At 55.5% G+C, this 57,671-nt stretch carries 44 protein-coding genes and 1 tRNA gene (1 of these 45 running past the window's edge); 28 read left to right on the top strand and 17 right to left on the bottom strand.

Annotation, left to right across the window (positions count from 1 at the left end; translation table 11 throughout):
- Positions 1-1,107: the 5' portion of a glutamate-1-semialdehyde 2,1-aminomutase gene (gene hemL, locus H6F46_RS13545; RefSeq protein ID WP_190355399.1), read on the bottom strand. Its footprint begins 192 nt before the window's first position; 1,107 of the gene's 1,299 nt are visible here — the first part of the coding sequence; it begins with the start codon at positions 1,105-1,107; its stop codon lies beyond the left edge, outside the window.
- Between the two features lie 173 nt (positions 1,108-1,280).
- On the opposite strand from hemL, the gene H6F46_RS13540 reads away from it, so the two are divergent.
- From H6F46_RS13540 to H6F46_RS13520, 5 genes are all read left to right on the top strand, one after another.
- Positions 1,281-1,354 (top strand) — tRNA-Arg (locus tag H6F46_RS13540).
- A 237-nt stretch (positions 1,355-1,591) separates the two neighbouring features.
- Positions 1,592-2,101: a GNAT family N-acetyltransferase gene (locus H6F46_RS13535; RefSeq protein WP_099532059.1), complete on the top strand. Its 510-nt coding sequence runs from the start codon at positions 1,592-1,594 to the stop codon at positions 2,099-2,101.
- A 146-nt stretch (positions 2,102-2,247) separates the two neighbouring features.
- On the top strand, positions 2,248-4,710 hold the full coding sequence (locus tag H6F46_RS13530) for an ATP-binding protein (RefSeq protein WP_190355400.1): 2,463 nt from the start codon (positions 2,248-2,250) through the stop codon (positions 4,708-4,710).
- 241 nt (positions 4,711-4,951) lie between these two features.
- The gene (locus tag H6F46_RS13525) at positions 4,952-5,971 is read left to right on the top strand and encodes a diguanylate cyclase (protein ID WP_190355401.1); all 1,020 of its coding nucleotides are present in this window, start codon (positions 4,952-4,954) and stop codon (positions 5,969-5,971) included.
- 202 nt (positions 5,972-6,173) lie between these two features.
- Complete coding sequence (locus H6F46_RS13520; protein ID WP_099532056.1) at positions 6,174-7,148, top strand: deoxyhypusine synthase family protein; 975 nt, start codon at positions 6,174-6,176, stop codon at positions 7,146-7,148.
- 179 nt (positions 7,149-7,327) lie between these two features.
- On the opposite strand, the gene H6F46_RS13515 is transcribed toward H6F46_RS13520, so the two are convergent.
- The gene (locus H6F46_RS13515; RefSeq protein WP_190405013.1) at positions 7,328-7,564 is read right to left on the bottom strand and encodes a hypothetical protein; all 237 of its coding nucleotides are present in this window, start codon (positions 7,562-7,564) and stop codon (positions 7,328-7,330) included.
- Between H6F46_RS13515 and H6F46_RS13510 the strand changes: the two genes are divergently transcribed.
- From H6F46_RS13510 to grxC, 5 genes are all read left to right on the top strand, one after another.
- A complete protein-coding gene (locus tag H6F46_RS13510) occupies positions 7,539-7,940 on the top strand; it encodes a fasciclin domain-containing protein (RefSeq protein WP_099532054.1) in 402 nt (133 codons plus the stop codon). The genes H6F46_RS13515 and H6F46_RS13510 overlap by 26 nt on opposite strands.
- Before the next feature lie 750 nt (positions 7,941-8,690).
- Positions 8,691-9,461 carry a DUF928 domain-containing protein gene (locus tag H6F46_RS13505; protein WP_190355403.1) on the top strand — a complete coding sequence of 257 codons (771 nt, stop codon included), beginning with the start codon at positions 8,691-8,693 and terminating at the stop codon, positions 9,459-9,461.
- 150 nt (positions 9,462-9,611) lie between these two features.
- Positions 9,612-10,133, top strand: coding sequence for a hypothetical protein (locus H6F46_RS13500; protein WP_099532052.1), 522 nt, complete (start codon positions 9,612-9,614; stop codon positions 10,131-10,133).
- Between the two features lie 208 nt (positions 10,134-10,341).
- The gene (gene ppc / locus H6F46_RS13495) at positions 10,342-13,428 is read left to right on the top strand and encodes a phosphoenolpyruvate carboxylase (protein ID WP_190355448.1); all 3,087 of its coding nucleotides are present in this window, start codon (positions 10,342-10,344) and stop codon (positions 13,426-13,428) included.
- Between the two features lie 193 nt (positions 13,429-13,621).
- Complete coding sequence (grxC, locus tag H6F46_RS13490; RefSeq protein ID WP_099532050.1) at positions 13,622-13,885, top strand: glutaredoxin 3; 264 nt, start codon at positions 13,622-13,624, stop codon at positions 13,883-13,885.
- 34 nt (positions 13,886-13,919) lie between these two features.
- Here the strand turns inward: grxC and H6F46_RS13485 are convergent, their stop codons facing one another.
- The gene (locus H6F46_RS13485; protein WP_099532049.1) at positions 13,920-14,834 is read right to left on the bottom strand and encodes a CoA-binding protein; all 915 of its coding nucleotides are present in this window, start codon (positions 14,832-14,834) and stop codon (positions 13,920-13,922) included.
- Between the two features lie 86 nt (positions 14,835-14,920).
- Positions 14,921-16,666: a hormogonium polysaccharide biosynthesis protein HpsL gene (hpsL, locus tag H6F46_RS13480; protein ID WP_190355404.1), complete on the bottom strand. Its 1,746-nt coding sequence runs from the start codon at positions 16,664-16,666 to the stop codon at positions 14,921-14,923.
- A gap of 329 nt (positions 16,667-16,995) precedes the next feature.
- Between hpsL and H6F46_RS13475 the strand changes: the two genes are divergently transcribed.
- The 3 genes from H6F46_RS13475 (at position 16,996) to H6F46_RS13465 (ending at position 19,665) form a co-directional block, all read left to right on the top strand.
- A complete protein-coding gene (locus tag H6F46_RS13475; protein WP_190355405.1) occupies positions 16,996-17,619 on the top strand; it encodes a tRNA-(ms[2]io[6]A)-hydroxylase in 624 nt (207 codons plus the stop codon).
- A gap of 183 nt (positions 17,620-17,802) precedes the next feature.
- Positions 17,803-18,054, top strand: a complete 252-nt coding sequence (locus H6F46_RS13470) for a hypothetical protein (RefSeq protein ID WP_190355451.1) — start codon at positions 17,803-17,805, stop codon at positions 18,052-18,054.
- Positions 18,055-18,372: 318 nt separating this feature from the next.
- Entirely contained in the window at positions 18,373-19,665 is a 1,293-nt protein-coding gene (locus H6F46_RS13465) for a homoserine dehydrogenase (protein ID WP_099534240.1), read from the top strand.
- 93 nt (positions 19,666-19,758) lie between these two features.
- Here the strand turns inward: H6F46_RS13465 and H6F46_RS13460 are convergent, their stop codons facing one another.
- Positions 19,759-20,190, bottom strand: coding sequence for a DUF4332 domain-containing protein (locus H6F46_RS13460; RefSeq protein WP_099534239.1), 432 nt, complete (start codon positions 20,188-20,190; stop codon positions 19,759-19,761).
- A 1,150-nt stretch (positions 20,191-21,340) separates the two neighbouring features.
- Between H6F46_RS13460 and H6F46_RS13455 the strand changes: the two genes are divergently transcribed.
- The 4 genes from H6F46_RS13455 (at position 21,341) to H6F46_RS13440 (ending at position 29,556) form a co-directional block, all read left to right on the top strand.
- Positions 21,341-25,813 carry a PAS domain-containing protein gene (locus H6F46_RS13455; RefSeq protein WP_190355406.1) on the top strand — a complete coding sequence of 1,491 codons (4,473 nt, stop codon included), beginning with the start codon at positions 21,341-21,343 and terminating at the stop codon, positions 25,811-25,813.
- 220 nt (positions 25,814-26,033) lie between these two features.
- On the top strand, positions 26,034-26,963 hold the full coding sequence (gene cruF, locus H6F46_RS13450; RefSeq protein WP_199291564.1) for a gamma-carotene 1'-hydroxylase CruF: 930 nt from the start codon (positions 26,034-26,036) through the stop codon (positions 26,961-26,963).
- Positions 26,964-27,261: 298 nt separating this feature from the next.
- Complete coding sequence (gene cruG / locus H6F46_RS13445) at positions 27,262-28,488, top strand: 2'-O-glycosyltransferase CruG (RefSeq protein ID WP_190355407.1); 1,227 nt, start codon at positions 27,262-27,264, stop codon at positions 28,486-28,488.
- 102 nt (positions 28,489-28,590) lie between these two features.
- Complete coding sequence (locus tag H6F46_RS13440; protein ID WP_143473099.1) at positions 28,591-29,556, top strand: Hpt domain-containing protein; 966 nt, start codon at positions 28,591-28,593, stop codon at positions 29,554-29,556.
- Positions 29,557-29,601: 45 nt separating this feature from the next.
- On the opposite strand, the gene H6F46_RS13435 is transcribed toward H6F46_RS13440, so the two are convergent.
- Both H6F46_RS13435 and H6F46_RS13430 read right to left on the bottom strand, forming a co-directional pair.
- On the bottom strand, positions 29,602-34,872 hold the full coding sequence (locus H6F46_RS13435) for a translocation/assembly module TamB domain-containing protein (protein ID WP_190355408.1): 5,271 nt from the start codon (positions 34,870-34,872) through the stop codon (positions 29,602-29,604).
- A gap of 71 nt (positions 34,873-34,943) precedes the next feature.
- The gene (locus H6F46_RS13430) at positions 34,944-35,123 is read right to left on the bottom strand and encodes a hypothetical protein (RefSeq protein ID WP_190405012.1); all 180 of its coding nucleotides are present in this window, start codon (positions 35,121-35,123) and stop codon (positions 34,944-34,946) included.
- Between the two features lie 194 nt (positions 35,124-35,317).
- On the opposite strand from H6F46_RS13430, the gene H6F46_RS13425 reads away from it, so the two are divergent.
- From H6F46_RS13425 to H6F46_RS13415, 3 genes are all read left to right on the top strand, one after another.
- Entirely contained in the window at positions 35,318-35,977 is a 660-nt protein-coding gene (locus H6F46_RS13425; protein ID WP_190355409.1) for a LysE family transporter, read from the top strand.
- 354 nt (positions 35,978-36,331) lie between these two features.
- Positions 36,332-37,255, top strand: a complete 924-nt coding sequence (locus H6F46_RS13420) for a tyrosine-type recombinase/integrase (RefSeq protein ID WP_190355410.1) — start codon at positions 36,332-36,334, stop codon at positions 37,253-37,255.
- Positions 37,256-37,362: 107 nt separating this feature from the next.
- Positions 37,363-37,908 (top strand): hypothetical protein, encoded by a 546-nt coding sequence (locus H6F46_RS13415; RefSeq protein ID WP_190355411.1) that lies wholly within the window; start codon positions 37,363-37,365, stop codon positions 37,906-37,908.
- Between the two features lie 18 nt (positions 37,909-37,926).
- On the opposite strand, the gene H6F46_RS13410 is transcribed toward H6F46_RS13415, so the two are convergent.
- Complete coding sequence (locus H6F46_RS13410) at positions 37,927-39,750, bottom strand: hypothetical protein (protein ID WP_190355412.1); 1,824 nt, start codon at positions 39,748-39,750, stop codon at positions 37,927-37,929.
- Positions 39,751-39,761: 11 nt separating this feature from the next.
- Positions 39,762-40,001, bottom strand: coding sequence for a 2TM domain-containing protein (locus tag H6F46_RS13405; RefSeq protein WP_190355413.1), 240 nt, complete (start codon positions 39,999-40,001; stop codon positions 39,762-39,764).
- Positions 40,002-40,210: 209 nt separating this feature from the next.
- Here H6F46_RS13405 and H6F46_RS13400 point away from each other — a divergent pair, with 209 nt between their 5' ends.
- Complete coding sequence (locus H6F46_RS13400) at positions 40,211-40,846, top strand: hypothetical protein (protein ID WP_190355414.1); 636 nt, start codon at positions 40,211-40,213, stop codon at positions 40,844-40,846.
- A 150-nt stretch (positions 40,847-40,996) separates the two neighbouring features.
- Here the strand turns inward: H6F46_RS13400 and H6F46_RS13395 are convergent, their stop codons facing one another.
- A complete protein-coding gene (locus tag H6F46_RS13395; protein WP_190355415.1) occupies positions 40,997-41,491 on the bottom strand; it encodes a hypothetical protein in 495 nt (164 codons plus the stop codon).
- 254 nt (positions 41,492-41,745) lie between these two features.
- Here H6F46_RS13395 and H6F46_RS13390 point away from each other — a divergent pair, with 254 nt between their 5' ends.
- Positions 41,746-44,487 (top strand): CHAT domain-containing tetratricopeptide repeat protein, encoded by a 2,742-nt coding sequence (locus H6F46_RS13390; RefSeq protein WP_190355416.1) that lies wholly within the window; start codon positions 41,746-41,748, stop codon positions 44,485-44,487.
- Positions 44,488-44,562: 75 nt separating this feature from the next.
- On the opposite strand, the gene H6F46_RS13385 is transcribed toward H6F46_RS13390, so the two are convergent.
- Complete coding sequence (locus H6F46_RS13385) at positions 44,563-44,967, bottom strand: hypothetical protein (protein WP_190355417.1); 405 nt, start codon at positions 44,965-44,967, stop codon at positions 44,563-44,565.
- Between the two features lie 136 nt (positions 44,968-45,103).
- Positions 45,104-45,526 carry a type II toxin-antitoxin system VapC family toxin gene (locus H6F46_RS13380; RefSeq protein ID WP_190355418.1) on the bottom strand — a complete coding sequence of 141 codons (423 nt, stop codon included), beginning with the start codon at positions 45,524-45,526 and terminating at the stop codon, positions 45,104-45,106.
- A 457-nt stretch (positions 45,527-45,983) separates the two neighbouring features.
- On the opposite strand from H6F46_RS13380, the gene glyA reads away from it, so the two are divergent.
- The 4 genes from glyA (at position 45,984) to H6F46_RS13360 (ending at position 51,280) form a co-directional block, all read left to right on the top strand.
- Complete coding sequence (glyA, locus tag H6F46_RS13375) at positions 45,984-47,267, top strand: serine hydroxymethyltransferase (protein ID WP_190355419.1); 1,284 nt, start codon at positions 45,984-45,986, stop codon at positions 47,265-47,267.
- 549 nt (positions 47,268-47,816) lie between these two features.
- Positions 47,817-48,359 (top strand): hypothetical protein, encoded by a 543-nt coding sequence (locus H6F46_RS13370; RefSeq protein ID WP_190355420.1) that lies wholly within the window; start codon positions 47,817-47,819, stop codon positions 48,357-48,359.
- Positions 48,360-48,439: 80 nt separating this feature from the next.
- Complete coding sequence (locus tag H6F46_RS13365; protein ID WP_190355421.1) at positions 48,440-50,353, top strand: alkaline phosphatase PhoX; 1,914 nt, start codon at positions 48,440-48,442, stop codon at positions 50,351-50,353.
- 216 nt (positions 50,354-50,569) lie between these two features.
- Complete coding sequence (locus H6F46_RS13360) at positions 50,570-51,280, top strand: hypothetical protein (RefSeq protein ID WP_190355422.1); 711 nt, start codon at positions 50,570-50,572, stop codon at positions 51,278-51,280.
- A 35-nt stretch (positions 51,281-51,315) separates the two neighbouring features.
- Here H6F46_RS13360 and H6F46_RS13355 read toward each other — a convergent pair whose 3' ends face one another.
- Positions 51,316-51,783: a helix-turn-helix domain-containing protein gene (locus H6F46_RS13355; protein WP_099534218.1), complete on the bottom strand. Its 468-nt coding sequence runs from the start codon at positions 51,781-51,783 to the stop codon at positions 51,316-51,318.
- Positions 51,784-51,988: 205 nt separating this feature from the next.
- Positions 51,989-52,882, bottom strand: a complete 894-nt coding sequence (locus H6F46_RS13350; protein WP_190355423.1) for an ROK family protein — start codon at positions 52,880-52,882, stop codon at positions 51,989-51,991.
- Between the two features lie 196 nt (positions 52,883-53,078).
- Here H6F46_RS13350 and H6F46_RS13345 point away from each other — a divergent pair, with 196 nt between their 5' ends.
- Entirely contained in the window at positions 53,079-53,543 is a 465-nt protein-coding gene (locus tag H6F46_RS13345) for a DUF2809 domain-containing protein (RefSeq protein WP_190355424.1), read from the top strand.
- 12 nt (positions 53,544-53,555) lie between these two features.
- Here the strand turns inward: H6F46_RS13345 and H6F46_RS13340 are convergent, their stop codons facing one another.
- From H6F46_RS13340 to H6F46_RS13330, 3 genes are all read right to left on the bottom strand, one after another.
- Positions 53,556-53,885: a hypothetical protein gene (locus tag H6F46_RS13340; RefSeq protein ID WP_099534215.1), complete on the bottom strand. Its 330-nt coding sequence runs from the start codon at positions 53,883-53,885 to the stop codon at positions 53,556-53,558.
- Between the two features lie 152 nt (positions 53,886-54,037).
- On the bottom strand, positions 54,038-54,901 hold the full coding sequence (locus tag H6F46_RS13335; protein WP_190355425.1) for a ParA family protein: 864 nt from the start codon (positions 54,899-54,901) through the stop codon (positions 54,038-54,040).
- Positions 54,902-55,495: 594 nt separating this feature from the next.
- Positions 55,496-56,089, bottom strand: a complete 594-nt coding sequence (locus H6F46_RS13330; protein WP_190355426.1) for a cytochrome b/b6 domain-containing protein — start codon at positions 56,087-56,089, stop codon at positions 55,496-55,498.
- 751 nt (positions 56,090-56,840) lie between these two features.
- Here H6F46_RS13330 and H6F46_RS13325 point away from each other — a divergent pair.
- Positions 56,841-57,413 carry a manganese efflux pump MntP family protein gene (locus H6F46_RS13325; RefSeq protein WP_190355427.1) on the top strand — a complete coding sequence of 191 codons (573 nt, stop codon included), beginning with the start codon at positions 56,841-56,843 and terminating at the stop codon, positions 57,411-57,413.
- The last annotated feature ends 258 nt before the right edge of the window (positions 57,414-57,671 follow it).

Genomic DNA, 57,671 nt, shown 5'->3' with positions numbered 1-57,671 from the left:
GCCCGGCGTGAAGAACATGCCGAACATGCCGCTGATGTGGCCGCCGCAGACTTCGTGACCCGCTTCCCGGGCGATCGCCAGCAGGCCGGTGATCAGCTTGCCGGTGATTTGGTCGAGATATTCGTAGCTACCGGGACGACGCAGCAGCTCCAGGGTTTTGATGCCAGCGGTCATGGCCAAGGGGTTGCCCGACAGGGTTCCCGCTTGGTACATGGGGCCAGCGGGAGCGACCATTTGCATGATTTCGCGACGGCCGCCGTAAGCGCCCACGGGCAGCCCACCGCCGATCACCTTACCGAGGGTGGTCAGGTCGGGGGTAATGCCGAATTTTTCTTGCACGCCACCGTAGGCGATTCGGAAGCCGGTCATCACTTCGTCGAACACCAGCAGCGCGCCGTTTTCTTTGGTGATTTCGCGCAGGCCGGCCAGGAAGCCGGGTTCGGGGACGATGAAGCCCGCGTTACCCACGATCGGCTCCAGGATTACGCCCGCGATTTCGCCGGGATATTCCGCGAACAGGGCCTTGACGGCTTCTAGGTCGTTGTAGGGGGCGGTCAGGGTGTCGGCGGTGACGTTTTTCGGCACGCCGGGGGAGTCGGGCAAACCGAGAGTAGCCACGCCGGAGCCGGCCTTGACCAAGAACATGTCGCCGTGGCCGTGGTAGCAGCCTTCAAACTTCAGCAGTTTGGTGCGGCCGGTGTAGGCACGCATCAGGCGCTGGACGGCGATACAGGCTTCGGTGCCGGAGTTGACGAAGCGCACCATTTCAATGCTGGGGACGGCATCAATTACCATCTGGGCCAGCACGTTTTCTAGGTAGCAGGGCGCACCGAAGCTGGTTCCTTTGTCGATCGCGGCTTTCAGGGCTTCCAACACTTCGGGATGGGCATGGCCGCAGATGGCGGGGCCCCAAGTGCCCACGTAGTCGATGTAGCGGTTGTTGTCCACATCCCAGGCATAGGCTCCCTGGACGCGATCGAACACGATCGGCTGACCACCCACGGACTTAAACGCGCGCACGGGCGAGTTCACGCCGCCGGGCATCAGCGTTTGGGCAGCGGCAAAAATTTCTTCTGAACGGGTGGTGTTAAGGGCAGTGGCAACCACAGCGAGCTTCTCCTTAGTTGGGTGTAATGGTTGGTTGTGATGGGGTTGGCGAATATCAAACCATTTTTACAACCCTAAAATTTTAAAATGAGAGGGGCGATCGCTGTCAGAAGTGGTAATATAGCCAAGCGATGTTGAGTGGCGCTTGTGCGGCCGCTTGCATAGCCGACCCTGGATGCGTAGCTCAGTTGGATAGAGCATCAGATTCCGGTTCTGAGGGTCGGGGGTTCGAGTCCCTCCGCATCCGTTCCCATCAAATGGCGATCGCATAAAATGGCGATCGCGGGCTGGTTTTGGTGTTGTTCAACCAGCCCTAGGGTTTATTGTGACCATTGACGCATCGCCTTCTCATCCGCCTCATCTATCTTCTCAGTCGTCCGAATCGCAGGCTGGGGCTAATGTTGGCCTCGGGTCTGAGTCTTCACCCCTTGCGGAATCTGCGGCCGCCAATGCGGCCCCGACCAATGCGGTGGTCACTCGCGACATGACGATCGATGATCTCGCTCCAGTCTTTCACCTGGGTGAACAGCTTTTTCAAAATGAGTTGTATCCCACGCTTTACCGCACTTGGGATGAGTGGGAGGTCACGGGCCTCTACAACACGGATCCGGAATATTGCCTCATTGCGGAAGTGGAAGGCGAGTTTGCGGGATTTGTGTTGGGTACGGTGATTGAGAAGCAGGTAACCTACGGCTACATCAATTGGCTAGGGGTTGATCACCGATTCCAGCGCCGGGGCGTGGCCGACTCCTTGGTCGATCGATTTGTGGAGCGCACGATCCACCAAGGGGCCCGCAGCCTATTTATTGATACGGATCCCGCCAATGAACCGGCAGTGAAGTTCTTTACCCGCAAGGGCTTTGACAATGTGCGCCGCCACGTTTACATGTCGCTCGATTTGGGACAACATCCCTACTTTGGCCGATTGATTGACTACGAGCAAGATCAGGTGGAACGGGCTGCTCGCAAGCACCGCCGCCGGGCCAAGGGATAGGTTGTGCAGTTGATCCCCTGATCCCCAAGCCTGCCCTCTGGCGATCGTGGGGTGCGATCGCGGACTCCAATCGTGGGGTGCGATCGTGGACTTTGATCGTGGACTGAAATGGTGAGAAGCAAGGGCCGTCAGCCCCTAATTTGCCCATGAAATTTTTGCCCCTGCGCACCAAAATCGTCCTTGCTGTGGTGGCTAGTGGCTGGCTGGGGGCGGCGGTGGTCGGTCACTTGACCCTGGAGATGATGCGGGCTTCTTTTTCGCCGGCCACCGTGCAGGGCCACCAAGAAAAGTATCGATCGCACGTATTGGCCTATTACCAATCGGCTGGATCTTGGGACGCAGCCAAACAGCGGGAAGACCTAGGCCACTTCATCCAGCGCCGTCGGGCAGCACTGGCCCACAATCGCGCCGCTGACCTGCCTAAGGATCCCCGCCCGATCGATTGTCCTGTTGAAAGCTGGCTTCAGCGCCTCAAGGCTTGGCTAGGCCCTTTGGTGATGTTTGGGCGACCCTCTCCGCCTCCCGTGACCCATGGGGGATTAGGGGCATCATCGTGCAATTCGGAAGCCGCTTTGCCACCGGATTTCCCGGAGTTGCCAGAAGATCCAGCAACGATTCCTGGCCGGTTCCCACCTCCCAAGCCAGGACAAACCAGAACCGACCAGCGAGCCTGGCCCCCCAGCCGCCCGCTGTTTTCCGTGGTGGACTCAGCAGGCAACTATATCCTGCCGCCTGAGCGGGCCGCGCGGGGCGATCGCGTCCCATTTTTCGACTTGCAACGTTGGTGGTCTCAAGTATGGTCACAGCGCATTTCTGAGCTGCAATTAGATGAGCAAATTATTGGTTTCATTGTATTTGAAAATGATTCGGAAGTAGATGACAGCTTCCTAGCCTATGAACAAAGTGTGCGGGTTAGTTTTTTGTTGGCTTTTTTGGTCACAGCACTTCCCATTGGGATGATGGGTTATTTTTGGGGAAATACGATCGCGCAGCCTTTGGAGCAATTAACAGAAGCCGTTCGTTTGATGAAGCAAGGTAATTTAGACCGCGCGATCGAGGTTAAGGCGAATGGTGAAATTGGCCAACTGGCGACTGAGTTTGTGGCCATGCGACACCAACGCCAACTGGCAGAACAAAAATTAGCCCGCCAAAAGCAACAGGCCGAAGCAGCCAAGCACCAAGCGGAACTAGCCAATCAGGCTAAGAGTGAGTTCCTGTCGAATATGAGCCATGAGTTGCGAACGCCGCTGAATGCTGTCATTGGATTTTCGCAACTGATGAAGCGCGATATTGGCTTAACTGAGGAGCAAAAAACTAACCTGGCCGTGATTCAGATGAGCGGCGAGCATTTATTGAGACTCATTGATAACTTCCTATCAATGGCCAAGATTGAAGCGGGCAAGGCGGAACTCGTTACACAGTCGATCGAGGTGCGATCGCTCTTTAAAGAAGTCATGGCCATGTTCGAATTGGCCGCCCATCAAAAGGGATTACGCCTCGATTTTGACCTGGATTCCGCCTTGCCTGCTTATGTGGTGATGGATGATGGAAAATTGCGCCAAGTGTTGGTTAATCTCTTAGGCAATGCTATTAAGTTTACGCCGGAAGGGGGCATTTCTGTGCAAGTGCGATATGCACCGCCCGATCGCCTGATGGTGGAGGTGATTGATTCCGGGGTGGGCATTGAACCGGCTGAGTTGCCCAAGTTATTCCAGTCTTTTGAGCAAACCGCATCGGGGCGATCGAGCCGCGCAGGAACCGGATTGGGATTAGCCCTCAGTCGCTCTTTTATACAACTCATGGGGGGTGAAATTACGGTCAAAAGCCAGCCCAATCAGGGCACTGCTTTTCACTTTTCGATCAGTGCACCCATTGGGGAACCGAACAGCGCCAATCCCGATCCCAGACAAATTATTGGGTTAGCGCCCGATTCCCCAATTCCTCGAATTTTGATTGCTGACGATCGCCCGGAAAATTGCACCCTTTTGAGTCAATTGCTCAAGCGTGTGGGGTTTGCTGTTCGGGAAGTTCATGACGGCTATCAGGCGATTGAGGAGTGGTCTAAATGGCAGCCCCACCTAATTTGGATGGATTTACGGATGCCGCAACTTGATGGCATCTCGGCCATGAGACAAATTAAAAAACTAGCCCGCTCAAAACAGCAGTTTGTGGCTATTCTGGCCCTGACGGCCAGTGCTTTTCAGGAAGATGAACAACAGATTTTAGCAACCGGTTTTGATGGATTTGTGCGCAAACCCTTCCGAGAGCAAACGATTCTGGATGCGATCGCCCATCATCTCCAGGTTCGCTATCTGTATGCCAACTTATCCACCGGTTTGGAAAGCGAGATCAGCAGCAGCTTCAGCGGGCGATCGCCCGTGGCCAGCCCTGAACTCACCGATCGCGTGAGTCAAAAACTACGGAATTTGCCAGAACCTTGGCGCAAGCAAATGCTGAAAGCCGCCCAAGAAGCGGACTTTTTTGAACTGGAATATTTAATTCATGAGCTGCCCCCGGAAGAGGCGTTAATCATTGCTCAACTGAATCGTATTTTGCATGATTATGACTATGATCAATTACAGTCATTGCTGAGTATTGATCTGTCATGAAACCGTTACAAAATTACCATGAGACTGTCACGAAATTTGATTGACAGCTAATTGATATTTGATTGATATTTTTAATTAGTGCTTAGTGAATTTTTTTAAGTATTGTGCTTGTATTTTGCTCCTTCGCTTCATTGGCAATTAGGATAAATTCACGAATTTCATGATTCGAGTTTCACAATTCGTGAATTAAATTTGCAAATTTTCAGAAACTCGAAACCACAATCTTCAGGATGCAGAGCCGATGAACTATTCAATGATCGATCGTGTCCCCCCAGCAGACGGCCAGCACGAAGCCATCCATGAACTGGAGCACCCGCCCTGCACAATCCCGACAGTGCAAGGCAACATCCTATTGGTGGATGATAATTTGGTGAACCTGCGAGTCTTGAGCCAGTTGCTGGTGCGGGAGGGTCACAAGGTGCGGCCGGTCAACAGCGGAGAACAGGCGCTGAAGGCGATCGCGGCCCATCGCCCAGACCTGATCTTGTTAGATATTCGGATGCCAAACCTAGATGGTTATGAAGTTTGTCAACGATTAAAGGCTGATCGTCGATCGCAGTCTATCCCGATCATTTTTATCAGCGCGGCCAACGCTGTTCACGACAAGGTTAAGGGGTTTGAGGTGGGCGGTGTGGACTATATCGCCAAGCCCTTTCAAGAGTTGGAAGTGTTGGCAAGGGTCAACACCCATTTACAGATTTATCGACTGCAACAGGCCCTAAGTCAAAAAATCTTGGACTTGGAAAAGGCGAACGCCAAGATCACGGAATTGAGCATTCGAGATGAGCTGACGGGACTGTTTAATCGCCGTCACTTTAATGGGCAAATGAGCCAATTATTTGAGCAGGCTCAGCGCTATCGTTCTCCCTTGAGTGTTGCGATCGGGGATGTGGATTTCTTTAAGCGAATCAACGATCAGTTTTCGCACGCAGTGGGCGATCGGGTCTTGAAAGGGGTGGCACAAATTCTGCAAAAGAATCTGCGATCGAGCGATCTTTGTGCTCGCTATGGGGGCGAAGAATTTGTGATTGCACTGCCGGGCATCGGCTCAGCGGATGCGGTGGCGGCTTGCAACAAAGTTCGCCAGGCGATCGAACAAGCGCCTTGGCCCAAAATTCACCCAGAACTCAGCGTCACCCTCAGCATTGGTGTTTCTGACCATTTAGCCTTGGGAGATTATGAGGCGATGATTGCAGAGGCTGATCGCTATCTCTATGCCGCCAAACATGGGGGACGGAATCGAGTTTGCGCCGCTTCTTAATGTTTCGTTGAGGCCAAGGCGGTAGGATGATCGTTTTGGATTGCAGCCCCGTTTTTTCGATCGCGCGCGATCGCCCCCTGGGCTGAAGGATGTTGGGCTTGAATCATCCTCGGTCAACGCTGGGGCAGCGCGATCGACCCTTGGACGCAAATTCCGGGGCTGCTGGTTGTGTCGCACTCTTTTGTTGAAAGGCAAGTAACCTATGGGCCCCGTCAGTCAGTTCATCAAACACCACTACCGCCACTTCAACGCAGCGGCCTTGGTGGATGCCGCTGAAGCATTTAAGGTGCATGTGGAAGCCGGAAATCCGATGTTGCTGGCCATGGCCGGAGCCATGAGCACGGCAGAATTGGGCCTGTCGCTGGCGGAAATGATTCGCCAAGGCAAAATCAACGCGATTTCTTGCACGGGGGCCAACCTGGAAGAAGACATCTTTAACCTGGTGGCCCACGATTACTATGTGCGGATTCCGAACTATCGGGACTTGACCCCAGAAGATGAACAAAAACTGCTGGACAAGCATCTGAACCGGGTCACCGATACCTGCATTCCGGAAGAAGAAGCCATTCGCCGCATGGAAAAAGCCGTGCTGGATGTGTGGAAGGCGGCCGATGCAACTGGGCAACGGAAGTTCCCCCACGAATTCTTCTACGAAGTGCTGCTGAATGGCTCCTTGAAGGAGTATTACCAAATCGATCCCAAGAATTCCTGGATGTTGGCGGCGGCTGAACGGAATTTGCCGATCTTTGTGCCCGGCTGGGAAGATTCGACCCTGGGGAACATTTTTGCGGCTCGCTGCATTGAGGGCGACATCAAAAATGTCCACACGGTGCGCACGGGCATTGAATACATGATGGCCCTGGCGGACTACTACACGAAGGTTTCGATCGAGAGCGGCCAGTCGATCGGGTTCTTCCAAATTGCGGGCGGCATTGCGGGTGATTTTCCCATTTGCGTTGTGCCCATGTTGCAGCAAGACCTGCTGCGCGAAACGCCGCTGTGGGGCTATTTCTGCCAAATCAGCGATTCCACCACCAGCTATGGTTCCTATTCGGGAGCCGTGCCCAACGAGAAAATCACCTGGGGCAAGCTGTCGATCGACACGCCCCGGTTTGTGATTGAAAGTGACGCAACGATCGTGGCTCCGTTGGTGTTTGCCTACGTGTTGGGCTGGTAACGAAGCGGCGATCGGTTACCCAATCGATCGCTCAGGTCACTTTCAGATCAATCTCCGGCCAGTCTCAAATTGCCAATTGCTGATTGCTGATTGCTAAATGTCAATTGCTGATTGCCAATTGCTTATCAATCGATGTAGCTCATTAGTAGCTCATCCGATGTAGCCCATTGTTGCTAGGTCTAGCCCTGCTCTGCTGTCTGGGGATGGCTGCCATCTCCCAAGGACAGCGGGGCGGGCCAACCATGCCCAATCGGAGGTATTAAAACTCCAAAATTGCCCACCGCCAATCGATCGGGCGATCGACGGTAGGATGATTGGGATTTAGCGGCAACCTTGGGCCCCAGAGGCTCTGCATTGCCCCGTACCTGGACTTCACCCCCATCCTTGACCATGCCCGACATTGTTGACATTGCCATTAATGCCGGTTCCTTTGAAACCCTCGTAACCGCCGTCAAGGTGGCTGGATTGGTCGAAGCCCTGAAAAGTCCAGGCCCCTTCACCGTATTTGCGCCCAACGATCAGGCCTTTGCTCAGCTCCCACCCGGCACGGTGCAAACCCTGGTGCAAAACCCCCCACAACTGGCTCGCATCCTGAAATATCACGTGGTGGCTGGTAAATACACCCAAGCGGATTTGGCCCAGATGACCCAACTGGAATCGCTCGAAGGTGCTCCGATTCCGGTGCGGGTTGGCAAAAACTTCGAGGTGAAAAATGCCACGGTGGTGGCGGCCGACATCGAAGCGGCCAATGGCGTGATCCATGTGCTCGATCGGGTAATTCTGATGGGTTAATGGGTTAGGGGGCCAGTGGGTTAATCAATGGCAAAAACAATGGCAAAAACGCGGTTTTCCGATTTCAGAACCGGCCGGAAAGGAGCTGCCCCGCTCCCCAAAATTCAGTTGAGTCTAAGTTGAGTCTGCCAAGCTGAATCCATCAAGTTGAGTCAAATTCGATCCAACTTTTCGATCCCGCTTGAGGAAGTCCAACTCAAGCTTGCGATTGTTTGCGACTCTTTACATTTCTTCAAAATTCCCAATAGGGGACTGCTTTCGCCAAGCTTCCCCCAAACTTGCTTTGTGAATTGTGCTCCGCAAGGGGCGTTCCGCGCTCAGCGTAGGATTTAGCGCGATCGCTCCGGTTCCTGTTTCGCGCCCGCCCGCCGGTAAGATCAGTCAGCTCACCGTGAACTGAGTGTTGATCGGTACATAGCTGGTTTGGGGGAATGCCATACACTGAGAGACAGTTTGTTAACTGTCTAGACGGACTCGGCTTCCAGGGGCATCTATTGACTGAACGGGAATTCGCTTCCGTCCTCGCCTGGTGTTGAGTTTGCGGTTCGCAGGGCACAGCTATGGTCATGATCAATCCAGACCATGGCCCAACCGAAGCCGCGATCGGAACATGGTTCACTACTTTTTCCCGAGTATCGTTTTCAATAGAGTCTCAGGGGTAGGGAACAGCAGCCGCGAGGACAGATAACATCCAGCCCTTGTAGGTCGCTACTGCTTTTGCTTGTATCAGTCTCATAAGGGGTAGTTCTTATGGTGCCCAATCGCATGCTCTCCCGATTCTTTGTTTCCTCGGTTTTGACGGCCGGGGCGATCGCCCTTTCAAGTTTCACCGCTTCGGCAGGAATGCCTTTGGTTAACGGTCAAGCTGGCTCAGAAGGGCCCGCCGTTAGCTTTAATTCGCTCCCGAGCCAAGAAGCTGGGTTCGCTCCCCGGGGTAACCGCACCCTTCGCCACACGGTCAGTGGAGGCCGGCGCGGTGCTTGTGGTTCCTCGGCCTTGGCCCTCATGCCCTTAGTTCCAGGCCAACAGGGTGCGCTGACGGCCAGTGCTCATCCTTCGCTGTGGGTCTATGTGCCCGCTGGGATGGGCAGCACGGCTCGTTTCCGGTTGACGGACGCAACGGAAGCCGACTTGGACGAGCAAACCATCGCTCTTCCCCAGGAAGGCGGCTTGGTGCAGGTGAAGCTGCGGGATAAGGGCCAAGGCCTGACCGCTGGCAAGGCCTATCAATGGTACGTTTCGGTCACTTGCGAAACGGCCAACGGCGAAGAACCGCGCAACACCTTCGCTAGCGGCTGGATTCAACGGGTGGAAGCCAGCTCTGCGGTGGCGGAAGCAACGGCAGCTCCCGATCGGCTGACGGCGGCGGCGGCCTATGCTCGTGCGGGCATTTGGTACGACGCGGTGAGCAGCGTGATTGAAGCCGATCGCTCGGGCGATCGAGCAGCCGCTTGGCAAGCGCTGGCCACTTCGGCGGGTTTGGATCGGTCGCTGATGGCCATTAACCTGCCCAGCAACTAGACCAGCAACCGGCCCCGCAACTCGTCAGATTGCCGGGTGGCAATCCTCAAGACAGTGCGTAGGCTATGATGCCTGTCGAGTCAGAATCAGGATGGAGTGTAAGCTCAATCCTGATTTTGGTTTTTAGGGCTTGTTTCTTGGAGTTGGTTGATGAACTACCTAATTGCTGTCTTTGCCGATCGCATGGGCGTGGAAGCGGCTTACACGGCCCTGGAAGCGGCAGGCTTTGACCTCAAGCAAATGGCCATTTTGGGCAAGGGCTACAAAACCGCCGATGAATTTGGCTTCATTGACCCCAGCCAGCAGGCTCGTCGCCAAATTAAGATGATGGCTTTTTGGACGATTCCCTTTGGCTTTTTGGCCGGCGTGGGATTCAGCTTGGCGACGGGGTTGCAAACCTTCACGGAATGGGCTGGCCCGGTGGGCAACCACTTGGTAGGTGGTCTGTTGGGGGCGATCGGGGGAGCCATGGGCAGCGTGACCGTTGGAGGCGGCCTGGGCCTGACGGGAGGTAACGGTGATGTGCTGGCCTATCGTAATCGACTTGATCAAGATCAATACCTGTTGGTGATCAAAAATCTTGATCCGATGCAAACCCGCCAAGCAAATGATTTAATTCGGCTGCAAAACCCGGAAACCGTACAGGGCTATACCGATTCTGGGGCCGTTTAAACGCACAATCCATCCGGGATTTCATGCACCATGTTGGCTCCTTGGGGGGAAACTGCCCACCCCCAGACCCAAACAGGATTCAGGTTTCCCGTCCCTCATCAACAACCCACCCGCTGGCGAGCTGGCGGGATGAGGATGGGTTTCTACAGCCCCGCCTTCCTATAATCTAGGGAGCATGACCAACCTTACCGAGCCAGCCGATCGCTCTATGAGTTCGACCATCCATTCGCTCGATCGAGAAGTTGCCGCAGCCTCGGCATCAGACTTGTTTTTGCGGCATCGTCTCAAGGTGATGGAAGACCTGTGGCGGCAGGTGTTGCAACAGGAGTGCGGTCAGGAATTGGTATCCCTGCTAGATCGACTGTTGGATCTCTGCGCGCCGGACGGCCAAGCCGCTGATTTTTGCGAAGCTGATGTTTTGAAGCTGGTTGAAAACCTAGACCTTAATTCGGCAATTCGGGCTGCGCGTGCCTTTGCCCTTTATTTTCAACTGATTAATATCGTTGAGCAACATTACGAACAACGCGATCAACAACGGCAATACGAAACTGCCAGCAGTCAGCCCATTTTGACGAAGCTTTTTAGCAACCATAGCCCCTTTGACAATCCTGAATCGAAGGGTGGAATTGAAGCAAAGGTGCTGGAGCGGAGCATTCCCAAACCGGATCAGATTCCGGATAATTGCGGTACGTTCTATTGGCTATTTCCCTATTTGCAACAACTGAATGTGCCGCCTCGGCAAATTCAAAAGTTGATTGATCAATTGGATATTCAGTTGGTCTTTACGGCTCACCCAACGGAAATTGTGCGCCACACGATTCGCGATAAACAGCGGCGGTTGGTGAAGATTTTGCGGGAGCTGGATTTGGTGGAAGAAGATTTGCGCGATCGGGGGCTGAGCACCTCGATCGAGGCCCAAACCCTGCGCCAAAAACTCACGGAAGAAATTCGCCTTTGGTGGCGCACCGATGAGTTGCACCAATTCAAACCAACGGTGCTGGATGAGGTGGACTATGCCTTGCACTATTTTGAAGAAGTGCTGTTTGAGGTGATTCCCCAGCTCTATCACCGGTTCGAGCGAGCGTTGAAATCATCATTTCCGGGCCTGACTCCGCCCCGTTTCGATTTTTGTCGGTTTGGATCTTGGGTGGGTTCCGATCGCGATGGCAACCCTTCCGTCACGCCAGAAGTGACCTGGAAAACCGCCTGCTATCAGCGCAACTTGGTGCTGAAAAAATATCTGCAATCGGTGAAAAGTCTCAGCAGTTTGTTGAGCCTTTCTTTGCACTGGAGCGATGTGCTGCCGGAGCTGCTGGAATCCTTGGAGCAGGAGCAGGCTCGACTGCCGGATATTTACGAAAAATATGCGGTGCGTTTCCGCCAAGAACCCTATCGCCTGAAGCTGGCTTACATTGAACAGCGGTTGATTAACACCCTGGCTCGATCGAACCGGCTCTACGAAGGAGATGAATTGCACTCGGATATGTTGGAAAACAATCCGGTCAGCATCTATCGATCGGGCACGGAATTTTTGGCAGAATTGAATCTCATCCGGCGCAGTTTGCAACAAACGGGCTTAGTTTGCTCGGATTTGGAAGATCTGATCTGTCGGGTGGAAATTTTTGGGTTTAGTTTGGCCCATTTGGATATTCGCCAAGAGAGTGGCCGTCACTCAGCCGCGATCGATGAAATTACGGAATATCTGCAACTGTTGCCCAAGCCTTATCGGGAAATGGACGAGGCAGAACGAACGGCCTGGCTGGTGCAGGAATTAAGCACCCGTCGTCCTTTGATTCCGGCGGAGTTGCCCTTTTCCGACAAAACCCGCGAGGCGATCGAAACCCTGCGGGTGGTGCGACAGCTACAGCACGAGTTTGGCCCCGGAGTCTGCCAAACCTACATCATCAGCATGAGCCACAACGCCAGCGATCTGCTGGAGGTGCTGCTGCTGGCCAAGGAAGCAGGCCTCTATGACCCCGCCACCGGGTCAGGAACCCTGCGCGTTGTGCCGCTGTTTGAGACGGTGGAAGACTTGAAATGTGCGCCGTCGGTGATGGAGGGGCTGTTCTCCATGCGGCTTTACCGCGCATTGTTGGCGGGTGGCTACGATCGCCTCGATGCTGTTTTGGAAGCGGCCACCGAAGGGCAAACGGGCGCAGAATTCGCCAAAATGCGACCCCACACCCCCACCAGCAATCAGCAAGAGGTGATGCTCGGTTATTCGGACAGTAACAAGGATTCGGGCTTCCTCAGCAGTAATTGGGAAATTCACAAGGCCCAAAAGGCGCTGCAAGGGGTGGCCGATCGCTTTGGGGTGGCCCTCAAGATTTTCCACGGGCGCGGTGGATCCGTGGGACGCGGCGGCGGCCCGGCCTACGAAGCCATCTTGGCCCAACCGGGCCGCAGCATCCAAGGCCGCATCAAAATCACGGAGCAGGGGGAAGTGCTGGCTTCCAAATATTCCTTGCCCGAGTTGGCGCTCTATAACCTGGAGAAGGTGGCCGCCGCCACGATTCAATCGAGCCTGTTGGGCACAGGGTTTGATGACATTGAGGCTTGGAATGAGATTGTGGAGTCCCTGTCGGCGCGATCGCGGGAACATTACCGATCGCTGATTTACGAACAACCGGATTTCATTGACTTTTTCCATGAGGTCACCCCGATCGAGGAAATCAGTCAATTGCAAATCTCTTCGCGACCGGCCCGCCGGGGTGGCAAGAAGGATCTCAGCAGCCTGCGGGCCATTCCTTGGGTGTTTAGCTGGACCCAAAGCCGCTTCCTGTTGCCCGCCTGGTATGGGGTGGGCACGGCCCTGCAAGACTTTGTGGATCAGGAGCCGGAAGAACACCTGAAGCTGCTGCAATATTTCTACTTCAAGTGGCCGTTCTTCAAGATGGCGATCTCGAAGGTGGAAATGACCCTGGCGAAGGTGGATCTGCAAATTGCCCGCCACTACACCAATGAGTTGACGCAGCCGGCCAACCGAGACCGGTTTGAGGCTCTGTTTGAGCAAATTGCCCATGAGTACATGACGACTCGGGATCTGGTGCTGAAAATTACGGGCCACGATCGCCTGTTGGATGGAGACCCGGCGTTGCAGCGCTCGGTGCAGTTGCGTAACGGCACGATCGTGCCCTTGGGCTTCCTGCAAGCGTCGTTGCTCAAGCGGTTACGCCAACACAAGCAACAGTCAGCCACCGGCATGGCGCGATCGCGCTATAGCCGCAGCGAGCTGTTGCGCGGGGCCCTGCTGACCATTAACGGAATTGCGGCCGGAATGCGGAACACTGGCTGATCGCGGCGGCTCACTGGGGCGCTGATCCCGATGCACCTTGGCTCAATGGGGTCTGAATGGAAGGGCGATCGACCGACGGGGCGATCGCCCTTCTGGTGTCTGAAGGTGGGCTGGAGCCTGGGCTAGGCCACAAGCGATCGAGAAACTAGATACAATCCTTCATAAATCTTGAACACCACCGCGATCGCATCCTATGGCTGCCAACGTTGAAATTTATCTCTGGACAACTTGCCCCTTTTGCATTCGGGCCAAGCGATTGCTCGACCACAAAGGGGTGAAATATACGGAATATGTCCTAGACGGCGATGAGCCAGGGCGGGCCAAGATGGCGGAACGGGCCAATGGTCGGCGATCAGTTCCCCAAATTTTTATCAATAACCACCATGTGGGCGGCTGTGATGATATCCACGCCCTGGAGCAGGAAGGCAAGCTAGATGAGTTGCTGGCTGCTTCTTAGGTTGGCCGACAATCAGATCTAGCTCCACCGGTTATCACTTAGCGCTAGGGGCCTTGGCTTTGGTGTTCAGGGCCCTTTGCAATAGCTCGGGGATTTTGGAGGGGCGATCGGCCACTCTCACCTTGGCGGCCTTGAGCGCGGCGACCTTGGTGGCAACATCGGTTTTGCCCCGTTTGCCCAACTCCGTGCGCGAGGCCACGATCTGGTTGGCATGGCCGATCGAGCGGTTCACGGGGGCAAAGTGTCCGGCAATGTAGGCAATCACGGGTTTATCGATCGTTTCGGCAATGTAACGCGCGGCCCGCAGTTCCCCATCGCCGCTGACTTCGCCCAGCAGCACAATGGCCTCGGTGCGATCGTCCTCATCCAGCATTTGCAGCCACTGTAGCAACGACGATCCCACCACGCGATCGGCCCCAATGCAAGCGGCGATCGATTGGCCAAACCCAGCCCGCGTCAGTTGCAGCGCCACCTCGTAGGCCAGGGTGCTGCATCGGCTGACAATCCCGATCGACCCCGGTTGATAGCATTCGGCCGGGTGCATTCCCAACAACACCTGTCCCGGCACAATAATTCCCGGGCAATTGGGGCCGAGCACCAACGTATCGGTGGCCTCTGCCCGCCGCACCAGGCGCACCATATCCAACGGCGGCACACCAGCCGACACCATCACCACCTGGCGAATGCCAGCCGCGATCGCCTCCAAGGCCGCATCCACCGCCGCATAGGCTGGCGAAAAAACAATCACCACATCGATCGGCCCCACCGTGGCGATCGCCTCTTCTACCAAATCAAAAACGGGAATTTCATTGATCGATCGGCCCCCTTCGCCGGGGCTGACACCCGCCAGCACCTGTGTGCCGTAGTCCCGCATCAGCGGCACATGGTCGATCGCCAGCGGTTCGGCAATCCCACAAATCAAAACCTTGGTGTTGGGTGTCAGTCTCATCCACAAAGCTCCCTGACGCTCCTGCCGATTCGTTGATTCAATCCCACAAGACTGGCACAAAAATAGCGAGATGCTAAAACCAGATGCTAACCGGGAGCGGCCTTGGCGGCTCCCCGGCGACTGGTTCCATTATTGGCTGATTCCTCCAAATCATCGGTTAAATCTGCCTCTAAGTCTTCTGAATCGTCCTCGGCTTCCAAGAGTCGTTGCTTACGATCGGCGCGATCGATCTCGGGCAATCGCAACAACACCCCGACTGCGTACCAGTAATAAACCGCCACTGGATCCACATCCAACGGGTAGTAATAGGTTTGATAACTGATAAACAGCACAAACACCCAATAGCTGGCTCCGATGCCGCGCAGATTTTTTTCCTTGACCGATCGATAGGCCTTAAACGTGGTGATGGTAATCACCGTGACGAAGGCCAAAAACGCCGCAATGCCCGGAAAACCCACCTCCCACATCACCTTGGGAAACCAGGTTTCAATCAAGGTTGTGCGACCAAAAACCCGCGCTGAGTTGGTGGCTCGGCCTAAGCCCGCCCCAAAGGGATTATTTTGGGCTTTTTTAAGCACAAATCCAAACTGTTCCCCAATGAATTCATCGGCCGGAGAAGCAGCCCAACGGCTGGTGAAACTATCGATCCGCTCTTGCAACACATCAGGGAATAAAACCGCTGCACCACCCAACAGCAACACCAAACCGAGGGCGATCGGCAAAAAGCGTTTTAAGTTGGTGACTTGCCCCGTCAAAACCAACAGAATGACGGTCACCACTGGCACGAGCGCCAAGGCAATTCGCTGGCCTGAAATCACCGCATTCATGAAGATGCCACCCATGGCTCCCAAGCCAATCAGCCGCCACAGGGGAGATGGGTCATTAAAAGCCGTCGTATAGGTAAAAAAGGCATTGGAAATTAGAAACCAAGCCCACTGCCAAGGAGCCACAAAGGTTCCCGGTAGTCGCACCATATTTTGCGATGGACTCCAAACCAAAGAGCCGCCCACAAAGCAACGAGCATCGATCGAGGCCTTGAACAATCCCGATCCTTCCAAGTGGTCAGTGCCCGCACAGCGCCCCGTCAGCAGAAAGTAATATTGCACATAGGCCAATGCACAGCAAACAATGGCTAAAACCGACGTGATTCGTGTAGCAAACAGCAGTTCTTTTTTACTGCGAATGAGGTGATAGGTGCAGAAAATGATGGGAATGTAGCCCATGAAAACCTTGAAGCCTAAAATTCCCAATGCAAGCGGCGATTTGTCATCAGGAAAGGGCTTTTTAAGCTGCTGCATTCCATTCACGGATAGCAGCGTAATCACGGAGCAAGTTAACAAAATCAAGAGTGTGGGTTTCAGGGCGTTGGAGGCCCAGAAAGGAATTCGCATCTGCCGACACGATCGCCAAATGCCAATCAAAGCAGGCAAATAAATGCCGTCTTTGGCCAATTGCAACACCACGCTGCCACCCAAGGCATAGGTGACCGTGCCGCTGAGGGGCAAATACATTAAAAAGCCCCAAAAAGCCTGACGCGGATATTTCAAAGACAGGGACAAAACCGGAATGGCCGCACCGGCCACTACGCCCATTTTGGGATCAACGGCAACGGCAGCGATCGCCCCTAAAATCACACCCACAATGAGGGACGGTGTGAGGGACTGAATAAAGGCTTGGCGAGCTTTGGCTTGTTCCCGTTGGCGCTTTTTTAGCTCCTTGGGATCAACTTTGACCTTGGCATTTTTTCGCTTCTGATTGCGTTTTTTCTTGGTTTTGGTGTTGCGTTTTTTGGCTTTTGTGGGGCGGGCTTTGGCTTTGCGAGCGACGGCCATAGACGGGGGTGGGGAGAGTGAGGGGCGGCAGCGTGGGTTGCGGACAGGGCGGCGAACGGGCCCGATCGAGCAGGAATCAACTAGGAAACGTTTGCCATTGTATTTCGCGAATTCCGGGATGGTTTCGGGGCAGTCCCGATCGCCCGCTGCCGGTTTGAGATATTTGGGCCTCTTGGGTTGCTCAGTTGTTCAATGGCCTGGTTCACTGGATTTGTTCGCATTAATTTCGCATTGATATCGATCGCCCAGTCGATCGCCAAGTCAGTCGCCCAGTTGATTCACTTGCTCGATCGACGGTTCCAGTTCTTTGCAATTTCCTCCCGATCGCCATGTCTTCCCCTTCTCTGCCGCAGCCGGCCGTTTCTGAGTTGCCCTCGGTGCGTTTTTTGCAGCAGCCCACCTCCCAAGCTTGGGTGAACCAGGCGATCGCCCATTTGGATGAGGTGCTGATTGATCATGCCAACTGCGAGCGAAAGGCGGCCGGGGTGGCCTTGCAACTGATGGGCCAATACCCCACAAAAACGCTGCTGGTGCGCAAGCTCACCGCGATCGCCCAAGAGGAGCTGGAGCATTTTGAGCAGGTAAACCAATGGCTCGATCGCCTGGGAATTGCCCCTCGGGCCTTGGCAGCTCCGCCCTATGGGGCCACCCTGCGATCGCAAATTCGCCGCCAGGAACCCGGTCGCCTGCTGGATTCCCTGCTGGTGGCGGGCCTAATCGAAGCCCGCAGCCATGAACGACTGGGCCTGTTGGCGCAACATTGCCCCAATCCGAAGTTGGCGGCCTTCTATCGCAGCTTAATGGCTTCCGAAGCACGACATTACGGGATTTATTGGGTTTTGGCGGATACCTACTACGATCGCCCGGTGGTGATGGAACGGCTGGCGGAGTTGGCGGCGATCGAAAGCGATGTTTTGGCGACGCTGCATCCCCAAGCACGGGTTCACAGTTAGGGCGAGTTTTTAGATCCCTGCGATCAACTTGCGATCAATCTGCAATCGGCCACAAATCCTTGAAACCCTGATTCTGAGATCGCAAAATCCTGGGGAACCAGGGGACTGAGTACCTTATCTGCAATGGCTTGAACTGGAAAATCAGCTATGTTAAGGGGCCAGAGAAGAGCCGGAATCGTCACCATGAGCCAAATAACCAATTCCCTGGATCCCCAGTCGATCGACTGTAAAACCGCCTGTGTCAATGGTTGTGTTTTGGGTGACCAATGCCCAAATCAGGAATTTGCCAAGGCTGCGACCCAATTTATTTGGGATACGCCGCTGGATAAGTTAAACGAAATTGCTGCCGCCCGATTCACCAAGCCCTTTGAATCGCAACTGCAACCGATCGACCTGAATCAAATCGACCTAGAGCAACTGGATTCGGAATCCTAGGGGCGATCGCCCAGCCGTTGTCTAGCGATTGTCTGGTGATTGCCTGGTGATTGCCTGGCGATTGCTCGGTGATGGGTGAACCCGGGGAACCGGCCCGTTTGAGCGGGCCGCCCAATGTCAGAATATCCATGGTCAGGAATTTGACGATTTGGAAATTTGATCGATCGCGAAACTCCGAAAACTGGTGCGGGAGGTTTGCTGAGCAGGCTTGTTGAGCAAGCGGCCCCAAATCGCGATCGGGTGTTTCCTCCGTCAGTGGCTCCCGTGGGTGGCCGCCCTGACCCAGGACGAATTGTTTAGAGAAAGTTGGGAAAAGTCGTGGGTTTCAAAGTCGGTCTGTTGGGTCTCGGAACCGTTGGAGCGGGTGTGGCGCAGATTTTGCTGGACGCGACCGGCCGCAGCCCGCTCCTGCAATCGTTGGAACTCTATCGGGTGGGGGCCCGATCGCTTGATAAGCCCCGGCCGGTGGAAATTCCCCGCGAACAGCTCACAACCGATTTGCAATCGATCGTCACCGATCCCGATGTGGATATTGTGGTGGAGGTGATTGGCGGACTGGAACCGGCGCGATCGCTGATGTTGGAAGCCATCCGCCACGGAAAACATGTGGTGACCGCCAACAAAGCCGCGATCGCCCGCTTTGGCCCAGAGCTATTTGATGCGGCCAAGCAAGCGGGGGTTTATTTGATGCTGGAAGCGGCCGTGGGCGGTGGCATCCCCATCATTCAACCCCTGAAGCAATCCCTGGGGGGCGATCGCCTCAATGGAATCACCGGCATCATCAACGGCACGACTAACTACATCCTGTCGCGGATGACCGCCGAAGGAGCCGACTTTGGCGATGTGCTCGCCGATGCCCAACGGTTGGGCTATGCGGAAGCCGACCCCACCGCCGACGTGGACGGCCTGGACGCGGCCGACAAAATCGCAATCCTGGCCTCCCTAGCCTTCGGAGGTCGCATCAAGCGGGAAGCGGTGCATACGGAAGGTATTCGCAACATCACCGCCACGGATATTACCTACGCGGACAAGTTGGGCTTTGCGATCAAACTGCTGGCGATCGCCCGTCGCCAGGGGCCTGCCGTATCGCTGCGGGTGCATCCTACCCTTGTGCCCCACAGCCACCCCCTGGCCCGTGTGGACGGCGCATTCAATGCAATTTTTGTGGAAGGCCAGCCGATCGGGCAGGTGATGTTCTTTGGCCCCGGGGCCGGGTCTGGCCCCACCGCCAGCGCCGTGGTTTCCGATGTGTTGAATGTGGCGGCGGCCATGCAAGCCATGGGCGAGCGGGCCACACCGGTCATTAATCCCATGTTGGCTTGTAGCCACAGCGATTTTTGCCCCATCGCCTCACTGGATGATCTGGAAACCCGGTTCTATGTTCGCTTCCTGACGAGCGATCGCCCCGGCACGATCGGCCATATCGGCAGTTGCTTCGGGAACCGTCTGGTCAGCTTGGAATCGCTGGTGCAAACGGAGGTGAATGGCGACGAAGCCCAAGTGGTGGTAGTTACCCATGCGGTGCGAGAAGGGGACTTCCGCGCCGCCCTGGCCGACATCCACGCCAGCGATGCCATTCGATCGGTCGCCAGCGTCCTGCGCGTGATTTAGCCATCGCCGCTGGAATTCGCTCTGGAATTGACTGGAGATGCACTGGGAATTCACTGGGAATTCACTGGAGACTTAAGCAATCGGGGAAGGCGATCAGGACGACGATCGCCCCACCAATTCTCGGGCCTGCAAAATCCAGCGCGTTACTTCACCCAAACCAGGACAGAGATTGCGCCGCTGCAACTCTCGCACATGCAACCGCAACACCTGCTGATGGAGTTTGTGGGCCGGTTGCTGTGCTAGTTGAACGGTACTAATGATGCCTGAATGCAACAGTAAACCACAGTAATCTAGACCCACGCTGGGAACCCGGGCCAAATCCGCCAGGGCAACCCATTTACGCACATGGTGTTCGTGGAGCTGCAATTGGGCGGCGATCGCCCGTTGTTGATCGCGACTCGCGGCCGATCGCAGGAGCGATCGGGTATCAACCAGTCCCAATTCCTGAAGTTGCAACAAGTCCTTCGCACTCAGCCCCGGCAATTGAGCCAAGGGCCACCATTGGGCGATCGCCCGCTGAGCCATTTTAATTACGCTCCCTTATGCTGCAAAGAGTGATAATGATTCACGGGTGATGCATGGATAAATCGTCCGGTTTTGGGTGCTTCTTCCGTCTTGTTGAGAGTCCGAGGGATAACCACCGCCTTCATGCTCTCTCGATCGCAGCCAACCCCGTCACTGCTCTACCCAATGCTGCAATTTGAAGATTCGATTGCGCATTTCCGAGGCACGATCCCGATGCACATTTTCGAGCTGCAATCTCCAAGCCTCAAACAGCTTTGGCATCCTCATACTTGGGGATCGTGGATGAATAGACTTAGACTATCAGCAAATGCATCACTCCCGGATTTGCGTCAATAGGCTGAACTCAGGTCGATCGGGTCAAATCATCCGGGTTCCCGAAAATTCATTCACAAAAACGAAACAAATGCTAGCCAACCCTTGGGCAGCAGCGCCTTGAGTTAGCCCTGCTGGGTTTTTCGTTTTTGCCAGCTCAGTTGCTAACGTCTACGTCCTGCCTTGGTTTTGGGTATGGGTTTTGGAGATTGGTGATCTTTTGGAGCAATCCTGGGGCGCAATTTCACGAATTGAGGTTGCATTTTGTCTTCAATTTCACAATCCTGCCCCAAAACCCTGCCCCGATCGACTGTTTCTAGATCATTAATCAGCATTCACGGATTTTGTAATCCGATGGTTGATTAGTTTCGGGGAAAATGATCAATTTCTATGGATGCAATAATCAGTGACTATCGCTAGTGACCATGATGAATGGTAATCATTAATCGCAAATATCGATCGTGCATGGTAATCGTGGATATTTTTACGGATGATTATGATTGAGTCATGAATCAATGGTGATGAATTGCTGTCAGTTTCTGCCAATTGCCGCCAGCAAATTTATGGATTTCTTTTTGCAACTAAGGTACAAACCATGACATGAAGCAAGGTCGTAAAATATTGTGTTTTGCTTGTGTTTTTGCTGAATTTTCATCATGTTTCGCTCATATTTCGCCATTGCAAGCTGATCAACTTGAAATTGATCAATTGAGGTTGACCAATTGGCTCTAGTTGCTCTTCAGATTCACCCACTGAGGTTGACCAATTGGCTCTAGTTCATCGCTAGTTCATCGCTAGTTGCTTCCTAGTTGCTCCTTCTCCCCATCCTGCGCCTGCCATGACTGCTTCGATTGTTCTGGAACCAGAAGTGTTCAATGCTCTTCAGCAAGAGCTAGAAACCCTGCGCCTGAAGGTTCGTCAGCAGCAAACTCAGTTTGATCGTTTAACGCAAAACCTACCGGGCGTGGTCTACCAATTCCAAGTAGACGCGGCGGGCGAAATGACGTTTCCCTACGCCTCGATCGGCTGTCGTGAGCTATTCGAGGTGGAACCGGAGGGGATGATCCAGGCGATTGAGATGTTGTCGCTGGCCGATCGGGAAACCCTGATGCAGGCTACGGAGCGATCGCGGCAAAACCTGTCGGATTTTCACTGGGAAGGGCCGTTCATGTTGCCCTCGGGGAAAGAGCGTTGGTTGCGCTTGGTGTCCCGGCCGGAGCGCTTGGCCGATGGGAGAACGCTTTGGGATGGCTTGGTGATTGATGTGACGCAACAGCGACAGGCGGAGGAGGAGCTGCGGCGCACTCAACGGTTCCTGTCGGCGGTGTTGGATGCTTTGCCGATGCCGGTGGTGGTGAAGGAGGCGGCGGAGTTACGAGTCAGCACCTTGAACCCGGCCGCCGAGCGGTTGTTTGGGGTGGCGGCGGCGGATTTATTGGGCCGGCCCATGGATGAGCTGTTTATGTCGGAAGAGGCGGCGGAGTTGCGATCGGGCGATCGGGCGGCCTTGGCACAACGACAAATTTTGGATCAGCCACCCACAACCATGCTGATTGGTGGTGAGCAGCGTTGGTTACAAAGCCGCCGCATTGCCATTTGGAATGGCGATCGCCCGCAATACCTGATGGCGATTTATGAGGATGTGACGGAGCGCTACCAGTCTGAGCAGGAGTTGTTGCGGCAACAGGCGTTGCTGAAGTCGCTGATTGCGGCGGCCCCGATCGGGATTGCGATTACCGATCGCCACTACCGCATTCTGGAAGCCAATCATCGCTTGTCCGAGTTGAATGGCCTCACGGTGGCAGACCACCTCGGACAAACGATGCAGGCCACCGCGCCCAACTTGGCCCCTCAGTTAGAGCGTCTTTATGAAGAGGTGTGGCAAACGGGCCAAGCCATTTCCAACCTGGAGGTGACCGGGGCCCAACTGCATCACCCCGACCCCGATCGGGTTTGGAACCTGTCCTATTTTCCCATTTGGGATCGAGAAGGAACCATTAGCGCGATCGGGACGATCGTGGTTGAAATCACGGAGCAGCGGCGGATCGAAACGGCCTTGCGCCAGGCCAACCAACGGTTCCAACAAATTGCCGATAACCTACCGGGCATTGTCTTCCAGTACCGCCGCAGAACCGGCGACCCCCTAGGGGAATTTATCTACATCAGTTCCCGGGTGCGCGAAATCTTCCATGTGGAACCAGATGCGATTCTGGCAGATTCGGCTGCCATGTGGAGTTGTGTGCATCCCGATGATGTGGCCATCTTCGCAGAATCCATGGAGCGAGCCGTGAACCATGGACTGGAATGGCGACATAAATATCGAATTCTGTTGCCCTCGGGTGAATTGCGCTGGATTCAAGGCATTTCACGCATGGTGATGGATGAAGAAGGCACGCTACATGCCGATGGGTTGCTGCTGGACATTACCGATCGACAGTTGGCGCTGCAAAACCTAGAGCAAATGCGCGATCGGTTCCAGCGACTGGCGGACAGCATACCCGGCGTGATTTATCAGTACGAAACGTCTGGCAACGATCCCTTGGGGCGCTTCCTGTATCTCAGTCCCGGCTGCCAGGAGGTCTATGGCATTGACCCCATCCGCGGTCAAAACGACCCCCTCAGTCTCTGGACGCTGACCCACCCCGATGACTTGCTCAATGTTCAAACATCCATTCGGGTTGCCATTGAAACCCGCACCAATTGGCAGCATGAATATCGGATCATTACCCCCCAAGGGGAAGTGAAGTGGCTCCAATCTGCTGCTCGGGGACGGTTCCTAAGCGATGGGCGATCGATCTGGGATGGATTGGTTTTGGATGTGACCGATCGCAAGGCCGCTGAAGTGGCCCTGCAACAGGAGCGATCGCTCATGCAGTTGGTGTTGGATAACGTTTCCGACGGGGTGATGGCCTGTGACATGGCTGGGCGAATCACCCTCGCCAACCACACGGCCCGGCAGTGGTACAACTGCAACCTGCAAGGCCTTGTGCCCGAAGAATGGATGAGCCTCTACACCGTCCTGGAACCGGATAGCGTCACCCCGATCGCCCCGGCCCAGATGCCCTTGAGCCGGGCGATCCTAGGGGAATCGGTGCATGATTTTGAGATGGTGGTTCACGTGCCCAACGAAGACCCCCATCGAATTGTTTGCCATGCGGAACCTCTGCGGGAAAGCGACGGCTACCAAATTGGGGCCATGGTTGTGATGTATGACGTGACGGAATATTACGAAGCCCAAGAGCGGCTCCGTCGCCTCACCGAGAGCCTGCAAGAGGCCCAGCGCGTGGCCCATTTGGGTTCCTGGGAATATCACGTGGCGACCGGTCAAGTCAGTTGGTCAGAGGAAATTTTCCGGCTGTTTAACTACCCGATCGAGGAAGGGGTGCCGGAGTTTGATCAGTCGATTTCCCTCTACAGCCCCTCCTCCCAGCAACGCTTGCGGATGGCATTTGAAGAATGCCTCAACGACGGTCAACCCTACGATTTGGAACTCGAAGGTATAGAACAAATCAACGGGTTACCGCGCTACTTCCGAATCAAGGGACTGCCGGAGCGAGATGCCAACGGCCAAATCGCGCGGGTCTACGGCATTTTGATGGATATCAGCGATCTCAAACAGGCGGAGGCCATCCGTCGCCGGAGCGAAGTGCGGTTCCGCACCCTGATTGAGGCCACCTCGCAAATTGTTTGGGTCACCAGTCGCCTGGGAGAGTTTGCCGCCGATCAGCCCAAGTGGCGGGCCTTTACGGGCCAATCGCGCCAGGATTTGTTGGGCTGGGGTTGGCTCAATGCCATTCACCCAGCCGATCGCGCCGCCACGGAGACCGCCTGGTCTCGTTCCATCATCAACAAACAACCCTTCACCCTGGAGCATCGGTTGCGACGCTATGACGGGCAATATCGCTACATGAGCGTGCGGGCTGTGCCGATTTTGGATGATGTGGCCAGTGTCTATGAATGGGTGGGGGTTCACACGGATATTACCGATCGGAAGTTGGCAGAACTGGAACTGTTCGATCGCGAAGCCTTCCTGCGCACCATCTTTGACGGGGTGGAATATCCCATTTTTGTTTTGGCCGTCCTGCCCGATCGCCGGTTGGAATATATCGGTTGGAATGCGGCCAGCGCCCGCTTAACCGGACTGCACGAGTCTCGGGTTTATCACCACACCCCCACTGAAGTGTTTGGCGAAGAATACGGAACCATTTTGGAAGCCCATTACTGGAGTTGCGTAGACCAACGCCAAACCATTGTTCAGGATGAATATGTCACCACCCAGAAGGGGCATCTGTGGTTGCTGACCACCCTGAACCCGCTGTTTGACAAGAAGGGACGTGTTTATCGAATTGTGGCCACCTCGATCGACATCACCAAGCGTCGCCAAGCCGAAGATGCCCTCCAACAAAAGGCCGCCGACCTAGAAGCGGCGCTGCTGGATTTGCAACATACGCAAAATCAACTGATCCAAAGCGAAAAAATGTCCAGCTTGGGGCAGTTGGTGGCAGGTGTTGCCCATGAAATCAACAACCCGGTGAACTTCATCCATGGCAACCTCAGCCATGCTCATCGCTACGCGGAAGACCTGCTGGAAATTGTGCAAGCCTATCAAGAACGAATTCCCAACCCAGACCCAGACCTCAACGACCTGATTGAGGAAGTGGATTTGGAATTTGTGGCGGAAGATTTGCCCAAGCTCCTGCAATCCATGCGGGTGGGCACCGATCGAATTCGCGAAATTGTCTCCTCCCTGCGGAACTTCTCCCGACTGGACGAGGCGGATGTGAAGGAGGTGGATTTGCACGAGGGAATTGATAGCACCCTGCTGATTTTGCAAAATCGCCTGAAACCCAAGCCGGAGCATCCAGGCATTCAGGTAGTGAAGCAGTACGGTGTTTTGCCGAGGGTGGAATGCTATGCCGGACAGCTCAATCAGGTGTTTATGAATATTTTGGTGAATGCGATCGATGCCCTTGAAGAGCGCGATCGCCTCCGCGACACCGAAGCCATCAAAGACCATCCGAGCCAAATCACAATCACGACCCGGGCGATCGACTCTCGTTGGGTGCAAGTTCAACTGTCAGACAACGGGCCAGGCATCGCCCCAGACATCCAGCAACGACTCTTCGATCCTTTCTTTACCACCAAGCCCGTGGGCAAGGGCACAGGGCTAGGCATGTCCATCAGCTATCAAATCGTGACGGAGCGCCACGGGGGCCGCTTAATTTGCGAATCTGCACCCGGACAGGGAGCCACGTTCATCATTGAAATTCCGCACCACCAAACGGGCCCAGCGGCCCATCCGGAAACCTAGGGCTTGGCCTCTGGATTCCTTGGAGACCATCCCTTGGGCCAAGGCTTTCCGTGGGGAACAATCCCGCCGAGGTGGCCACAATCCGAGGGAGCGATCGGCCCCGGATTGGCAAAATCTCATCTTTTTTAAAAAATTCTCTTAAAGATTCGTAAACTAGTTAGACACCATCCGGGCCCGACTGGCCGGATGCGATCGGTGTCTCGAAACTTTGAGGAGTGTCATGAAGTCACTGCCCCAACAGCCGCTCTCGTTGATTGAGCGCGCTTGCCTGATAGGTCACATTATTGCCATGGCGTTTGGCCTGGCTGGGTTGCTGTACGTCTTGCCTCGTCCTGACCTGATCGCCAGCTTGCCGCCCATTGGAATCCAGTTTTTTCAATGGAGTATGGGTCAGGGGGGTGTTGGCTACATCATCCTGGGTGCAGCGGCCGTGGCCCTGTACCTGGCCCGCGTTTTGGGTTGGCAACGGATGTTGCTGTTTTTCTTGCCCTCGGTGGGCTTGTCCTTGGGTAGCGAACTGCTCGGAACCAGCACTGGCTTCCCCTTTGGCCACTATCACTACCTATCGGGGTTGGGATACAAGGTTGCGGGTTTAGTGCCGTTCACGATTCCGCTGTCTTGGTTTTATATGGGTGCGGTTTGCTACCTGCTGGTGATGGTGGGGCTGGAGCGTTTGAATTTGCCGGGGCTGCTGCGCCAGGCGGGAGCCGTGGTGGGTGGCGCGGTGTTGCTGATGGCTTGGGATCTGGTGTTGGATCCGGCCATGAGCCAAACGTCGCTGCCCTTCTGGGAATTTGAGGAAATTGGCGAGTTCTTTGGCATGCCCTATCGCAACCTGTCGGGTTGGGTGGCGACGGGGATGGTGTTTATGTCGGTGGCGGCGCTGTTGTGGCGTGGTCAACGGTTGAATTTGACCCGATCGCAACTGACGGTTCCGGTGATTGTCTATCTGGTGAATTTTGCCTTTGGGGCAGCGATTACGGTGTTTTCGCTGGATCCGGGCTTCCTGGTGCCCACGATGATGAGTGTGGCGATCGGGGTGTTGCCGGCGGTGCTGTTGTGGGCGATCGCGCCGACGGAGGCTCCCAAGGCGGAATCGGCGGAGACTGAGCCTCTGAATGCTCCCCCGCTGGAAGTGGTTGCTAAGTAGTGGTTACTCAGTAACGAACGGGAGCTTGGCCACTTTTGGCCGATCGCCCGATCGCAACATAACCCCAATCTTCTCCCCCCAATCCCCTCTGAGCGGGTGCGGGGGGTTGTTATTCGATGAAGCATTCAGCCAAGCAGGCAAGCTCCAATTGGCCACAAGCCCCCTGTAAAATTCACGTTGAGAGCCTCGCGGGTGTTCACAACCCCCTTGGGCTGATGCATTGTGCCCTGCATTGCGCTTTAGTATTGCGCCTTATTTCGATCGCCCTTTGCGATCAATCCCACTGGAGAACAGCAGCATGGTGACCGGAGCGGAAACTGAGACCGGAGCGGTAGTTTGGGGGGCGATCGCCCTTGGGTTGTTATTGGTGCAGCTTCCGGCCGTTGCCATTTTGTTGGCTCGGTTAATGCAAGGCCCCGGTCGCCAACAGCCTCTGCAACCCAGGGACACCACCCACGACCAGCTCGGTTCCGTCAGCATCCTGGTGCCCACCCTGAACGAGGCGGCTAGGCTGGGGCCCTGCCTAACGGGCTTGGGGCTTCAGGGCTACGAAGTGCGGGAAATTTTGGTGATTGACAGCGACTCCACCGATGGCACGCCGGAACTGGTGAAGGCCGCCGGTCGCCAAGATCCCCGCCTGCGATTGTTGCCGGATGATCCCTTGCCGGGAGATTGGGTGGGGCGGCCCTGGGCGTTGCACACAGGATTTCGCCACAGCAACGAACAAAGCCGTTGGATTTTGGGGATTGATGCGGATACTCGGCCCAAGGCGGGCTTGGTGTCGGCGGCGATCGCGGCGGCCGAAGCGGGGGGCTATGATCTGGTTTCTTTTTCGCCGCGCTTTTTGCTGCAAACGCCCGGTGAGCTGATTTTGCAACCGGCCCTGTTGATGACGCTGGTGTATCGGTTTGGGCCGGCGGGCAGCTCGATCGGGGGGCCCACTCGCACCATGGCCAATGGTCAATGCTTTTTGGTGCGGCGCGATCGGCTCGTGGACTTGGGCGGCTACAGCAGCGCTCGGGGGTCTTTTTGTGATGATGTGACCCTGGCGCGGGCGGCGGCGGCCCAGGGCATGAAGGTGGGCTTTTTGGATGGGGGCAAGCTGATCGAGGTGCGCATGTATGAAGGGGCCGCCGAAACCTGGAAAGAGTGGGGCCGATCGCTCGATCTTAAGGATGCCAGCCCCCGGGCCCAAACCCTGGGGGATTGTCTCTTTTTGTTAGCAGTGCAGGGCTTGCCCTTACCCTTGGTATTGTTATTATTCGAGCCGGCCTGTGCCAGTGCTTCCTGGTTGGTAACCGCCGCCTGGGGCCTGAATCTGGCACTGTTGCTCATCCGATTTGCCTTAAATTGGGCGATCGCACCGTCCTATAACCTCAGCGGCGCAAAGCTTCCCTGGCTTTTCTTTCTGTCGCCCTTGGCGGATCCCTTGGCCGCCCTGAGAATTGGGCTATCATCGGTGCAAACGCCGACGCAGTGGCGCGGGCGTAGCTATTCCCCAGCCGTGCCAACCAACGCGGGCTAGTTCAGCGGCATCACATCTTCCAGGGGTTTTGCCCCCCTTTTGATTGCCCTGAATCCTAGCCCGGCCGCTGCTTCCGTCCTGTCGTCGCGAGGAGTGCCGCCCGTGAGTGGTAACGAACAAGTTGTCAAGTACTTCATCATGGAAGCCAATGAGCATCTGGAGGCGATGCAGGCGGCCCTGGGGAACTTGCAAGCAGTCATCGAAGAATATGAGGAGTGCAACACCATCTACCGAGCCGCCCACACCATCAAGGGCAGTGCGGCCATGCTTGGCTTTGAGGGAATGCGCCACCTAGCTTTGTTGCTTGAAAACTGTTTTAAGTTCCTGCGCGAAAACCCTATCAAGTTAGATAACAGAGATCAGCAAGATTTCGCAAACGGTGTCGCCCTTTTGGAGAAATTGACCCGGGCCCTGGAGGGTGGCACTTACAACGATGAGCAGGCCGTTCCGGCGGTGGACAGTCTGCGCCCATCCCTAGAAGCCCTATACGAACGAATTAAGAAGCGGGCGGCGGGCGAACCGGAAACACCTGCCCCAGCGCCTGCCCCAGCGGCTAAACCCCTGCCGGCCAATTTTGGCCCGTTGGTGATGGAAGCGCTGAAGCAAATGGTGGTGCTGTTTAAGCAACCGGCCACGCCGGAGTTGCGCGCACAGCTCGATCGCCTCTGTCAAAAGCTGCTGCAATTGGGTGATGGCTATGCCACTTGGCAAACCCTGATCCAAGCCACCCGCCGGGCGATCGCCCATCCCAAAGTGCCCTTCAATGCGATCGCCCCGATCGTGGTGCGGGATCTGAAACAGGCCACTGAGTTAATGGCTGGGGGCAAAGGCCACAGCATCACCCTGGGCCCCGAACTCCAAAAATTTGCTCCACCGGCCGCCGCAGCCGCTGCGGCCGCTCCCGCCGCGACCCCAGCCGCTCCGGCCGCTACTCCGGCCCCAGCCCCGGCCAATGGCCAAGTCAGCATTCCTCGGGATCCCAAGGGTGCTGCTCGGATTCTGATTTCCACGTTCCCCAAGGATCAATTGATGGAAATTGCCCGCTATTTGGCGGCGGCAGCTCGCTAGGTGCGCTGCAAGATGCTGGGGGTTAATCAAGGGTGAACTAGCCCCCTAAAAACGGCGCTCGAATTGCACCGAAAGACGCGACTCGCCCGCAAAGTCTGTGGAGCCGCGAATTACGGTGTCGTCGTTGAGGCGATAGTCCAGATTGAGGCGGGTGGTGTTGTTAATTTCCGAGATGATCTGAGCGATCGAAACGGAGAGATTGTTATTCAGGTCAATGCCCGCTTCAATGCCGAGACCCAGGGCGGTGGCTCGATCGTTCCGGTTGTTGTCGCCCCGGGGCCGGGCGGTGACGGTGGTGGGATAAATCCGAAAATCCGTCAGCCCGATCGCGCTGGCAATGTTGGTTTGAATGTTGTTGAGCAACCCAGCGCCGGCCAAGTTAGCCAGCACCACGGCCCCACCACTGCGATCGTCAAAGGTGTTGATTAGGCTGCCACCAATCAGGGCCAAAATTTGCGCCTCGCTGCGGGCGGGCCGACTGGTAAGGCGAATTTGATCGAGCAGTTGGCTGGCGCGACCTTGGACGGTGGCCTTGATCCGAACGGTGCGAGCGGAACCCATGGATCCAACCACACTTTCTCGAATTTCGGCGGGGTTGAAGCCGCTGGTATTGTCCGTTTGCAGGGGGTTGCGGCTGGAGTCGGGCACAAAGGCCACCATCTTCACATCCAGGTAAGGATCCAGACCCGATCGGGGGCGAAATTCCGCAAATTGAGGTTCGCCGCGCTCCAGGGTAAATTGCGTTGTGAACAGGTTAATCAAGCCCCGTTGCAGTCGAATGCGGCCACTGGGACGTGGATCGGCCAAGGTTCCGTTCAGCTCCAATCCCCCCTCCGCCAGGAAATTCAGGACAGGCAATTTCAAAATTTGCAAACCCCGGCCCAAGTTCACTTGCAGGTTTTGGAAGCGCGGGGTGATCCCCACCGTGGCGGCATTGGGCGTGCTGGCCATCAGGGCCGCCGGATCCGTGGGCAAGATCACCCGACCATTGACCAGGCCCAGGCTGCCGCCGACGATCGGCTTGAGAGCCGTGCCCGTGATGCTGATTTGGCCGTTCACGCCTCCTTCGTAGAGATCCCGCACATTAAGCTGCAATTGATCCAAAGCCACGTTCAGGGGGGAATCATTGGGCCCTAGGGCTTTGGTGTCGGCAATGGGCAAGATGCCCGCTAGGCGAATTTGTCCCTGGCCAAAGGCTCCGTTGATGCCGTTCACCACCAGCCGATCGCCCGTGAAGGTGGCCTGGCCGTTGATGTTGGTGATGGTTTGGGAGAGACCCTGCAACCCGATCGCCGCGTTGGCAAACTGGGCCTCTCCGGTGGCCTGGGGTTGGGCCAAGGTTCCGCCCACACTCAGCCGCACGCGCCCCTGGCCGCCCAGCCATTGAAATTGTGGAATCAGCAAGCTCGCCAACCCCAATTCCTTATCTTCCAATTCGGCATTCAGGCGCAGGCTGTCGTTATCCGGTTCCACCTTGGCGAAGGGCAACTTTTGGGGAATGCTGCCGGTGATCGCGATCGGGTCTTTGTCTTGGCTGCCTTGCACCGCCACGGCACTGCTGAAATTCAGCCGCGCTTGGGCATAGCTAAAGTTGCTGGTGGCCGTTTCGATCGGGGTGTTGTTCAGCTTGCCGCTGTTGAGCACCACCTGCCCCACGGCCCTTGGATCGTCGATCGTGCCGGCCAGGGCCGCCGTGATATTCACCCGGCCACTGAGGCGGGGCAAACCGGTGCGGCCGTAAAGTTCACGGACTTGGGGAATATTTTCCAGGGATTCGGCGGGAAAGTTGGTGAGCTGAAATTGACCCGATTGGGTTTTGCCAATTTGCCCCGCAAAGGCCAACAGGATATCGTTGCGGCGAAATTCCAAGGGGGCCAGGGTGAGGGTGTTGTCTTGGAAGTCGCCGCGAATATCCACCTGATCCGCATTCAGGGCCACTTGAGCCAGGCTACAGGCCTCTTCCGGTAACCAACTCCAGTCGCGACCCGAGAGATTGAACTTGGCGGCAATGCCCGTTTGCACGCTGCCATTGAAGGTGAGATTGGCCCCAAATCCGCCCCGGATTCGATCGAGATTGGCGATCGGGCTGGCATTGCAGCGATCGGCGATCGACTGGTTCAGCAGGGCCTTGATTTCCGCTAGCTTCCGCAGTTGTTGGGAAAGGGGTTGGTCAGCCATTTCCACGGCTAAGGGAGCCACCTGGGCAGCAGCGGCATAGGTGGGCGGCCGCAGGTTTTTGGCCCATTGGGCTGCGGATTCAAAATCCGTTAGTTGCAGGATCCGAATCAGGGTTTCCAGCTTGCCGTTGCGGGCTTGTACCTGGCCCTTGAAGCGCGGGTCAGCGGCCACCACCAACTCCGCCCCCACCAGATATTCACTGTTTCCTTGGGTCAATTTGCCATCGGTCAGTACGGCGCGGTTGTTGGCATACCCAAACAGGCCGGTGAATCGATCGCCAAAGGCCACTCCCACGCCCGGTTGTTCGGCGCTGATTTGCCCCTGGGCGGTGAAGCGATCGAGGTTCAGGCGTGCTCGGGCGGCGATCGTCCCTCGGGGAATGCCGGCCGGTTCCGTGAGGGCCGCGGGCCAACGCAACCGCTCCAATTGCAAATTCGCTAGCTCGGCCAAAAAATCTCGCCCTTGGCGGCGGCCGGTGGCGGTGGCCCCTTGCCATTGCAGATCTAAGCCGGTGGGTAGAAATTGTCGATCGAGCCGCAGGGCCAGGCGATCGGACTCGCCCCGCAGGTCGATCGACAATCCCCGATGCAAGCTCACGTCCACGGGCCCACTCATCAGCAGGTTAAAGTTTGCGCCCGCCGCTTCCAACCCCACCAAGTTGGCCGTCCCGATCGCCCGTAAACCAGCTAGAGGGCCATTAATCTGGCCGGTAAAATTCGCCCGCCCCGCCAGCAGGGGCCGATCGCGAAACGCATCCCGCACCCCGGCCGGAATTAGATTAGGAACCAAACCGGGCAGGGGTTCCAAATTGACGTTTTGCACCGCCACTTGCAAATCCAAATGGCGGAGGGTGGGCAAGCCGGCCAGTTGTGGGGGAATGCTGGGAAACAAAGACCCTGCCGCCCGCAACCCAGGCCCCACAGCCCGATCGAGCCGAATCGCTTGCCCATCCCAACGGGCCGCAAAGTCGATCGGCAGCCGTTGGTTGAGGTAGTTGGCTTGGGCAACGGTTAACAAACTGGAGCGATCGCCCGGCCTCAGTTGCCCCGTCACTTGGGCTGCGATCGAAGCAGGATTGCGGGCCAACAGGCCGGCCACGGTTCCTTGGGCCGTGACCTGGCTGCTGAGTTGTCCGGTGGCTTGGGGCACAATCCGCGCCAACTGAATGCCCGCCAATTGGGTTTGCAATTGCCAGCGATCGCCCGTGGCCTGGGCGGCCCAATCCAGCTTGCCACCGGCCAAATTTTGCAAGTTGCCCGCCGCCTGGACAGCCAAACCCGTCAAGGGGCGATCTAAAGTGCCCCGAGCTTGGGCTGTGGCGGTCAATTGGCCCGAGAGTTGCGGAATCACCCGCCCCACTTGCAGATTTTGCAGCCGAGCCGAGCCGGCCCAAGCCCGATCACGCAGTTGCACCGCCGTTGTGATTTGCCCGCCCAGCAGTTCCGTGCGGGCCTCCGTGTCCAGCGCGGTTAGGTTGCCGCGCGATCGCCCCGTGACAGAGACCGGCCCCGGATCCTGGGGTAAATTCAGGCCATAGGCTTGGGCGATCGGGACCAGGGGCAAATCCTGAACCCGCCAATCGGCCGACAGCCGATCGATGCCCAACCGATCCAAGGCCCCATTCGCCAACAGACGGGCCGAACCATCGGCGTTGATTGCACCCCCGGCCGTTGGTTCAACGCGCAGCTGATCGAGCTGGGCCGCCAGGGGAAAGGCCCGCACTAACCGACTTTGCCAATTTTCAAACAGGCGAAGGGGCGAATTTTTGGGCGGTTCCGATTCTTGGCCGATCGCGGAGAAATTGCCTTGAACGCGCCGAAAGGCCAGGCGATCGACCCGTAAGCCACCCACCGAGACGAAATTGCCGGTAATTTGCGGGCGATCGAGCGTTCCCCGTAGCCTGGCATTCACCTCCACCGGCCCCACGATCGGGAGAGGCAAGGTCTGATCGAGCGTGGTTGCCAGATCCGCCGGCCGCAACGCCTCCGCCCGCAACGTCACATCATATTGAGCCTCCAGGGTGGTTTTGAGGGGATTTTGCAGATTCAACACCGTTCCCGAAAAATCCACCGGCCCATTCGCGATCGCCTGCAAGGATCCATATTGACCTTGGGCCTGATCCAGCGTCACAACGGCCCCCCGCAACCGCAACCGGCCCGTGGCCAGGGCCATGGGCTTGGGCACGAGGGGGCTGGTGATGCGCCAATCTCGCAGTTGCAGCGTGCCCTGAAGCGCCGGAATGCTTTTCCCCAATTGATATCGCCCATCGGCCACCCCATCCACCCGTCCCCGCTCGATCGTCATCGGAGCGGGCATGGCCTGGGCCAATCCGGTCACATCCAGGTTTTGCAGGCGCGATCGCACCGCCAACTCCTGGGTCGGAATTTTGAACTCTCCTTTGAGGTCAAACTGTCCGGGCCGCACTTGCCCCACGGTTCCCAACACCGAAAACCGCGCCAATTCCGGCTGGCCAGCACGCCACTGCCCCAAATCCGCCGAACCGGAAGCCACAATCTTCACGGGCAACGGCGGGGTCGATCGCCGGGGCCGATTCACCAAGGCAGGCGCAGGCACCAAGGTCACCTGGGCATTTTGGAACTCAAAACGACTGGGACGCAGCTCAAAGGGCGGCTTAGGGCCCGACTTCAAGCGCACTTCAAATAAATTGCCGTCGTTGGTTTGCTCCACATACACCGACGGATCCCGAAAGGTAATCGCGATCGGGATGACACGATCGCCCAGCAAATTAGGCAACTGGGCGATCGACCAAAAATCAAACCTGGCCTCAACCGCACCGGCCTTCGCCTGGTCAGGATCCTGCGCGGTGGGCAACAGGGCTGATTCCCCAAAGGTCAGCCCGCCCAAGGACAATCCCGTCAGGGGCCCCACCTTCACCGGCCGCATCAGGGCATCGCTGAGGGCTGCGGACAAAAAATCCGAAAATCGATAGTGCAGCCAATACCAACCAAACCCCAGCCCCCCGGCCACCAGCCCGATCGACCCCAAAACGGCCGCCCGTCCCACCCAACGCCACAGGGATCTTCGATTCCTTTGGGGACGGCGCGATCCGGGGAGGGATGGCTCAAGCTCGGAGGGCTGATCCGGCTCCCGATCGGGCAAATTTCCTGGCGACTGCATAGCTCTGAAACCCGGTGCAACTCCTCACCCCGTGCGAGCTAGCCATCAGCCCCGCTGCACGATTGTGCATATCATAGACGACTCATTTCGCTGGTCTTGTTGACTGTTCCAAGTTCTGGATTGCCCATGGGGTCTTGATTGGCGATCGAGGGCTGGCCTTGGTTGGGCGCAACGGGGCGATCGGCGCGTTTAGCCTTATGGTTTAGCTTTGTGGTTTTGTATCGCAATTTATAGGCCACAATCATGATCATGGTTGCTGCTGGGCTGGCTTGCGGGGGCGATCGCGCCTGTTTGCGTTACAGTTGGTGCAATAAGGGTAAATCCTGAGTGGCTTAAGTAATTCATAAAAATATTATTTTAAGTAATTTATTAATTTAGAATTTTATTAAACAAATTAAATCACTAAATCAATTTTTAAATTTGCTCAATAAGTCTGGTGTTTTAAATGAATCTTGAATGGACTAACCTGGTTGCACTCTTTGGAGCAATGACGATCCTAGCCACATTACCCAGCGTTAGCGTGTTCACAGTGGTGGCGGCAGCGGCTCAAGGGGGATTCCGGCCAGGTGTTTGGACAACGCTGGGCATTGTTTTGGGGGATTTATTGTTGATTTTGCTGGCGGTTTTTGGGTTGACTCTGTTGGTTGAATCGCTAGGCAGTGCTTTCGCCATCATTCGGTATTTGGGCGGCGCTTATTTGGTGACGATCAGCTGTTTGTTGTGGCGTTCAACGGGGCGATCGACTATTCACCATGACTCCTTGAGTGAGATGGAGGAATTGGAACCCACTAAAACTATTTCTGTGCAGCCATCCAACTGGGGGCATTTCATCACTGGCTTAGCGATTACTTTGGGTGATCAAAAGGCTGTTTTGTTTTATTTAGGGTTCTTGCCAGCATTTGTTAATTTGAAGCAATTGACAACCTTGGATATTCTAATTTTGATGGCAATTGCGGCGTTAGCGGTGGGTGGCGTTAAATTGGGATATGCCTATTTTGCAAGTCGTGCGAGGTTGCGTTTTGGTCAACGGCTGGGGGTGATGATGAATCGGGTGGCGGCAGTGATCATGACTGTGGTGGGATTGGTGGTGATTTTTCGATCATAGTTTCAACCACCTGGGAGCAAGGGGCTTAAGCCCCTTGTCTTGATTGATCGGTAGCCCTTATTTTTATCGATCAATCGAATGATTTGAGTGATCATCACTCAGATCAACAGCAGATCAATTTGGACTTTTTCGATATCCTAGATACAGCCTTTACCTAAAATAATTGGCACGCCATATCACAGATACCATGAAGCAACGGCTCGGTGGGCATTGCCCACCCTACGGGCCACTATGCTTAGTAATCGAGATAAGGGCTGTATTTGCTTAAAATTCGGTTGCTATAGGCTTTGAGAATTTAAACTTCTTTTCAAACAATTATGATAATTATGAAATAGATTCTGGGGGGAAGGTTTCATGGCGAAATTGGGCGGCACTTCTCGAAAATCGATCGGCTCACGGCCTGAAGCCGATCGGGTCGATCGCCCTGATTTGCCCCTTTCGCCGGCCCATGAGCGGCTCCTGGCCCTGTGGCTCCATGGCAAAAGCCGCCACACCCGTCGCTATTACCAGCGGGAGGCCCTGCGGTTTTTGGCCTTTGTGGATTGCCCGATCGAGCAGGTGAGCGCCATTGATGTGCAGGGGTTTTTGGATGAGTTGGAGCGCGATCGATTGGCTCCGAGCAGCATGGGCCGCTCGATCGCGGCGATTAAATCCCTGCTGCGGTTTGCGCATCAAATGGGCCTGGCTCCCGACAATCCGGCGGTGGCTTTTAAAGTCCCCAGCACGAAAGACACCCTTTCGGAGCGGATTTTAAGTGAAGCTCAGGTGCAAGAAATGCTGGCAGCAGAACCCCAGCCCCGAAATCGATTAATGTTGCGATTGCTCTATGCGGCCGGGGTGCGGGCTAGTGAGCTTTGTGGACTGTGTTGGCGAGATTTGCAACCCCGAGGGGATGGGGGCCAAGTGACGGTCTATGGCAAGGGCAACAAAACCCGCGCGGTGTTGCTGCCACCAACCCTTTGGCAAGAACTCCAGGCCTATCGCGAGTCGATCGAGCCGTTGCCCCATCGCCAAGACCCGATTTTTCGGAGCCGCAAGGGGGGGCATCTGGATCCCTCGCAACTGATGCGAATTGTGCGATCGGCGGCCCAGCGCGTGGGCATTGAGGCCAATGTTTCGCCCCACTGGTTGCGCCACGCCCACGCCAGCCACAGCCTCGATCGGGGTGCGCCGATTCACCTGGTGCAAGCCACCCTGGGCCACGCCAGCATTGCCACCACGGGCCGCTATCTCCATGCCCGCCCCCAGGACAGTTCCGGGCGCTATCTGGATCTTTAAGGATTGGGAATCATTACTCTGCAAACTCTTCGTCGCAAACCATTCGTCCATTGCATCCTTTCGGGAACCCGTGGCAAGATGGGGCTGATCTTTGGAGCCATTGGCCCGTGACTCGTGGGCGGCCGTCTGAGAAGCGATCGAGCACGATGCAAGACTGCGATCGATTAGGAGCAAAGCAAATGAAGACCACCACTTGGGCTACTGTGATCGGCTCGGCGATCGCCGCCACGGTTTTGAGCGTGGGCCCCGCCCTGGCCCAGTCGGCTGACTATGGCGATCGGGTCATTGTGCCGGGGCCAAACGACCCCTTGGGCAGCGGCACGGTACAAACCGGCACGCCCGGCAGTCGTTCATCGGCCGCCATTCCGATCACCACCATTCCCCAAGCCTTTGACGCAACGTTTTATCGCCACAACCCCCCAACCCACACCGATCAAACGATTTGGGGACAGTTGCAAGTCATCCTAGGGCTGCCGTTCCCTGAAAAGGGTACTAATGCCGACAGCCGCAACATCAGCCGCCTGTATTACGAAGTGCTGCAACGCCAAAGCCTGTCGGATCCCTGGATTCGGACACAGGACTTGCCGAACCCTTACAACGGGTCGCTGCTGCAAATGCAACGATCGACCGGCGACGGCCAAAGTTCGCCCTAGGTTCGGTCACGAAATCGGTCACTCAACCCGATCACCCTGCCACTGTTCCAACACCCGCACCAACTGCTGGCTCACCTCGGCCGCGTAGGCTCGACTATCCAGGCAGCGCGGCGGCTGGGCCAAGGCTCGGGTCAGGTGCTGGCGAATTGATTGCCGCAGGGTTGGATCCGCCGCCAAACGCCCCGCCAGAGCCAGGTAATCTGCCTCTGAGCGGGCAACCCAATCCCCCAAACCCACATCGCGCAAAATGGCAGCCCCTTGGCGCGATCGAAACCAGTCGCTTTCGCGGGCCACCACCGGCAACCCCACCTCGATCGCATCCACAATGGAATTCGCCCCACCAAAGGGAAACGAATCGAGATAGATATCAGCCAGTTGCAACACCGCTTTCACATCGGCCCGGCTGGGCAGTTGGTCAAACACAATGGCTCGATCGGGATTGACCCCGTGGGCGGCCAAAGTTTCCCGCAAGCGCCGCCAAAATTGCACCTTGGGATAGTTGCGCTTCCAACTGGCTCCAAAGGGACAAAGCAAGAGATAACTATCAGGAAACTGGGCCAGCAGTTTCGCCCAAGTTTCCCGTTGTTCGGGGATAGTTTTATATAAATTGGCTCCCGAAACAAAGGCGATCGCCCCCTCAGAAATCCCCACACTGGCCCGATCGATGACCAATCGCGGTTCGGTGGCTTCCAAGGAGTAGTCAAAACAGTGGGCCGGCCCCGACACACAGAGCAATTTTTCCTGATAATGGGCGGCGGCGCTGGCGGTTTCCGTGAGCTGACCGGATAGGTAGTAATCCATATGGGTCATGCCGCTGGTGACGGGGGAAGAAACGGAATGGATTTGCACTCGCGCCAACCGATGGGCCCCAATCATCAACACCCGATGTAGGGAATTGGTGACGATCGTGGCCACCAACAACAAATCCAAATCATCTTCCCGAATTCGGGCCACCTGTTGTTTTAAATCACCCACCAGCGGCACGATTGCATCTCCCGATCGGCGTTGTTGATAGGCATGCAGCAGATCTGGATCGCGATCAATGACATACAAAATCACTTCAAACCGATCGCGATCGAGCCACTCGAACACCGGAAAGGTTGTGAAGGTTTCCGGATGAGATAAATAATTGGTTTTCAGAATTCCGAGTCGAATTTTGGGGCGATCGGGCGGTCGGGGTGCAAAATCATATTCCAACTGATGGCCCGCCAACCGCAGGGAAAATTCCAAAATTGCGGCCCGTTTAGCAAAGGTCGATCGCAAATTTCGATCGCAAAAATAAAGCGGGACAAGGTTCGCCAAATTGCTAAACGTCAGGGCGATTTTTTGCCATTGTGCCGATTGTGGATAGCGGAAAATTTGTTCATGTAAATAGTCCACCAGGGCGATGGTGAAGTTGGCATAGCGATCGACCTCGCCCAATTCTCGAAAAAAGCAGGGAAAAGCCAAGCAATAGTCAAAAAAGGGTTCGATCGCCCAAGGTGGCAGTTGCAACCCATGCAGATCGGGCAACCAGGTTTCGGCTCGTTGATAGAGGGCGATCGCCCAAACCGCTTGGAGGCGGGGAGCTGGCCAAGTGGCGGCCAATTCCCGCTCGATCGGCTCCAGCCACTGGCGTTCCTCGGGGGTCAAGGCCTCATAGCGCAAGTTGCAATCCCAAAGGGCCGCTTGGGCGGCGCGGCCGGTTTCCCATTGGGTCGCCATGGCTGCGTCCGGTGTGGCCAGCCACTGTTCCGCCAATTGACGACGCAGATCCCGCAATTGGGCCAGGGGTTCCGGCGCAAAGGGCTGACGATCCCAATGATCCAGGACTTGTTCGATCGCCTCTAGCAGCGCAGTCATGGGCAACCCATCTAAGCGGAATAGTCCGCGATCGCGAAGATATAAACCCCATGGAGGGTCAAGGCTCCCAACCAGCCCAGGGTGACCCAAACGGCCCAAGGATCACTCGCCCGGTTCAGGGTTTCAAAAAACCACAGACCCGAGTTACTGGCGGCAAAAATCGCCACGTGGGTCGCAAAGGTCATCCGATCGTCGAGTTTGCGATATTCAGGATCGGTGCGATCGGGTTCACGGGGCCAACGGGGAGGCATAGGACAGTTACCGGGTTGCGATTTGGGACGGAAAACCGGTTCTCATTCTGCCATGGTCTGCCGGGGCGATCGCGGTTGGGGTGAATCAACGGTCGGCTGCAACTGGTTGAGGGGGCGATCACCTGGCGGCATCAGGACTGTTCTCACCGCTGCCCAAACCTGGATGATGGAATGATGGTTGGTGCAAGGGGTCGATCGAGGTTTGGACGATGAAGCAATCCAAGAAACAAAACAAGAAACAAAACTTCTCAAGTTTCACGCTCTCTCAGGCCTATCAACATTTAGGGTTGGTGATGCTCAAGCCTTGGGCGATTGATTTTGTGCCGAAGGAACCGAGCCAATTTTTTCTGCAACGGCTCGATCGACTGCAACAAACGTTTGATCTCCGTGCCTATGAAAAGTCTAAGGAGTTGTTGATTGATGCGGTTTGTGAGGAAGCGCTTTACCCTAATTCGGCGCTGAAAATTTGGAAGGGAGCTGCCCTCAGCAGTGATGATCTGACGGGCAATGTGGATTATTTAATGACCGATCGCAAGGATTATCTGGATCGCCCCTATCTCTGCATTGTGGAGGCGAAGAAGGATGATTTTGAGCAGGGGTTGGCGCAATGTTTGGTGGAGATGGCGGCTTGCCTGTGGAACAATCGCCAGGTGGGTCAAGAAATTCCGGTGTTTGGCATTGTGACTAATGGTGAAACTTGGCGGTTTTATCGCTTAGATCCGGATCAACAGGTTTATGAATCTGCCCCCTACGCGATCGGGAGTTGGCCGATCGTTTTGGGTTGTTTGCATCGGGTTTTTCAGTGGTGTTTGGCTCACAGTCAGGGGGCGATCGGGGAGGGTTGATGGTCGAAATCCTTGAGGCGGAATGGGCCCCAAAAAACCACCCGAAGGTGGTCTGTTTTCAATCAAGTGGTGGCCCCAGTGAGTGGGGCATGGCAGTAGATTTGGTCACCAACTGTCCAGTTTTTCTGAGTATTCATAGCTCAAAACTCCTCAACGACTCGGTGGCATTGTGCGACGAAAGTATCGAGCAGCCCACTCGGGAAGCTTGATGACGATGCTTTCGTAGTTGCTGGATGTAGCTTGCAGATCCCATCGGCGCTCCCCTGAAGCATTATCTCGTGCATAGAACGATGCATAGCGCATTTCGTTCCGCCCTCCCTGGGTCGCCCGGTATCGAACCAAGGCAATATTCTCGTGCTCAACACAACGGTCAATCCTGACCGAATCAGCTCCGTGACGTTCACTTCGCTGAATCCAATAAGTCATCGTCCGCAGGTCGCAACGAAGAAGTTGTTTGGAGCTTTCGACAGAAAACAGGATCGAAGCAATCAGGTCAATCATTAACTTCCCCCTTGTCAGCAGGCTTAATTGGTATCCGCAGACTTTGCAGCCGTCAATAACAATCTGATCGCGAAAGATGTATTTGCCCGAGGGCGAAATAAGCCAGTTCTCGCTAACCCAGTTGGCTCCCCAAATGGTTTTCAATCAAGTGGGGCCCTCGCCCTAAACTAACTCTTGTGATGTAAGGATTGCAATGCACTCGATCTACACCCCGAAAAGAAATGGACAAAATCCTTGACTTCACAAAAATCCACAACTTCAACGAAAAAATGCGGGTTTCAGCCGATCGCCCTAGGTTGTAGATGGCCAAATCGCAACCGATCGACCCGGGCCCAAGCGTAATCCAATCTACGAGGCTATGGTGGGTGGCAAGGCGATCCAGTGCGGGGAAATGGGCCATGCGTGGACTCTGGTTGGGCGGGTTGGTATGGCTGTTGGGCGCAATCCCCGCGATCACCCTGCCCCAGCCGGTTCGATCGGCACAACCCGCCCAGTCGCCTACGGATTTGCCCTCCAAACCAGCGGCCGATCGGCTGTTGCAACAGGGAATTCAACAATACCGAACCGGTCAGTTTCGGGCGGCCCTTCAGTCCTGGGAAGCCGCCCTTCAGATTTATCGCGCCCTTCGGTCTCAGAGCGGGGAAGCAGCGGCCCTCGGTAATTTGGGCAATGCCTATAATGCTTTGGGTCAATACCAGCGCGCCATTGAATATCACGAGCAGTCCCTAGCGCTCGATCGCCAACGGGGCAATCTCCAGGGAGTCGCCCAGTCAATCCATAACCTGGGCAACGTTTATCAATCCCTCGGAGACTATCAACGCGCCATTACCTATTACGAACAATCCCTGGCGATCGAGCGTCAACTGGGCAATCAATCCGGTCTGGCCGATTCCCTCGGCAGTTTGGGCAATGTCTATAACCGTTTGGGACAATATCAACGCGCCATTACCTATTACGAACAAGCCCTAGAAATTGACCGCACGATCGGTAATCAACGAGGAATTTCTGCAACTCTGGGAGGTTTGGGATTAGCTTACCAATCCTTGGGAAGCTATCAGCGTGCCCTTGATTCTTATGAGCAATCGTTAGTCCTCAATCGCCAATTGAGTGATCGCCAGGGAGAAGCCATCTCACTCGGTAATCTTGGCACTATTTACAATTTTCTGGGTCAATATCAGCGATCAATCAATTATCAAGAACAAGCCCTGGCGATTAAGCGCGAAATTGGCGATCGCAACGGAGAAGCTATTTCTCTGAGTAATCTTGGTCAAATTTACAATTCTCTCGGTCAGCAGCAACGATCGATCAATTATCAAGAACAAGCCCTGGCGATTAAGCGCGAAATTGGCGATCGCAACGGAGAAGCCATTTCTCTAAATCATTTAGGCAATGTTTATAACAATTTGGGTCAGCATCAGCAAGCAATTAATTATTACGAGAAAGCCTTAGCCATTCAGCGGGCGATCGGCGATCGAGAAGGTGAAGCCGTGGTTTTGAGCAGTTTGGGCAACAGTTACCATGACCTCGGGCAATATCAACGCGCCATTACCTATCACGAACAATCCCTAGCGATTAAACGAAAAATTGGCAACCAAGCAGGAGCCGCTTACTCCCTGACTGTCCTCGGAATGGCTTACCACGCCCTTAATCAATATCAGCGTGCCATTGAATATTACGAACAGTCCTTGGCGATCGCTCGCTCCATTGGCGATCGCGAGGTGGCAGCCATGACATTCAGCAATCTTGGGCTTGCCAATTTCTATACCAATCGATTAGCAGAATCCGCCAAAGCGTTGCAGTCCAGCTTAGATCTGTTGGAAGCAATTCAAGCTGATTTGGGCCAGAACGATCGCGATCGCACCTCGCTGCTGGAAAGCCAACAAAATGTTTATCAAGCTTTGCAACGAACCTTGATCGCCATGAATCAAACGGCTGAAGGGGTTGTCGTTGCTGATCGTGGTCGGGCCCGATCGCTGCTGTCTTTTTTGCAATCCAATTCCACATCCCCAAATTCATCCCTGACGGCTGCTGAAATGCAGTTGATCGCCCAACAACAAAAGGGCACAATTATTCACTATTCCGCCGTTTGGGGAGAGCTATATATTTGGGTGATTCCGCCTCAGGGCGCGATCGCCTTTCGGAAAGTTCCCTTACCCGAATCCGCAAAAGGTCTGAGTCAAACGGCTGAAGCTTTGCGAAACAGTGCGGTTACCCTGCGGTTAATCAGTATGCGGGGCAATGATCAAGGACTGAGTGATCTTGCTAATCAATTACGAGGAACGGGCAACGAACGGATCACTGAAAATCCCACGGATTTACGACAAGGCTATGACCTGTTGATCAAGCCGATCGCTGATTTATTACCCACAGAAACGGGCAGCAAATTGATCATCATTCCCCATCGTGAATTGGCGGTGGTTCCCTTTGCGGCCCTGCGGGATGAGTCGGGCAAATTTTTGATCGATCGCTATACCCTGGCCTTTGCGCCTTCGGTGTCGGTGTTGGCGGAAGCGGCCCGCCGTCCCCAAACCAGCAACGGCCCGGCGCTGATTGTGGGCAATCCTGATCCGATGCCGGACAATTTGAACCCGTTGCAGGGCGCAGAGTCTGAGGCCCGGGCGATCGCCCAAACCCTGAATGCCACGCCTTTAATTGGGGCCCAAGCCACCGAATCGAAGGTGAAAGAACGGATCGATCGCGCGGGTTTGCTGCATTTTGCGACCCATGGGGTTGTGCCCAGAACGGTTGATGGCGGTTTGGAAAGTTGGCTGGCTCTGGTTCCTGACGGCAAGGAGGACGGGCGATTGACGATCGCGGAAATCTTCGATCGCAATTTGCAAGCGCGGCTGGCGGTGCTGAGTGCTTGCGACACGGGCCGAGGAACCGTCAGCGGTGAAGGGGTGATCGGTTTGGCACGGGCATTTTTCAAGGCCGGTGTGCCAACGGTGGTGGCGAGTCTCTGGAAAGTGCCGGACGAACCCACAGCCCTGATGATGCAAATTTTCTATGCAGAACGAGCAGCGGGCAGCGATCCGGCGGTGGCGTTGCGATCGGCCATGTTGCAGGTGCGGGAGCAATATCCGGGGCCCCAAAATTGGGCGGCCTTCGTGGCGATCGGAGATACGAATGGATATCGATGATTGTGGGGCAATGCCTAATCGGGTCGAGGAGCTTCGATCCGACAAAACATGGATTTTTGCGGATCGCGGATCGGATCAATCCCGGATCGGATCAGGGATTCGAGATTTCACCTCGCGCCCCGTGTTCTTTTTGATCAAGGCGCGATAGGCGGCACGCTTATAGTCCCTGTGGTACTCCTTCGTCCTGGAAAAATCCTTCCCTACCAATTCAATGGGAGTTCCACCCTTGAGATGCGCGGCTTTTGATGTAGGCAATTGCTTGACATCCACCCCTGCCGCCGTCAGCCAGCGCTTCAGGGAGATAATCGGAGTCTCCTTTCCTCGATACTCCGACAGGGTTTCACACACCCGGCTATAGATAATTGCAATGCCGGGGTTTTCTTCAACAAATTTGCGAAGGGATAGCAAAGCAAAACGCGGATTCTCGGGGAGAGCGTCCGCGTCAATTTCGGGAAAGGTCAGGTCGAGCTTGGTATCCATTTCATTTCGTCATTTAGTTGACTAAATCAAGATAGCCGAAGCACAATCACGAATCAATGGGTTCAAACCGAATACCCCGATCGCCAGGATAGAGTTAAGTCCTTGCTGAGCGCTGGCGACAAGGGCTAAAGTCTCATTAACAAGGTGGCGGCATGATTGTTGGGATTGGCTCGCGATCGAATCGTCGATAAACCAAAAAATCGCTATCCAGCGTCAACACAACGCCCGTTGGGAATTTTTCCGAGAGTCGTACCAAGCAAGCATCAGCCACGGACATCGGAACTGAGCTATACCGCTGCATCAGTTCCAGCAATCGATCTTTTTCTTGAGCGAATTGGATGCCAATTCTGAGTTCACTCTGATTCAGAAACCTCAGGAGACTGGAGCGACCATTAGGAACTCGTCCCAATAAAAACCACGCCTCAACCAAAATCGCTTCACAAGTCAGGAGCGGTGGTTGTAGCATCGCCATTTCCTGCTGCGCCCAGCTATGAAATTGATCACGCCGATTCATGACTGCCACCAGAGGCCCAGTGTCTAAAAGAACAGGACGATTCAATTTTCTTTGTCTCCCAATCCATCAAGATACTTAGGATTCGTTGATAGGTCTTCAGGCCCATCACCAACACCCACAAATGGCTGGAGAACGTCCAACACTGATCGTGTTTTCGGTGGCTGAACTTGAGCCGATCGCCTGCCCAGAGATCGCACCAGTTGCCAGATCAACATCAGCCGATCGCGCCAGGACAGTTGTTCGGCTTGCTCACTTAAAGATTTCCACGTCACCATGATCGATCGCCCCCGTCGGGGCTGATGAAACTGCTGATTGCATTTTTGATTCCATTATGGATCGATCGCCCCGCCGTCCAATCGGCCGTATGATGATTGGCTTGGGGTGTTTTCGCCACAGTTAGCCGATCGCGCTCGCAACCCGAAACCCGAGCCAGATCGATCGCGCGACCCTCACTCGCCCCAGCCCTTTCAACCCCCACGCAACAAGCAAGGAAACTGACATCGTGACTCGCACGAACCTGGATTTTTTGGCCGAATCCGATCCCCTCGTGGCCGAAATTATCGGTCTCGAGTTACAGCGCCAGCGCGACCACCTGGAACTGATTGCCAGCGAAAACTTCACCTCGGCGGCGGTGATGGCGGCCCAAGGCTCGGTGCTGACCAATAAATATGCAGAAGGCCTGCCTGCCAAGCGCTACTACGGCGGCTGTGAATTCGTCGATCGGGTGGAGCAACTGGCGATCGATCGCGTCAAAGAACTGTTCGGCGCGGCTTGGGCCAACGTGCAACCCCACTCGGGCGCGCAAGCCAACTTCGCCGTGTTCCTGACCCTGCTGCAACCAGGCGACACGATCATGGGCATGGACTTGTCCCATGGTGGCCACTTGACCCACGGTTCGCCCGTGAATGTGTCCGGCAAGTGGTTCAACGTGGTGCAGTACGGCGTGAGTCCCGAGACCGAGCAACTGGACTTTGATCTGATCCGCAAGCTGGCGATCGAACACAAGCCCAAGCTGATTATTTGTGGCTATTCTGCCTATCCCCGGACGATCGACTTTGCCCAATTCCGGGCGATCGCCGATGAAGTGGGCGCATACCTGATGGCGGACATTGCCCACATCGCCGGGCTGGTGGCCGCTGGCCTGCATCCCAACCCCCTGCCCTACTGCGACGTGGTGACCACCACCACCCACAAGACCCTGCGCGGCCCTCGCGGCGGCTTGATTCTGTGCCGCGATGAGGAGTTGGGCAAGAAGTTTGATAAGTCGGTGTTCCCTGGCAGCCAAGGCGGCCCCCTGGAGCATGTGATCGCCGCTAAGGCCGTGGCCTTTGGGGAAGCGCTGCGCCCGGACTTCAAAACCTACGCCGCCCAGGTGATTGCCAATGCCCAGGCCATGGGCGCTCAGTTGCAGGCGCGTGGTCTGAAGCTGGTGTCTGGCGGCACGGATAACCACTTGGTGCTGGTGGATCTGCGATCGATCGAAATGACCGGCAAGGAAGCCGATCGCCTATTGGGTGAAATCAACATCACCGCCAACAAGAACACCGTGCCCTTCGATCCCCAATCGCCCTTTGTGACCAGCGGTATCCGGTTGGGTTCGCCGGCCATGACCACGCGCGGCATGGGTGCGGCGGAATTCACGGAAATCGGTGACATCATCGCCGAGCGGTTGATCAACGCGGCCGATGCGTCAGTTGAAGATGCCTGCCGCGATCGGGTAGCAGCCCTGTGCGATCGCTTCCCGCTCTATCCCCACCTGCGGGTGGCACTGCCGGCCCTGGCTTAGAAGCTACCTGCAAAGAGTTGGGCAGCACTTGCCAAACACCCGCAGTTGTGGGGGCAAAGGGTTTGAGACTCTTGTCTTCGTTAATTGGTTGAGCAAGTCGCGCATCAATCTTAGTTTTTTGAAAGGGGCAAGGCCAAAGGCCTGCCCTTTTTCTTGGGAGTTTTTGGGGTTTGATTGAATATTTTTAAATCCATAGATTCTAAAGATTCTAACTTTTTAAGCTTTTAGTTCTTGACTTTTCCTTAACAGCTTGGCAACTGCTAAAAATTTTCTAGAAGATTGAGAAATCCAAGATCTCAAAATGAGTTGATTTTGGCTTTTTTGAAAAAGACAATTTGAGGAATTAAGGTTTCTTAAGGGCAAAAGATCCCAAAAGTTAATCAAAATCCAGTTTCCACTTAACCCTGTCTTTACTGAAGAAACCTAGCGTAAATAGCGTCTATGGCTCTTTGCGGAAGCCGACATGGTGGATGTTGGTTTCTTGGCAAATGGGTCTCGTGCGTCGCTGAATTTATGAGCTTGGCTAGGTTTGCATTGGCCTCAGTTTGCATGGCTGTTCTGAATCCCGTCGCGATCGGGCCTTGGAACTTTGGGAGCGGACTGACTTTGATTGATCAGCCGGCCCTGGCCAACCCCCCCAACCTAACTCTCGAATTGCCGATTTATACCCTGACCGAACAGCGCGATTTAGTGGCCCAAGCCGAACGGATGGCCCAAGCGGCGATCGCGCGGGAATTTCAGCAAAAACCGGCCCTTTCGATGGTTCAGGTTGTGGTGTTGGGCAATCGCCATGGAAATTTAGTGCCCATTTTGACGGTGAGTGTTACCCGATCGCAGTGGCAACAAAACCCAAGGGTCAGCGCCTGGACGCAATATTATGCGTCCGGTCGCTTGCTGCAACGGCCGGATCCTCAGCCAGCGGAGCCGCCTGATTCTGTGGTGGCGGCGCAACCGGCTAACCCAACGCAGTCGGGGCAACCGGAAACGGGCCCTCGGGGTGTGGGTGGTCGCGGCGCAACCATTGATCAGGCTTGGGATACGGGTCAAATGACGCGATCGCAAGCTCAGGACTATCTCAGCGACCTCGATTAGGACAGCGGCGAAGACAGCGGCCTCAGCCCCTTCATCAGCCTGTTTCCACCACTTGCATCGCCAGGACTAGGAGAAGACCCGTGATTCACGACAACGGCATCAGCAATCGATCGAACAACCGCCCCTTTGAAGACATTTTGCGCGCCCGCTTGTCCCGCCGAAACCTCTTGGCCCGCAGCGCCATGTTGGGAGCCAGCGGCTTTTTGGCGGCCCTGGCTGGCGATAAACTGCTGGCCCAAGGAGCCGCAGCGGCCACGGGAGCCAACCCCGAAGCCGGTCTGGCCGGTGGGGAATTGTTGGCCCAAGCGCGGAAATTGGTGGACTTCCCGATCGTGCCCGTTTCGGCAGGCTCGGGCCCGGTGCCGGCCATCTCCTCCGCCTATGAGTACGACATTTTGATTCCTTGGGGCAGCCCCTTGCAGGGCCCTGGCCAAGGCCCCAACTACAATGGGGATCCCAACCGTCGCCCCAGCTCGGCCGAACAGGCCCAGCAAATCGGTATTGGCCACGATGGAATGTGGTATTTCCCGTTGGATCAAGGCAACGACAATGGGATGTTGGCCATTAACCACGAGTACGGAACCAACAGCCACGTCATTGGCAAAAACTTGCCCACCAGCCTGGAAGATGTGCGGGTTTCGCAGCACGCCCATGGGGTTTCGGTGGTGGAAATTCGCCGGGTGCGGGGAGCCAAGTGGCAAGCAGTGCCCAGCCCCCGATCGCGCCGGATCCATGTGAACACCCCCGTCACCTTCAGCGGCCCCGCTGCCAACAGCCCCCTGCTGCGCACCGCTGCCGGTAACCCGCCCTTGGGAACCCTGAACAACTGCGCCAACGGCAAAACCCCTTGGGGCACTTACCTGACCTGCGAAGAAAACTTCAACGGCTACTTTGGCGACAGCACCTACAACGCCCAAACCAAAACGGGCACTTGGAAAACGACCAACGCCCAAAAGCGTTACGGTTTCGCGGCGGCTGGCTTTGGCTATGGCTGGGAACTGTTTGATAAGCGTTTTGACCTGGCCAGCGCTGAACATGCCAATGAAGAAAACCGCTTCGGTTGGGTAGTGGAAATTGACCCGATGAACCCCAACCAAACCCCCGTCAAGCGCACTGCCTTGGGTCGGATTAAGCATGAAGGGGCTGAAGTGGTGGAAGGTCGCGGCGGCCGGATTGTGGTCTACATGGGCGACGACGAGCGCTTTGACTACATCTACAAGTTCGTTTCAGCGGACAACTGGCGATCGATGCGGGCCCGTGGGGTCAGCCCCTTGGACGAAGGCAAGCTCTATGTGGCCAAGTTCAATGACAACGGCACGGGCAGTTGGCTGGAGCTAAACATCAGCAACCCGGCCCTGCGCGGCAAATTCAGCGATCAGGCGGAAGTGTTGACCTATGCCCGGTTGGCGGCGGATGCCCTGGGAGCAACGCCGATGGATCGCCCCGAGTGGATTACGGCTGCGGCGAATGGGCGGGTTTATTGCACCCTGACCAACAACACCCAGCGCAAAGACACGCAGGTGAATGCGGCGAATCCCTTGGGCCCCAACCCCGATGGCCACATCATCAGTTGGCGCGACAGCGATGATTACACGGGCACTAGCTTCACTTGGGATATTTTCATCCTGGCGAAGGATACCCACGGCAACGGCGATGAGCGCACGTTCAGCAGTCCCGATGGTCTGTGGGCGGATCCCGATGGCCGTCTGTTCATTGAAACCGATGGTGCTCAGAAGAAGGGCCTGAATGATCAGTTGTTGGTGGCCAACCTGGAAACGGGTGATATTCGCCGCCTGTTGACGGGGGTTACGGACTGTGAGGTGACGGGCATTACGGTTACGCCCGATCGCCGCACGATGTTTGTGAATATTCAACACCCTGGGGATGGGAACCCGGCGAAGACCAATTTCCCAGCGCCCCAAGGTAGCGGTCGGATTCCTCGCGATTGCACGCTGGTGATTCGCAAGAAGGACGGCGGCATCATTGGTTCGTAGGCTGGTAAATTCGTCAGTTTCTAGGTTCCAATTGGATTCTTAGATGCAGGGGGCGATCGATTCCCGATTGCCCCCTGCCATTGCAATCCGTCACGAGATGCTCAAGACCATAAAACAAGCTGTTGATGAACCCTCACAGCGCGATCGCCTGGTAATTTCCGGTGCGATCGCGCTGTTGTTATGCTGGGCGATGGCGCTTGTTTTTGAGGTTGGTTCATGGCCGATCCCGCATCTTTTGGTGTTTCTCAGGTTGTTCCTCAAGTTTGTCTCGATCGCTTCAATGAGGCAGCCCGGTTGGCCGGCGAAGGAGACATTGCCAGCGCCCTTGCCCAATATGAAGCGGTGTTTGCAGACCTGGGCAACCAACCTTCAGGGGTGGTGACCGGACCATTTTTGGCGCTGGTGGAACTGCGCAAGGCCTATTGCCTAATGAGCCTGCGGAACTATGCAGCGGCTCAGGCAATTTTCCAATCACTCGATCGGGGCATGGCCGGGCAGTTGGAAACGGCGGAAATTTTTGATTTCTATCTGGCCTATGGCAATACGTTGGGGCATTTGTCTTTGCTGGAGGAAGCGATCGATCGCTTTGCCCATGCCATGAACGTGGCCACGGAATATTTACGGGATGCCGAGCGATTTCGTACGGTTTGGTATTGGGTTTTGTATTGGGAAAAATATCACGGCGCTTGGGAGGCGCTGGATGAGCATTGCGCCGATGTGAATGGTTTTGGGCTAGAAAACCAGGATCCGCAATTGCAAATTATGGCGCTGGAGTTTCGGTGTTATGCCGATCGGGCGTTGGGACGATTGGCGGCGGCCCGGCAAGGGGCGGAGGGAATTTTGGCTTGGAAACAGCAAACTCAGGCGGATCCTGCTGAAATTGCCCAATGGGAAGCGTTTTTAGCGTCGCTGGTTCAACCCGATTAACAACTGTTGATTAACCCTTCTGTTGGTGTTGTCCGTTAATGTTGCTTCCCGTTGGTGCGGTGGTTGCTCGGTTTCCCCTCTTGGAGTCGTTGCAAATATTCCCAACCTCGCTGGGGCCAGACCCGATCGCGCCCGGTGCGTTCGGCAATCCATTGGGCCACCTTGGGCCCCGACCAAGGGCCCCCGTCGGGAGCCGGTTGATCCAGCAATTGCGCTAATTCCTGTTGTTGCTCCGTGGTCAGGAGCGATCGAGCCGATCGATGGCGTTGGCTGGGTCGCCGGTCGATCGCATTGGGGCCCAGTTGGTTATAGCGACGAACCAACTCCTTGGCATAGTCATAGCTCAAGTCCACCACTCGGGCCGCTTGGGTAATGGTCCAGCCTTGGGCAATTAAATAGAGCAGGTGCCATCGGCGGGCCTCGGTGGCTTCCTTGGCTTGACGGTAGCGATCGCGCAGGCGATCGAGGCTGAGATGGGGGTTCAGCGTGACGCGCGGCGGCATAGGAACGACCTGGGATCGTCAATCAAGCGATCAAAAAACAGCAAATCAGGGGGCCAAGCGATTGACCTGAGCCAGCACAACCACCCTGGGCTTGCGGTGTCTAGCCAAGGCCCGGCGGTCGTATCCCCACTTTGCTCTTCTGGCTGGCAGGGTCGAATCCGGACGCTTTTGATTCACCCGACCCGATCGCCCCGATCGACGCACCCTAGGGGGCCAATCGCTGCCAAGCCAACCGGGCCGCTCCGGCCATGCCTGCCTGATTGCCCAATTCCGCCACCACCATTTGCAATCCTTCCCGGGAGGAGGGTAGCACCCGCCGGTTCACTTCCGCTTCCATGGCCGGGAAAAACCACTGGGCCCCGGCGCTGATGCCACCGCCAATTACCAAAGCTTCGGGCGTGAAAATGTAGATTAGGCTGGCTAATCCGGCTCCCAAGTCTCGGCCGTAGGCGGCCCAAAAGGCGATCGCCTCCAGATCGCCCGCCGCGGCCTTGGCCGCCACCTGGTGAGGTTCCAGACCCGTGCGCCGCCGCACCGCCTGCACGGAGGTGTATTGCTCCAATGATCCTTGATTGCCGCTGTTGCAAGGGGGCCCGTCGGGATTGAGGGTAATCAGACCCAATTCCCCGGCGGCTCCGGTGCGGCCCGCGAATAGTTCGCCCCCCAAAATGACGGCTCCGCCTACGCCCGTGCCCAGGGTCAACACCAGCAGGTCTTGGAATTGGCGACCAGCCCCTAACCAGGCTTCTCCTAAGCCAGCGCAGTTGGCATCGTTGGCCAAAATGGTCGATCGGCCCGTGGCCGCTTCCATCCAATCGGCTAAGGGCACATCGCGCCAGCCTTCCAGGTTGATAGCGACTCGGGCAATCCGGCCGGCCGCGTCGGCGGGGCCCGGCGTGCCAATCCCGATCGCGATTGCTCCTCGATCGGGGTCGAGTTGCTGAATGGCGGCGGCGATCGCCTCCGTGACTGCTGTGGGTGTGGCCGGCTGGGGAGTATCAATCACCAACGAAGCCAAGCAATCACCCGTGGCCGTATATCGTCCCAACTTGATGGCCGTGCCGCCCAAATCTACCCCGATTACCGTTGCCGAACCCATGACTCTGTACCAAAACTCCGCCGCGCTATTTTGGCATCTCGGTTAGCGGCGCGATCGGGTCAAAAGCTTGGGCAACGGTCAGCAACCCCAAAAAGGGCAGCAATCAGCCATCTTAATGCAAGATTACTAAGCTAATCTTGCATTCAAGAACGCTAAATTGGGGGTCGAAACCCCATTACGTGACCCAAACCCTTCGATGGCGACTCCAACCGCTTCTAGACCCCAAAATCGTCGCCAAAATCGTTGGCTATTGGCCGGTATTCTGGGGATACTCACGGCCCTCGGGTTGGGAACCAAGCGCTATCACGGCCCCTTGGAAAGTTGGGTGCAACATCACCTGGGCGATGTGTTGGTGATGATTTTTCTGATTGGGGTGGCCCGTTGGCTGTGGCCCCGGCGATCGGCTGGGGTGCTAAGTGCTTGGGTGATGGCGATCGCGATCGGGATTGAACTACTGCAACTGTGGCATCCACCGATGTTGCAAGCGATTCGCGCCACCTTCCTGGGGCAAATTATTTTTGGTAGCTACTTCGACTGGTGGGATTTTGTCCACTACGGCCTTGGGGCCTTGCTGGGCTATGGGGGGTTACGGTGGCTTGATCGCTGGGGCCAGGAACAACCCCAAGTGGCCCCGCCCGATCGCCCCTCGATCGATCAGTGACAAGTAACGGCGCTAGCGGCGCGATCGCAGCCGGCTTTGCTGCCATTGTTGCAATCGTTCAATCCATTGCCCCCCATCTTCCTTGGCTTGGTTCAGGAGATGAACGATCGCCGCTTCCACGATCGTTTCCTTATAGGGGGCGTTGCTTTTGCCCAGGGCCAATTGCAGTTCCAAATGGAAGCGATCGAGTTCGTCCAGTACCGACTCCCGTACTTGAAAAGTAGCCCGGCGCAAACTGGCCGCTTGGCCCTTGGGTGCGGGCGGCAGCGAATCCGTCTCGGATTCCGTGGGTTGCAGATATTGTGCTAACAACTGATCGCCGGCCGTGGGTTCTGGAGACATGGTGGATTGCAGAATTGGGGATTTGAACCGAGAAGTGGATGGGGAAAATCAGGGGAATTGATCAGATTAATCAGTCGATCGGTTGATTGGTCTATTCGTTAATCAGTCGATCGGTTGCAGCATCCATCGAGGAGATGAGTAGCAGCAATCGATCAGGTTGGATTGGTGGGTGAGGGACGATCGACCAAAACCGCCGCGATCGCTTCATAACCCTGCAACACAACCGATCGGCGTTGGCGAGCAAGTCCCGATCGCAACAATTTTCCATCGACCGTGAGCTTGGGGAAACAAGCCGATCGAGGAATGGGCGGAAACAGGGCGATCGCGCCTCGGCTGGCCAGGGCCCAATCTTGCAATCCCGCCAACACCTGATCACACCAAGGGGCCCGTCGTTCGCTCATGGTGGGCAACACCCCCACAACCCGCAAATTGGGATTGAGCTGCGATCGCACACTGGCCACCGTTTCCATCAGAGCCAACAAACTGCGCAAGGCCAAGGGTTGGCATTGTACCGGAATCAACAACCCATCCGCCGCCGCTAACGCACTCAGCGTCCAAAACCCCAATCCCGGCGGACAGTCCAGCAACACCAGAGGGCTTTGGGTTTGGGCGGCAGAGGTTGCCAAAAATGGTTTGGGTTGTTGCGCATCAAGCTTGCCCAGCAGTGGCCAAGATTGCGCCAAGGCCTGACGCAGCCGCAACAACCCTTCGGGCGATCGAGCCAAGGCCACCGCCGCCGACTCCAAATCCAAACCACCCGGCAACAGCCATCCCCGATCGCCCGCCGCCACCAGTCGATCGCCGATCGCCCCCTGTCCTTGCAACGTTGTCGCGATCGAGGGTGAATCCGTCGCCCCCAACAGGGCCGTTAGGTGCGATTGGGGATCCAAGTCCACCATCACCACGGGTGATTCCACAGGCGATCGATCCGCCAACAGTTCCGCCAAACAAAGCACCGTTGTGGTTTTGCCCACGCCTCCTTTGGGATTCACGATCGCGATCGTTGTGCTTGCCACCGGTTTTGCCCACATCCCAGACCACAGGCGAATTCTACCGCTTCACTCGCCATCTTGCTCGCTGGTCAACCATCCAGCCACTCAGAAATAAAAGAATTTAAATTAATAAATTTACAACGTCTCAAGAATTTCAAAATATAAATTCATAAGAACATAAACATTCAAATTGTCAACTTGTTAAAAATCTAAAATGATTTTTGGTAAATCCATCAAAACAGACCCGTCAGAACCAGTCCCCAAGCAGTCCCATACCCCCCAACGGAGCCTGACCTCGCCGCCAGTTAGCCCCAAGGCACTCCAGAAACTAGAAGTTGCGATACAAAATTGCGGTCTATGCCATCCCAAACCCGACCCTTGAATCGCCAATGCCCCAAATACAAACGAACAGACAAGGGGTTTAGGGCCTGTCGCCATTCCCATCGCCGTAGGGGTTGGGTCTCCCAACCCTAACCCGGGCGATCGCCCTAACCCTGTCCACCCCTGGGAACACCCAAGGATTACGGGAACTGGGCAGGGAAACCCTGTCCCTACGACTGATTGGTTTTTTGAAGAACACCGAATTTCTCAGTGCTTCCTTTCCTCAAAAGAAGCGGCTTAACGTCGCCAAATACCTTGAACCTGTGACCACCAAGCTTGGGGCCGATCGCTCGATCGCACCTGCCAGCTCAACATCGATAGAATCAGGGGCCAACCACCCGATCGCAACGCCGCTGCCACATGCAGCCCCAAACACAACACCATCACCACCCAAGCCGCCAAATGTACGGAATACCAAACATGGTGAAATTCCCCGGCCGGCAGCCATTCCTCCTTAATTTGCCGACCGGAAACTACCGCCAGCCCCGCCGCCAACAACATCAACGTATTCGCCAGGCGATGGAGCGATCGCTTGGCTTGATCCGTCTGTTGATTGCCCAGTTGCCGCAGCGCCGCGATCGAAAGCAACCGATGAGCACCCAAATAAAAACTGTATAGCGCCAGCGGCAACAACATCACCAGGAAAAACAGACCGAATGTGCCGTGCAAGCCTTCAATGTCCGCGATCGGGGGCAACGGCAACCGTCCCCACCGGCCATCGTAAGTGTTGTAGGTCAGGGCCGCCGTCACGATCGCCCCAATCCCCAAGATGGCACTGATGCCATGCAAAAACCGCAATAACGAAGGTTGATAGGGCTGAGCCTTGGCCATGAATTTTCCTCTCAAGTCATCCTGACTGACTAAAAAAGATCGTCGTAAAAGACCATCTCATCGGTTGAATATAGTTTAAAGAGTTTAAGGAATTCCAGAAAAAATAAGTTGCGGCATGGGCTGCCTAATACTAAAAAATTATCATCCACTGAAAATCAAGATCAAGGGTCAAAAGAAAACCTGGCGAGTATTTTGGGGTGCTCGCAACCCTCCAAGGGATTACAGGAGACTGGGTTCAAGATTTTGCGTTGAGATTCAAATTCAATTCATTTTCCATTCATTATTATTTCATTTTTCAAAATAAATTTATTATTACTGATCTTGAGGGTTACCACATTACTACCGTCATAGATCAAATACAGATCAAACCGCATCACAATCACTTGAAATGCCCTGCCAGCAAATATCCCAAGCCAATTCTCGGATTAGAATACAGGGATATCATTAGTCCAAAGAAAGCCCTAAGGCGTGATTATCTTGCTCAAAATCTTCTTCTGATTAATCCAACTTCGATTAATCCACGAAACCTAATTCGAATTAGAAAAATGAATCAAAAATGAATCGAAAATAAAACAACAAAGATGAATTGAATATGAAACAAAGAAATCAAAAAATTATCTATAATGACACTGTTTTAGAAATGAGATAAAAACTTCTAGTTTTATGCTTGATAGATTGTTCCCGATAGAAAATCAAGCGTTTTTATAAACATCCCTGATTTCCAACTCAACTCAATTCCCCAACAACCGCCATGGACATTTTAACGGCAGCTTCTTTAGGGCTAGGACTATCAGCAGATGCCTTTGCGGTCTCTGTTTCCAGCGGCTTATCCATGAAGTATGCTCGCTGGCACAAAGCCATCAAAATTGCTCTGTTTTTTGGTGGGTTTCAAATGTTGATGCCGATCTTGGGTTGGGGTCTGAGCCTGACCTGGCGATCGACCATTGAAGCCTACGATCAGTGGATTGCCTTCTTGTTGTTGGTGGCGATCGGGGCCAAGACAATTCGCGAAGCCCTGGGGGATGACGATGACAACCCCAGCGAACAAGCCTGCAACCCCGCTGACACCAGAATGCTCACGGGCCTCGCGATCGCCACGAGCATTGATGCTCTGGCGGCGGGTGTGGGGCTGACGGTGGTAAACACGCCCATCTTGCAAGTGGCCGGCGTGATTGGCCTCATCACCTTTGCAGTCTGCTTGGCGGGGGTCTTTTTAGGGAAGTCCTTTGGCTGCCGACTCTACTCCCACGTGGGCAAGGTGGAGATTGTGGGCGGTGTGATTCTGATTTTGCTTGGCTTCAAAATGTTACTAACTGCGGGGTGATTCGGCAAAGTGGCCATCATTATGTCAATAATTGAAATGGTATAGCAGGTATCAAGAACCTGTAGTTTGGGGAAGCTAATCTCGATTAGCTCCCCTCTTTTTATTTCAGAAAGAAGCTTTTCCTTCCTAAACAGAAGTGTTGAATGACAGATTCAGGTTATAAAAAAGGGGTAAGAAGATGTAATTCTTACCCCAAACAATCAAAAAGTAATACACCAATGTTACGCTCATTCTCTCAAATCGTCAAACCTATTCTCA

It is taken from the genome of Limnothrix sp. FACHB-1083 (genome assembly GCF_014696485.1).
Lineage (GTDB): Bacteria > Cyanobacteriota > Cyanobacteriia > CACIAM-69d > CACIAM-69d > CACIAM-69d.
The sequence above is the reverse complement of the archived record's forward strand: the minus strand, read 5'-3'. Positions and strand labels throughout refer to the sequence as shown.

Bases quoted from the DNA above. Each gene is read 5' to 3' on its own strand.
- H6F46_RS13535 (WP_099532059.1), top strand. From the start codon at position 1,592: ATGACGATCGATGATCTCGCTCCAGTCTTTCACCTGGGTGAACAGCTT.
- H6F46_RS13530 (WP_190355400.1), top strand. From the start codon at position 2,248: ATGAAATTTTTGCCCCTGCGCACCAAAATCGTCCTTGCTGTGGTGGCT.
- H6F46_RS13525 (WP_190355401.1), top strand. From the start codon at position 4,952: ATGAACTATTCAATGATCGATCGTGTCCCCCCAGCAGACGGCCAGCAC.
- H6F46_RS13520 (WP_099532056.1), top strand. From the start codon at position 6,174: ATGGGCCCCGTCAGTCAGTTCATCAAACACCACTACCGCCACTTCAAC.
- H6F46_RS13510 (WP_099532054.1), top strand. From the start codon at position 7,539: ATGCCCGACATTGTTGACATTGCCATTAATGCCGGTTCCTTTGAAACC.
- H6F46_RS13515 (WP_190405013.1), bottom strand. From the start codon at position 7,564: ATGGCAATGTCAACAATGTCGGGCATGGTCAAGGATGGGGGTGAAGTC.
- H6F46_RS13505 (WP_190355403.1), top strand. From the start codon at position 8,691: ATGGTGCCCAATCGCATGCTCTCCCGATTCTTTGTTTCCTCGGTTTTG.
- H6F46_RS13500 (WP_099532052.1), top strand. From the start codon at position 9,612: ATGAACTACCTAATTGCTGTCTTTGCCGATCGCATGGGCGTGGAAGCG.
- ppc (WP_190355448.1), top strand. From the start codon at position 10,342: ATGAGTTCGACCATCCATTCGCTCGATCGAGAAGTTGCCGCAGCCTCG.
- grxC (WP_099532050.1), top strand. From the start codon at position 13,622: ATGGCTGCCAACGTTGAAATTTATCTCTGGACAACTTGCCCCTTTTGC.
- H6F46_RS13485 (WP_099532049.1), bottom strand. From the start codon at position 14,834: ATGAGACTGACACCCAACACCAAGGTTTTGATTTGTGGGATTGCCGAA.
- hpsL (WP_190355404.1), bottom strand. From the start codon at position 16,666: ATGGCCGTCGCTCGCAAAGCCAAAGCCCGCCCCACAAAAGCCAAAAAA.
- H6F46_RS13475 (WP_190355405.1), top strand. From the start codon at position 16,996: ATGTCTTCCCCTTCTCTGCCGCAGCCGGCCGTTTCTGAGTTGCCCTCG.
- H6F46_RS13470 (WP_190355451.1), top strand. From the start codon at position 17,803: ATGAGCCAAATAACCAATTCCCTGGATCCCCAGTCGATCGACTGTAAA.
- H6F46_RS13460 (WP_099534239.1), bottom strand. From the start codon at position 20,190: ATGGCTCAGCGGGCGATCGCCCAATGGTGGCCCTTGGCTCAATTGCCG.
- H6F46_RS13455 (WP_190355406.1), top strand. From the start codon at position 21,341: ATGACTGCTTCGATTGTTCTGGAACCAGAAGTGTTCAATGCTCTTCAG.
- cruF (WP_199291564.1), top strand. From the start codon at position 26,034: ATGAAGTCACTGCCCCAACAGCCGCTCTCGTTGATTGAGCGCGCTTGC.
- cruG (WP_190355407.1), top strand. From the start codon at position 27,262: ATGGTGACCGGAGCGGAAACTGAGACCGGAGCGGTAGTTTGGGGGGCG.
- H6F46_RS13435 (WP_190355408.1), bottom strand. From the start codon at position 34,872: ATGCAGTCGCCAGGAAATTTGCCCGATCGGGAGCCGGATCAGCCCTCC.
- H6F46_RS13430 (WP_190405012.1), bottom strand. From the start codon at position 35,123: ATGATCATGATTGTGGCCTATAAATTGCGATACAAAACCACAAAGCTA.
- H6F46_RS13425 (WP_190355409.1), top strand. From the start codon at position 35,318: ATGAATCTTGAATGGACTAACCTGGTTGCACTCTTTGGAGCAATGACG.
- H6F46_RS13420 (WP_190355410.1), top strand. From the start codon at position 36,332: ATGGCGAAATTGGGCGGCACTTCTCGAAAATCGATCGGCTCACGGCCT.
- H6F46_RS13410 (WP_190355412.1), bottom strand. From the start codon at position 39,750: ATGACTGCGCTGCTAGAGGCGATCGAACAAGTCCTGGATCATTGGGAT.
- H6F46_RS13405 (WP_190355413.1), bottom strand. From the start codon at position 40,001: ATGCCTCCCCGTTGGCCCCGTGAACCCGATCGCACCGATCCTGAATAT.
- H6F46_RS13400 (WP_190355414.1), top strand. From the start codon at position 40,211: ATGAAGCAATCCAAGAAACAAAACAAGAAACAAAACTTCTCAAGTTTC.
- H6F46_RS13390 (WP_190355416.1), top strand. From the start codon at position 41,746: ATGCGTGGACTCTGGTTGGGCGGGTTGGTATGGCTGTTGGGCGCAATC.
- H6F46_RS13385 (WP_190355417.1), bottom strand. From the start codon at position 44,967: ATGGATACCAAGCTCGACCTGACCTTTCCCGAAATTGACGCGGACGCT.
- H6F46_RS13370 (WP_190355420.1), top strand. From the start codon at position 47,817: ATGGCTGTTCTGAATCCCGTCGCGATCGGGCCTTGGAACTTTGGGAGC.
- H6F46_RS13360 (WP_190355422.1), top strand. From the start codon at position 50,570: ATGGCCGATCCCGCATCTTTTGGTGTTTCTCAGGTTGTTCCTCAAGTT.
- H6F46_RS13355 (WP_099534218.1), bottom strand. From the start codon at position 51,783: ATGCCGCCGCGCGTCACGCTGAACCCCCATCTCAGCCTCGATCGCCTG.
- H6F46_RS13350 (WP_190355423.1), bottom strand. From the start codon at position 52,882: ATGGGTTCGGCAACGGTAATCGGGGTAGATTTGGGCGGCACGGCCATC.
- H6F46_RS13345 (WP_190355424.1), top strand. From the start codon at position 53,079: ATGGCGACTCCAACCGCTTCTAGACCCCAAAATCGTCGCCAAAATCGT.
- H6F46_RS13340 (WP_099534215.1), bottom strand. From the start codon at position 53,885: ATGTCTCCAGAACCCACGGCCGGCGATCAGTTGTTAGCACAATATCTG.
- H6F46_RS13330 (WP_190355426.1), bottom strand. From the start codon at position 56,089: ATGGCCAAGGCTCAGCCCTATCAACCTTCGTTATTGCGGTTTTTGCAT.
- H6F46_RS13325 (WP_190355427.1), top strand. From the start codon at position 56,841: ATGGACATTTTAACGGCAGCTTCTTTAGGGCTAGGACTATCAGCAGAT.